Source organism: Sutterella seckii (assembly GCF_009183815.1).
GTDB classification, from domain to species: domain Bacteria; phylum Pseudomonadota; class Gammaproteobacteria; order Burkholderiales; family Burkholderiaceae_F; genus Sutterella; species Sutterella seckii.
In genome coordinates this window covers 1-49,157 of the sequence record NZ_WEHX01000009.1, presented here as the reverse complement: position 1 = coordinate 49,157, position 49,157 = coordinate 1, and the positions used below count along the sequence as shown (strand labels likewise).

The 49,157-nt window shown below is 60.0% G+C and carries 34 protein-coding genes; 14 read left to right on the top strand and 20 right to left on the bottom strand.

Translation table 11 applies throughout. The annotated features are described in order from the left end of the window. Positions 1-171: 171 nt before the first annotated feature. The 7 genes from bamA to GBM95_RS03070 form a co-directional block, all read right to left on the bottom strand. Positions 172-2,520 (bottom strand): outer membrane protein assembly factor BamA, encoded by a 2,349-nt coding sequence (gene bamA / locus GBM95_RS03100; protein WP_152157744.1) that lies wholly within the window; start codon positions 2,518-2,520, stop codon positions 172-174. Between the two features lie 162 nt (positions 2,521-2,682). Next, positions 2,683-4,041 (bottom strand): RIP metalloprotease RseP, encoded by a 1,359-nt coding sequence (gene rseP / locus GBM95_RS03095; protein WP_152157743.1) that lies wholly within the window; start codon positions 4,039-4,041, stop codon positions 2,683-2,685. Between the two features lie 14 nt (positions 4,042-4,055). Further along, positions 4,056-5,222 (bottom strand): 1-deoxy-D-xylulose-5-phosphate reductoisomerase, encoded by a 1,167-nt coding sequence (gene dxr, locus GBM95_RS03090; protein WP_152157742.1) that lies wholly within the window; start codon positions 5,220-5,222, stop codon positions 4,056-4,058. Between the two features lie 39 nt (positions 5,223-5,261). Beyond that, the gene (locus GBM95_RS03085; protein WP_152157741.1) at positions 5,262-6,431 is read right to left on the bottom strand and encodes a metallophosphoesterase; all 1,170 of its coding nucleotides are present in this window, start codon (positions 6,429-6,431) and stop codon (positions 5,262-5,264) included. Between the two features lie 165 nt (positions 6,432-6,596). Further along, positions 6,597-7,235: a YigZ family protein gene (locus tag GBM95_RS03080; protein ID WP_152157740.1), complete on the bottom strand. Its 639-nt coding sequence runs from the start codon at positions 7,233-7,235 to the stop codon at positions 6,597-6,599. 8 nt (positions 7,236-7,243) lie between these two features. Next, positions 7,244-8,086 carry a phosphatidate cytidylyltransferase gene (locus GBM95_RS03075; RefSeq protein ID WP_139688859.1) on the bottom strand — a complete coding sequence of 281 codons (843 nt, stop codon included), beginning with the start codon at positions 8,084-8,086 and terminating at the stop codon, positions 7,244-7,246. Between the two features lie 135 nt (positions 8,087-8,221). Further along, positions 8,222-10,093 (bottom strand): gluzincin family metallopeptidase, encoded by a 1,872-nt coding sequence (locus GBM95_RS03070; protein ID WP_152157739.1) that lies wholly within the window; start codon positions 10,091-10,093, stop codon positions 8,222-8,224. 481 nt (positions 10,094-10,574) lie between these two features. On the opposite strand from GBM95_RS03070, the gene dcuC reads away from it, so the two are divergent. The 3 genes from dcuC to GBM95_RS03055 all read left to right on the top strand — a co-directional run bounded on the left by dcuC (position 10,575) and on the right by GBM95_RS03055 (position 14,977). Next, complete coding sequence (dcuC, locus tag GBM95_RS03065) at positions 10,575-11,966, top strand: C4-dicarboxylate transporter DcuC (protein ID WP_152157738.1); 1,392 nt, start codon at positions 10,575-10,577, stop codon at positions 11,964-11,966. A gap of 28 nt (positions 11,967-11,994) precedes the next feature. Then, entirely contained in the window at positions 11,995-13,779 is a 1,785-nt protein-coding gene (locus GBM95_RS03060; RefSeq protein WP_152157737.1) for a M3 family metallopeptidase, read from the top strand. Positions 13,780-13,855: 76 nt separating this feature from the next. Beyond that, on the top strand, positions 13,856-14,977 hold the full coding sequence (locus tag GBM95_RS03055) for a porin (RefSeq protein WP_152157736.1): 1,122 nt from the start codon (positions 13,856-13,858) through the stop codon (positions 14,975-14,977). A 233-nt stretch (positions 14,978-15,210) separates the two neighbouring features. Here the strand turns inward: GBM95_RS03055 and uppS are convergent, their stop codons facing one another. Next, a complete protein-coding gene (uppS, locus tag GBM95_RS03050) occupies positions 15,211-15,921 on the bottom strand; it encodes a polyprenyl diphosphate synthase (protein WP_152157735.1) in 711 nt (236 codons plus the stop codon). A gap of 191 nt (positions 15,922-16,112) precedes the next feature. Between uppS and GBM95_RS03045 the strand changes: the two genes are divergently transcribed. Further along, positions 16,113-20,180, top strand: coding sequence for a DEAD/DEAH box helicase (locus GBM95_RS03045; RefSeq protein ID WP_193222553.1), 4,068 nt, complete (start codon positions 16,113-16,115; stop codon positions 20,178-20,180). 175 nt (positions 20,181-20,355) lie between these two features. Here GBM95_RS03045 and frr read toward each other — a convergent pair whose 3' ends face one another. The 5 genes from frr to GBM95_RS03020 form a co-directional block, all read right to left on the bottom strand. Continuing rightward, entirely contained in the window at positions 20,356-20,916 is a 561-nt protein-coding gene (gene frr, locus GBM95_RS03040) for a ribosome recycling factor (RefSeq protein ID WP_152157733.1), read from the bottom strand. 160 nt (positions 20,917-21,076) lie between these two features. After that, entirely contained in the window at positions 21,077-21,808 is a 732-nt protein-coding gene (gene pyrH / locus GBM95_RS03035) for a UMP kinase (protein ID WP_139688851.1), read from the bottom strand. Positions 21,809-22,149: 341 nt separating this feature from the next. After that, positions 22,150-23,037 carry a translation elongation factor Ts gene (gene tsf / locus GBM95_RS03030; protein WP_152157732.1) on the bottom strand — a complete coding sequence of 296 codons (888 nt, stop codon included), beginning with the start codon at positions 23,035-23,037 and terminating at the stop codon, positions 22,150-22,152. A gap of 174 nt (positions 23,038-23,211) precedes the next feature. Then, positions 23,212-23,979, bottom strand: coding sequence for a 30S ribosomal protein S2 (gene rpsB / locus GBM95_RS03025; protein WP_152157731.1), 768 nt, complete (start codon positions 23,977-23,979; stop codon positions 23,212-23,214). A gap of 258 nt (positions 23,980-24,237) precedes the next feature. Next, a complete protein-coding gene (locus GBM95_RS03020; RefSeq protein ID WP_152157730.1) occupies positions 24,238-24,651 on the bottom strand; it encodes a YgiW/YdeI family stress tolerance OB fold protein in 414 nt (137 codons plus the stop codon). A 412-nt stretch (positions 24,652-25,063) separates the two neighbouring features. Between GBM95_RS03020 and map the strand changes: the two genes are divergently transcribed. Both map and GBM95_RS03010 read left to right on the top strand, forming a co-directional pair. Continuing rightward, positions 25,064-25,891, top strand: a complete 828-nt coding sequence (gene map, locus GBM95_RS03015) for a type I methionyl aminopeptidase (protein WP_152157729.1) — start codon at positions 25,064-25,066, stop codon at positions 25,889-25,891. Positions 25,892-26,007: 116 nt separating this feature from the next. Further along, a complete protein-coding gene (locus GBM95_RS03010; RefSeq protein WP_152157728.1) occupies positions 26,008-28,596 on the top strand; it encodes a [protein-PII] uridylyltransferase in 2,589 nt (862 codons plus the stop codon). A 124-nt stretch (positions 28,597-28,720) separates the two neighbouring features. Here the strand turns inward: GBM95_RS03010 and GBM95_RS03005 are convergent, their stop codons facing one another. The 3 genes from GBM95_RS03005 to argH all read right to left on the bottom strand — a co-directional run bounded on the left by GBM95_RS03005 (position 28,721) and on the right by argH (position 33,046). Further along, the gene (locus GBM95_RS03005) at positions 28,721-30,049 is read right to left on the bottom strand and encodes an anaerobic C4-dicarboxylate transporter family protein (protein WP_226963132.1); all 1,329 of its coding nucleotides are present in this window, start codon (positions 30,047-30,049) and stop codon (positions 28,721-28,723) included. Positions 30,050-30,171: 122 nt separating this feature from the next. Beyond that, positions 30,172-31,515, bottom strand: coding sequence for an anaerobic C4-dicarboxylate transporter family protein (locus tag GBM95_RS03000; RefSeq protein WP_152157726.1), 1,344 nt, complete (start codon positions 31,513-31,515; stop codon positions 30,172-30,174). Between the two features lie 121 nt (positions 31,516-31,636). Continuing rightward, a complete protein-coding gene (gene argH, locus GBM95_RS02995) occupies positions 31,637-33,046 on the bottom strand; it encodes an argininosuccinate lyase (RefSeq protein ID WP_152157725.1) in 1,410 nt (469 codons plus the stop codon). Between the two features lie 194 nt (positions 33,047-33,240). Here argH and GBM95_RS02990 point away from each other — a divergent pair, with 194 nt between their 5' ends. After that, positions 33,241-34,647 carry an MmgE/PrpD family protein gene (locus tag GBM95_RS02990; protein WP_152157724.1) on the top strand — a complete coding sequence of 469 codons (1,407 nt, stop codon included), beginning with the start codon at positions 33,241-33,243 and terminating at the stop codon, positions 34,645-34,647. A 47-nt stretch (positions 34,648-34,694) separates the two neighbouring features. Here the strand turns inward: GBM95_RS02990 and GBM95_RS02985 are convergent, their stop codons facing one another. Beyond that, positions 34,695-35,375: a FadR/GntR family transcriptional regulator gene (locus GBM95_RS02985; protein ID WP_152157723.1), complete on the bottom strand. Its 681-nt coding sequence runs from the start codon at positions 35,373-35,375 to the stop codon at positions 34,695-34,697. 294 nt (positions 35,376-35,669) lie between these two features. Here GBM95_RS02985 and GBM95_RS02980 point away from each other — a divergent pair, with 294 nt between their 5' ends. From GBM95_RS02980 to GBM95_RS02955, 6 genes are all read left to right on the top strand, one after another. Continuing rightward, complete coding sequence (locus GBM95_RS02980) at positions 35,670-36,440, top strand: basic amino acid ABC transporter substrate-binding protein (protein WP_152157722.1); 771 nt, start codon at positions 35,670-35,672, stop codon at positions 36,438-36,440. 155 nt (positions 36,441-36,595) lie between these two features. Further along, the gene (locus GBM95_RS02975; RefSeq protein WP_152157721.1) at positions 36,596-37,360 is read left to right on the top strand and encodes an amino acid ABC transporter permease; all 765 of its coding nucleotides are present in this window, start codon (positions 36,596-36,598) and stop codon (positions 37,358-37,360) included. Continuing rightward, positions 37,357-38,103, top strand: coding sequence for an amino acid ABC transporter ATP-binding protein (locus GBM95_RS02970; protein ID WP_152157720.1), 747 nt, complete (start codon positions 37,357-37,359; stop codon positions 38,101-38,103). Before GBM95_RS02975 ends, GBM95_RS02970 begins: the two co-directional genes overlap by 4 nt. A 309-nt stretch (positions 38,104-38,412) precedes the next feature. Then, on the top strand, positions 38,413-39,153 hold the full coding sequence (gene pflA, locus GBM95_RS02965) for a pyruvate formate-lyase-activating protein (RefSeq protein ID WP_152157719.1): 741 nt from the start codon (positions 38,413-38,415) through the stop codon (positions 39,151-39,153). Positions 39,154-39,213: 60 nt separating this feature from the next. Continuing rightward, positions 39,214-41,460, top strand: coding sequence for a formate C-acetyltransferase (pflB, locus tag GBM95_RS02960; protein WP_152157718.1), 2,247 nt, complete (start codon positions 39,214-39,216; stop codon positions 41,458-41,460). Positions 41,461-41,558: 98 nt separating this feature from the next. Next, complete coding sequence (locus GBM95_RS02955; protein WP_226963131.1) at positions 41,559-42,809, top strand: alpha/beta hydrolase; 1,251 nt, start codon at positions 41,559-41,561, stop codon at positions 42,807-42,809. 1 nt (position 42,810) lies between these two features. Here GBM95_RS02955 and menC read toward each other — a convergent pair whose 3' ends face one another. Together menC and GBM95_RS02945 are read right to left on the bottom strand one after the other, a co-directional pair. After that, the gene (gene menC, locus GBM95_RS02950) at positions 42,811-43,935 is read right to left on the bottom strand and encodes an o-succinylbenzoate synthase (protein ID WP_152157716.1); all 1,125 of its coding nucleotides are present in this window, start codon (positions 43,933-43,935) and stop codon (positions 42,811-42,813) included. A gap of 58 nt (positions 43,936-43,993) precedes the next feature. After that, entirely contained in the window at positions 43,994-44,830 is an 837-nt protein-coding gene (locus tag GBM95_RS02945) for a MetQ/NlpA family ABC transporter substrate-binding protein (RefSeq protein ID WP_152157715.1), read from the bottom strand. Between the two features lie 234 nt (positions 44,831-45,064). On the opposite strand from GBM95_RS02945, the gene GBM95_RS02940 reads away from it, so the two are divergent. After that, positions 45,065-46,147: a hypothetical protein gene (locus tag GBM95_RS02940; protein ID WP_152157714.1), complete on the top strand. Its 1,083-nt coding sequence runs from the start codon at positions 45,065-45,067 to the stop codon at positions 46,145-46,147. Positions 46,148-46,230: 83 nt separating this feature from the next. Here the strand turns inward: GBM95_RS02940 and GBM95_RS02935 are convergent, their stop codons facing one another. Continuing rightward, positions 46,231-47,982 carry a flavocytochrome c gene (locus GBM95_RS02935; protein WP_152157713.1) on the bottom strand — a complete coding sequence of 584 codons (1,752 nt, stop codon included), beginning with the start codon at positions 47,980-47,982 and terminating at the stop codon, positions 46,231-46,233. Positions 47,983-49,157: the final 1,175 nt, after the last annotated feature.

Here is a 49,157-nt window from a genome sequence, read left to right as displayed (position 1 = left end):
TGTTGCCTCCCTGACTCTGCCGAGTCGCTAGACCTTCCCCTTCTCGGGCGGTCAGTGGACTTTCACCACATAGACACACGTGCGCTGCCGAGCGCACCAAAAAGCCGCGCCGGAATCATTTTCCGGGACGCGGCTTTTATGTTTGCGTTCTGGATTCGGATGAGGCTGGTATCAGAAGCCCGTACCGATCTGGAACTGGAAGCGCTGCGTATCGTCGCCTTCCTGGTCGTTCAGCGGGAAGGCAATCGAGAACTTCAAGGGCCCGAGGGGCGAAATCCATGCTACGCCGAAGCCCGTCGAGTAGCGGAGGTCGCCGAAGTCGACTTTTTGTCGTCTGTAGGCAGTGGTATTAGAAGCTGTCAGATAGCCTTCATAACCCCAGGCATAACCGGCATCAAGGAAACCGAAGATGCGCAGCGTTCTGTCGCCGCCCGGGAGCGGCGCGAGGATTTCAATATTGCCCGTCAGCATGCGGTCGCCGCCGAGGTTGTCGCCGTCGTTGTCGACCGAATAGTCCTTCGGACCCAGCGTGCCCGACTCGAAGCCGCGCACCGAGCCGATGCCGCCCACGTAGAAGTTCTTGAAGAATGGGAACTGTTCGGTGCTGCCGTAAACGTCGCCCCAGCCCACTTCGCCATTGAAGGCAAGGGTCCAGGTGCGCGAAAGCGGAATGAAGTGCTGGTACTGATAGGTCGCCTTGTAGTACTGAATGTCGAAGCCCGGAAGACCGAATTCGCCCGAGAAGCGCTGATAGACGCCGCGCGTCGGCGCGAGCGAATTGTCGCGGCTGTCGCGCGACCAGCCGGCGGTGAGCGCCACGCTGATCGGGTTGTCGCCGAACTGGTCAACGTAGTTAATGTAACGTTGTGGCGAATTGCGGTTGGTGTCCACGGTCGTGGATTCAACGCGGGTGCCGAGGAAGATGCGGTCGAGTTCCGTGAACGGAATGCCCCAGCTCACGCCCGCGCCGTACGTTTCGTACTTCACGTCGGCAACGTCGAGTTCCTCGAGGTCGACGCGGCGGTCGTAGATTTCGTAGGAGCGGCTCACGCCTTCGGGCGTCACGTAGGGTTCAACCACGGAGAGCGCGTAGGTGCGCTGCGACTTCGACGTATTCACGTCGACCGACACCGAATTGCCGGTACCGAAGACGTTGTTCTGCGCGAAGCCCGCCGAAAGAATGATGCCTTCCGAAGTGGAGTAGCCGGCGCCAAGCGAGATCGAGCCCGTCGGACGTTCCTTCACGTTCACCTCAAGGTCGACCTGATCGCGGGTGCCCGGAACGGGCTTGGGTTCGGCCGTAACGGTCTCAAAGTAGCCGAGACGGTCGATGCGGTCGCGCGAAAGCTTCACCTTGTCGCTGTCGAACCAGGCGGCTTCGTACTGACGCACTTCGCGGCGGATCACTTCGTCGCGCGTGCGGTTGTTGCCCGTGATGTTGACGCGGCGGACGTAGGCGCGGCGGCCCGGGTCGATCGTGTAGACGATGTCGACCGTGCGCTTTTCCGGGTCCGAAATCGGATTGGGATTGGCGCTCGCAAATGCGTAGCCGAGCGTGGAGAGCTTGTCCGTAATCGCGGTCGACACGTCCTTCACGGCCTGAGCGTTGTAGATGTCGCCTTCCTTCAAGGTCACGAGCGCATTCAGCTGATCATCGAGCCCGAGCATGTCGCCCTGGAGCTTCGCCGAGCGGATCGTGTACTTTTCGCCTTCGGTGAGGTTGATCGTGATGTAGACGTCGGACTTATTGGGGGCAATCGAAACCTGGACCGAATCGATCCGGAAGTCGAGGTAGCCCTGATTCATGTAGAAGGAGCGGATCGTCTCCAGGTCTGCCGCGAGCTTCTCGCGTGAATAGAGGTCGCGCTTCGTGTACCAGGAGAACCAGTTGGGGGTTCCGAGCTGCATGAGGTCGAGCAGATCGTCGGAATCAAAGAGCGAATTTCCGGTGAAGCGGATCGAGGCGATCGAGGAAGCGGAACCCTCGTCCACATTGATCGTGATCCGCACGCGGTTGCGCTCGAGCGGCGTCACCGTCGTCGTCACGTTGGCGCCGTAATAGCCGCGGGCGAGGTACTGTCTTCTCAGTTCCTGGTCGGCGCGCTCAAGAATCGCGTGGTCGAAAATGCGGCCCTCGGCCATGCCGACATCGCGCAGGCTCTTTTCAACGGCTTCCTTGTCGAAGGCCTTGATGCCGTGCGTCTCAATCGTTGCTACGGCCGGACGCTCCATCACGCGGACCACGATGACGTCGCCGTCCTGCGAGAGCGTCACGTCGCGGAAGAGCCCCGACTGGTAGAGAGAATGAATGGCGCGAACGCCCTTTTCAGCCGTGTAGTCCTCGCCGGCGCGGAAAGGCAGGTGGGAGAAGACCGTGCCGGGTTCTGTTCTCGTCAGGCCTTCAACCCGGATATCCGAGATGACGAAGGCCGAAGCCGATCCGGCGAAAAGAAAGGCGGCAGTGATGCCGGCCGCCAGGCGGTTGAGTTGATGGAGCTGCAAAACGAACTCTCTCTTCATTCGAAACGGTATGAGGGCCGGGCGTTCGGCCTGAAGGCTCGCGCTACCTGAAAAAGTCCGCAGCGGGAACCCGATAAAAATCGGCTCTAAGGTTACCACAAGGCACTAACGGGCCGAAGCATCCCGGGCTATGCGAAATGGACTGCCTGAAGCGATAAGCCGTCACCCTCCGAGCCGTCCGACATCGTTCACCGTGACGTAGACGGCAAGAAGGATCAGAAGCGCCATGCTGACGGCGCCGAGCTTTTCCCGTACGCCCCTTGGAATATCCCGCCCCATCAGGGCTTCAATGCCGAGGATGACGAGCTGCCCGCCGTCAAGCGCCGGAATCGGAATCAGATTCATGAAGCCGATCGCGATGGAAATAAGGGCAAGGAATTCAAGGAAGGCCGAAAGGCCGGCCGTGAGCGCGCTCCCCGCCATTCCGGCAATGCCGACGGGGCCCGAGAGATTCTCGGTGCTTAATTCCCCCTTGGCCATATCGCCCACGGCTTCTGCCTGGAAGCGCGTGAGGCCGATCACCTTGTCGACGGCAATAGAAAGAGACTCAATCGGACCGCGGCGCACCGTCACGCGCTCGACCCCCTCTGCAAAACGCAGATCAGCCTTCCCCGAAAGCGCGCCCGTTTTCCCATCCTTCTCTGCCCGCGGCGTCATCGTAAGCTGTCGAACCGGCGCATCCGCGGAGGCGAGGCTCTGCACCTCAAGCTCAAGCGGCTTTCCGGCATGCGTACGGATCATTGATGCGAAGGTCTGGAAGTCCGAAGGTTCGCCGTTGATCCGGAGTATCAGGTCTCCCGCCTTCAAGCCCGCCTGAGCGGCTGGTCCCCCGGCAATGGCATCCACCACCAGAACGCCTTTCCCCGCGAGGAGGAACCCAAGCTTCGGAAGAATGAGGCCCTTCGTCCGGGTGGCGTCCTCGAGCGTCACTCCCGTGAGGTCGAAATGCCGCACGAAGGGTTCGCCGTTTCGCTCGAATTCGATCCGAACGTCCGGCCGCCCCGTCTGCTCAAGAAGCGTCGCGTTGAAGTCCGTCACGCCCGCAATCGGCCGCCCGGCAACAGCAGTAACGCGATCCATGCGGTGAATTCCCTGCGCTTCCGCCTGAGAACCCGGCGCCGCAGTCACATAGGGCGCAAGATCAGAGACGCCGATGGCGCCCGAGGCGGTGAAGAGCGCCACCGCAAGCACAAAATTCATGAGGGGGCCGGCCGCGATCACGATGGCGCGCCGCCAGCGGGGTCCCTTTTCAAAAAGAATTCCCTGGACGGGGGTGCCGTCCTCACGCTTTTCCTCTTCCTCAAAGGCAACGTAGCCGCCGATCGGAAGAAGGGAAAGCGCGAATTCCGTATCCCAGGCGTTCTTTCTCCAGACAACCTTTCCCATGCCGATGGAAAAGCGCCTCACGGCAAACCCGAGCCACTTGGCGGCAAGATAGTGGCCGCCCTCGTGAATGAGCACGACAACGCCGATCGTGAGAAGAAATCCGACGACGGCCAAAAGCACCGATAACGATCCCATGCTTCAATGTTCCTTTAGCGGCGCTTTGCCATGAATTCCGCCGTACGGCGGCGGGCCTCGGCGTCAACCGCAAGCATTTCCTCTGCCGAAGCCGGCGCCGGCGCTTCGAACCCTCGCGTCATCGCGGTCACCACGTCGAAAATCCCTGTGAAGGAGAGCTTCCGCTCGAGGAAGGCGGCAACAGCTACTTCGTTCGCGGCATTCATCACGATCGATGCGATGCCGCCCTTTCTCAGCGACTCTCGTGCGAGCTTGAGGAGCGGGAAGGTTTCCGTGTCGGGCGCTTCAAAGGTGAGTTTCCCGAGCTTTGCGAGATTAAGCCGTTCCGTCCCGCTTGCGATTCTTTCGGGCCAGCTCATGGCGACCGCGATCGGGGTCTTCATGTCTGGGGTTCCGAGCTCAGCCATCACCGCGCCGTCGGCAAACTCCACCATCGAATGGATGATCGATTCGGGGTGCACGAGAACGTCGATCCTGTCTTCTGGGAAGCCGAAGAGCCAGGAGGCTTCAATAATCTCAAGCCCCTTATTCATGAGGGTGGCGCTGTCGACGCTGATCTTTCGGCCCATGCTCCAGCGCGGGTGCTTCACGGCCATTTCGGGCGTAATTCCCGAAAGATCGCGCCGCCCGCGGAAGGGTCCGCCCGAGGCGGTAAGGATGATCCGCGCCGCCTTCTTCATCTTCTCGTCGGCGGCTACGAGGCACTGAAAGACCGCGCTGTGTTCGCTGTCGACGGGAAGGAGCTCGGCGCCGTTTTCCGCCATCGTCTTCATGAGGAGCGCGCCGCCGCAGACGACGCTCTCCTTATTGGCGAGCATGAGGCGCTTTCCGGCTTTAGCGGCCGCAAAGGTGGGCGCAACGCCCGCCGCGCCCACGATTGCCTGCAGCACCGCATCGGCTTCCGGGTCCTCCGCGAGCGAGCGGACCGCTGCCGCGCCTGCATGCGCTTCGACATCCTTCAATCCGGCATCGGCGAGCGCCTGCCGGAGGTCCCCGTACTTCGATTCATCCGCAATGACGACGTGCTTCGGGTGAACGTTTTTGGCAATTTCAACGAGTTCCGCGACGCGGCTTCCGCCCGCGATGGAATGAATGCGATAGCGGTCGGGGTGAAGAGCCGCCACGGCAAGCGCCGAGCGTCCAATGCTGCCCGTTGCGCCGAGGAGTGCGATGTTCTGCATGTCTTTAATCCGTTATTCGTCTTTTCTTATTTTTTTCGATCAGGCTCTTCTTCTCTCAAGCCGGATCACTGCAATTTCAGAGGGCACGCCCACGCGGATCGGGAAGCCGTTCCAGAGGCCCGAGCCCGGATGCACGTAAAGAAGCGTTCCTTCCGGACTCCGGTAGAACCCCCGCACATAGGTGCCGTTCATGATGGCGACAGCACGATCCATGCCGATGATCTGGCCGCCATGCGTGTGGCCCGAGAGCTGGAGCGCAAATTCCTCGTTCGCGCGGTAGCGCGGGAACATCTTAGGCTGATGCGCCATCAGGATGCGGGGAACGGCTTTAGGATCCGGCGCGCCAGCGAAGGTCTTCCTGACATCCGGAAGCTCGCGGCCGAAACGAGCGGCCATCGGATCGCAGACGCCGCCGAGGCAGAGTCTGGCCGGTTTGCCGTCGTTTCCCTCGACCTCAAGCACGGCGTGCTCGTTTCTCAAAACCCGGATGCCGAGTTGGGCGAACTTCTCCTCCCATCGCGGGTAGTCGCCGTAGTGCTCGTGATTGCCGTCGCACCCCCAGACGCCGTACTCGGCCCTCAGTTTGGCAAAGGGCGCAATGTCCTTTTCACGCCGCTCAACCGCACCGTCGACAAAGTCGCCCGTCATGAGAATGAGCCGGGGATGGAGCGAATTGACGCGCTCAACAAGCGCTTCCGCATGAGGCTCCGTCAGAAGCGCAGAGCAGTGGGTGTCTGAGAGCTGAACGAATTCAAAGCCCTCAAGTTCCGGGGGAAGGTCCTGGATTTTCGCCGTGTGGTAGCGCACCTCGGGCACTTCAATGCCCTTTTTGATGCCGAAAGCGGCGAAGCCGACGCTCAACGCCCCCAGGCCGATCGCCGTGCGGCGGTCCTGCTGCACCGCCCGATGGAGCTTCTCGCCCGAGCGGCCTGCAAGGACGGAGAAGAAAATTACGACTTCTCTCAGAAGCGTGAAGACCGTGAGAAAGAGAAGCACCGCTTCGCCGAAATTTCCCGCAATCAGCACAGCTCGCGGGAGTTCAGGCGAAAGCAGCCCCCCGAAGAAGAGCGTCGTGACGGTGGAAAAAAGGGAAACCGCAACAATGACGAGCGCGAGCGCCCATTTTGCGCCTTTTGCCATTCTGAGCGGTAGCACGAAGCGCCAGAGCACCCAGAGGGCCATGATCAGATGAAAGACGGCAAAACGCATGTTCTAGGAAAGCGTGACAAAAAGAGTTCGGTGCGGGAGAGAGGGATTCTCCGACATATCAGGGATTACACCCAAAGATTAACGGGAAAGCGGAAATTGGAAGCAAAAAGAGAAGATCCCGGGAACGGTCTTTTGTATCGGTTTCTTTCGGGGCGGCAGGCACGTCTATACCGCTTCCTCTTCCTGACGGTCGACCAGGGCTTCGCCCATCGTAATGCGGGCGAGTTCGCTCTCGAGTTTTCTGGCACTGGCTTCCGGAACGAGAAGCTCGTAGGAAGCATCAAACCGATAGTCTGATGAAACGATGACGACGCCGAGCTGGCGCGCGAGGTTCTGAAAGCTTCCGTCAAAGGCCGGATCCATCGAGACCACATAGCGCACGAGCACCTCGCGCTCTCGTGTGGGAACCGTCTCAAGCCCGAGCTTCGCGGTCCCCTGGTAGGCGCGGACAAGCCCACCCGTGCCGAGGAGAATGCCGCCGAAATAGCGCGTCACGACGACCACCACTTCGCCGATGCCGCTGTGCAGCACGGCGGTCAGCATCGGACGGCCGGCCGTCCCCTTGGGTTCGCCGTCGTCGCTCGCGCCCACCTGAGCGGTATCCCCCGGGGCGCCCGCATTGAATGCCCAGCAGTTGTGCGTCGCCTGAGCGTGCTCGGCGCGGATTTGTTCAATGAAGGCGTGCGCGGCTTCGGGAGACGCCGCACGCGCGACGCTCACGATGAAGCGCGAGCGCCGGATGGTGTCCTCGGTTCGATGAAAGCTCCCCGGAGGAAGATCAGGAACGGGATAGAGCTCTGTCATTCTTGCGGTCAGAAGAGCAGAACGGCCAGCATCATCCAGGTAGCGGCCGGAATCACCGGCATGGAGCTGTCCATGCGGTCAAAGAACCCGCCGTGACCGGGGAGAAGGTTCGAGGAATCCTTGATGCCGGCAAGACGCTTCAGCATCGACTCAAAGAGGTCGCCCGCAATCGAAAGCGCAATCAGGATGGCAAGAATCACAACGCCCCAGCCGAAGCCCGCGCGCTCGAAGATGAAGTTCGTGAAGACCACCTTCTGATCGCAGAACCAGTAGCAGAGAAGGAAGAAGACGATGACGATCACGTAGGCGCCGATCACGCCTTCCCAGGTCTTCTTCGGAGAAATTGCCGGGCAGAGCTTGTGCTTGCCCCAGGCGCGGCCGCAGAAATAGGCGCAGATGTCCGCGCCCCAGATGATGAGCATCACCGAGAGAACGAGCACCCAGGTGCCCTGTTCGTTGAGCCAGAGGAAGGAGAGATAGGCCGCCGGCACGAAGACCACGGCCGAGAGAAGGCACTGGAAGACATTCACCTTGAAGCCGTTCTCGCGATGGAAGAGCTCCAGGAAGAAGATCACGAACCAGGCAATCATGACGACGCCGTCGACGATGAAGAGAAACCAGTCCATCTTCGGGAGCGCCCCCGCCCAGTAGAGCGAAAACTGCGTGATCATCTCAATGGCGGAAATGAGTGCGGCCGGAACAGGCCCGAGATTGCCGATTCTCAGCCACTCGTAAAGCGCGAGGCCGAAGGCGATCGCCATCACTCCGGCAAACCAGAGGGGTCCTGCCCAGATGGCGAGAAGCAGGATGAGAAAGAGCACGGACGCAGTGGCAATGCGAAGCGACAGCATCTTGGAGGGGACCTTTGTTGAGGGGAAAAAGCGCCTTGCTAAGGGCAATATGCTGGAATTCTAATGAATCCTCGCCGGATGCTCGCTTAAGACTCGCGGGAAAAGGATCCCCGGCCTCGAGGCTTCGATGCCGCGTCAGCTGCCGGAGAGATGCATTCTCGCCTCGGCTCTCGTCCATTTCTCCCTGAGATTTGCCTCATTGCGGCAGCGCTCAACGGGCTTCAATACCTCTTCAATGACGGTGTCCCAGAAGTCGCGGCTTTTGAGATCGGCGCCGAGATGCCTCTCCCCGAACACCTCAATCGACAGCACTCCGCTCTCGCGATAAACCTCGCGCATGTTCTGTCCCGAGGCGCTCGCACCCGTTTTTCTGAACTGCGCCATCAGGGCTTCTGAAAGCAGGAATCCGAGCGTGTACTGCCAGTCGTAGAAGACGGGATTGCGCCGGTAGAAGTGAGGCTTATAGGCCCAGACATACTTGTCCGCACCGTCAGTCGTGCCGCCGAAATAGTGCTCCCAGGCTTCTGAAGAAAGTTCGTTGATGCCTCTGAGAGTCAGAGCCCCCCTCGGGCGATGCTCCAGAATGCCTTTAAGCAGCCGATGCCTGGCAGGAATAATGAGGCAGCAGTTTGTGATGCGCCTCAGCGCATGCCACTCAAGCGCCCATCGGGCCGCCGCATCTCCCTCCCTCTGAGCTTCGCTTCCAAAATGGGAAAGGAGTCCGGTTTCGCAGAAATTCGCCATGACTTCCGTAATCGAGATCGGATAGAGTCTTGCGGGCATGGGCTCCTCGTGCATGACATGCATCTGGTAGGCCGCGCCGATCAGATGCGCAAACGATGCTTCGCCCGACAAGGTCGGAAGATACTTCGTCACGACCCTTACAACCTGCGCTGTCGGCAGATCGTCGCTCCATGCGCCGCCCGACTTCCGCGATACCTGATCGGCGTCGACCCAGCCGCATGCATGCGCGCGTTCGAGAAATTCCGGGAATCGGGCGTCCAGGGCTTTAAAAGCCGAAGCCAGATGACGATAGGTCTCCTCGAGCGATCGGCCGCGTTCGTAAAGCGAATTCGGTGCGGAAGAAAGGAGGTTCCAGATTTTCATCCGGCCGCCGCCGAAGGCTCTTTGCCTCAGCGATACGGCTTCGCGAAGCTCGGGAAGCGCCGTCTCGATCGACGAAAACATCGCGTCGTAGATTTCCTTTTTCATGCGCTCGCGACGGAGTTCCGACTCGAGAATATTCTCACCCAGCTGATCGGCCAAAAGCGTTTGGAACCCGGTCTTCGCATTGATGACGTCGAGAAAGCTCGCGCCGTGCGAAGCAAGCCACGCATTCATGGCAACAAAGGTCGAGCGGCGCAGAACCGGATCGTCGGAATTTTTAAGCGCCGCAAGCGATGAGCTGACCCCTTGAACGGAACTCAGGCCGTCGCTTCCCCGTACCTCAATCGCCATCGTGCTCGTGAGATGAGCGTACATGTTTGCGATCGGGCTCATCACGCGCGAGGCAAATTCCCGGGTGAAGGCGTTCATCGCGGGCTCGGCAGGGAGCCCGAAGCGCTTTTCTCGCTGAACGGAAAGCCAGAGCTGCAGTTCTCTACTTCCTCCCAGGTCCGGATCCTCAAGCGCGAGCCGTTCAAGCGCCGAATGGAGCACCGAACCCGCTTTTTCAAGACGCATGAGGAGCTCCATCACAGCGGAACGCACGCCTTCGGAACTCGTCTCCGCGGCATTGAGCTGAAGACTTGTGCGGCAGATTGTCCTGAGGGTGCGCGCAAGGTCCTCTCCCTGTCCATAGAGCCGATAAGCCTCAAGGAGCGCGGCAATCGAGATCGCCCCGTTTTCCGCTGCAAAGCCTTCCGCCGCAATACCCTTGAGCGCGGCCGCCGTCATCCTGAGCTTTGCCAGATAGGTCTGCGTGAGCGAGCTCTGCGCATTGGAGAGATCGGCAATAAGCGTGCGATCAGAAGAATTGCTTTCAGAAAAAGAACCGAAGGACTGCATGACGAAACCTGACGACTATGGAGATGCGGCGCATGCTTGATCCCGTCTGCGGACTATCAGCCTCTTTTTCAAACCCGGCTTCAGGTGCTCCCCGATTGCCGGCTGCCGGAACTCGCTTGCGTCTTTACAGAATAAAGCCTGAATGAATCGACCTGCATTCAGAAATAAGGGTAACCCCGATATCCGTTAGGGTTATTACCAACAAGAACTTTTTACCCATTTCTCAAATGAAATTCATTCCTGACAACTCTTCGTCTTTAACGAAGATGCGTCAGGGTTAACCCTCTACTCACGCCTGACATTTCAGATCTTGTCCTTATTCCTGCTCACGGATTACGCTTTTTCTCAGGAAATCAATGCGATTTTCAGCAGTAATTAGACCTGATGCACTGTCGATCCCATCGACGCGTCAATCAAAACACCTTAAAGGAGGGTGGCATCGGAAGACTCGGGGCTTCCAATGCCTCATCGGAGAATAAACATGGCCGGCATTATTTTTGGCTGCATCATGCTCATCCTGGTCGGATGGGCAATCCTGAAGGGGAAATACGCCCCCTTCATTCTCTTTGCGAGCGGCGTCGCGATGCTGCTCTTCTCGGTGATCTTCGACACCGGCACCTTCATGCCGAAGAAGGCGCTCCCCACGGGCAGCGACTATCTCAACATCATCGAGTTCATCCGCTACATGTTCTCGAACAACCTCGCCAATCTTGGTCTTCTCATCATGACCATGGTGGGGTTTGCGTCCTACATGACGCACATCGGCGCAAACGACGCCTTCGTCAACATCGCGATCAAGCCGCTCTCCATCATCAAGAGCCCCTACGCGCTCGTCTTTATTGCCTTCCTTCTCGGCAAGGCCGTCTCGATGGTGATCACGTCTGCGGTCGGCCTCGGCGTTCTCTGCCTTGCGCTCATGGGACCCGCGCTTGCCGCGCTCGGCATGAACAAGAAGGCGATTGCCGCGGTCTTCGTGACCTCGGGCGCCGCCTCCATGGTGCTCCTCGGCGGGTCGACCGCCGCCTCCGCCAAGGCCTGCGAACTCTCGATTCTCGACTACGTCTTCATCTACAAGATCCCGGCCGCGCTTCCGACCGTTCTCGTGATGGGCATCGCGCACGTCTTCTGGCAGCGCTATCTCGACCGCAAGGAAGGCTGGATTCCCTCTGAACACGTCGGCGAAAAGCTCGTCTTCGAAGGCGAGGACGTGAAGCGCCCGTCAACGACGGCGCCGAAGCTCTACGCGATTCTTCCCTTCCTTCCGATGGTCTTCGTCGTGGTCTTCTCGCAGTACTGCATTGATTCCATCAAGCTCAACATCACGACGATCATGTTCTTCTGCGTTGCCATCGCCATGGTCTGCGAAGCGATCCGCTGGAAGGGCGACATCGATAAGCTTGGCGCGGGCCTCAAGGCCTTCCTCCAGGCCATGGGCAAATCCTGCTCGGGCGTCGTGGCGCTCGTTATTGCCGCCGGCGTCTTTGCCTCGGGCTTCAAGGCGCTCGGCATGATCGACGCCATCGTCAACTTCGCTTCGAGCGTGGGTGCGGGCGGCCTCGGCATGTCGATTCTCTTCGTCGTCATTACGACCCTCGTCACGATCATCGCAGGCTCGAACGGCGCCTCCTTCTACCCGCTCGTTGAAATGGTTCCGCACATCGCGAAGTCGATGGGCGTGAATCCGGTGATGCTCGTTCTTCCGATGCATCAGGCCTCCACCATTGCGCGCCCGCTCTCTCCGGTTGCCGGCGTCGTGGTTGCGATCGCCGCCATGTGCAAGATGAGCCCGCTCGAACTCGTGAAGCGCGCTTCCGTGCCTTCCATCCTCGGCCTCATCGCGCACCACATCTTCGTCTTCTGGCTCTCGCTCTGACTTGATCTCTGAAGGCTTCTGAACCCAAATGACAACCGCATTCATTGAAAAACTGAACGCCCCTGAGTGGCAGATGGACGACGCCTACGGCGACATCGGCTCAGAGCGTTATGAAGAAAGCTTCCGAAAAGCCGAATCCCTGATCAGCGAACTCGAGGCGGCCCCCAGGGGACGCGACGCGATTCTTTCGAATCTCGGGCGCTACGACGAAGCTACGACAATCCTTTCGTCGCTTTCTTCCTTCGTGAAGTGCCTCGGCGCCAAGAATTCAGACGACGAGCACGTTGCTCCGGAAAACACCCGCATTTCGGGCCTCTCCATGCGCCTTTCGCTTGCGGGCGACCCGCTCTTCGCCGAGATCGATGCGCTCGATGAAAAGGATCCCCTATGGGAGGAGAAGCCCTTGTCCGACTGGCGATTCGTCGTTCGCGAACGTGCCGCGTGCTGGAAGCGAAAGCTCTCCGTTTCCGACCGCGAGTGGCTCGGCGACCTCGAGGTGAAGTGCTTCTACCCGCTCTCGAGCGTCTTCAAGACGCTCCAGAAAGGGGTCGACTTTGAAGCCGAAAATGCGCTCGGCGAAAAGGAGCGCATCCGCGCGGCAAAGCTCGTCTCCGTCATCAAGGGCGCTCCCGACCGGGTGCTTCGCCGGAACGTCAATATCGGCATGCAGAAGTGCTATGAGGCGCGCGCAGACCTCTACGCCGCGCTTCTCAACAATCTCCACGGCTTCCGGCTCGCCGCCTTCAACCGCGCGGGCGTTGAGGCGCTCGACGTTTCGCTCGCGCAGAACCGCATGAGCCGCGGCGCGCTCACGGCGATGAAGAAGGCGATTCTTTCCAACATCGACCTGATTCGTCAGGCCGTAACGCTCCGCGCGCCCTATTTCGGCGGCGGCAAGCTTGAAGTCTTCGACCTGATGGCTCCTGCTCCTCAGAAAGAAGCCGTCCCGCAGGTGATTCCTTATCCGGAAGGCATCGCTGCGGTGAAGGCTGCGCTTGCCGCCGTTGATCCCTCCATGAGCGGCTTCATCGACCTGATGCTCGAAAATCACTGGATCGATGCGAAGCCCTCCGACAAGAAGATCGGCGGCGCCTTCTATTCGCGCTTCAACGAATTCAGAAAGCCCCGCGTCTTCACGTCCTACATGGGAACGATCACGACCGTGCTCCAGCAGGGGCACGAGCTCGGTCACGCCTTCCATTACTGGCTGATGCGGGACCTCCCCGTCGTCCAGACGGAATTCCCGATGACGCTCACGGAAACGGCGAGCACCTTCAACGAAGCCGTCATCCGCCGCTACCTGCTCGATCGCGCTGACGAAAAGGAAGCCTTCGGCATGCTCTGGCAGGAACTGAGAAGCGCCGCAAACTTCCTCATGAACACCATGGTGCGCATGGACTTCGAGCTCGCATTCATTGAAGAGCGAAAGAAGGGCGTCGTGAGCGCGAAGCGCTCGGTCGACCTCATGCGCAAAGCCTGGCACGAGTGGTACGGAGACTCGACAGTCGGCGCAGACGACTACCTCTGGGCCTACAAGCTCCACTACTACAAGACCGACCAGCTCATCTACAACTATCCCTACACGGTGGGCTACCTCCTTTCGCAGGGACTTCTCACTGAACTCGACCGCCGCGACAGGGACTTCATGCCCTTCTACCGCGCCATGCTCCGCGACACCGGCCGCATGACGGTCGACGAGATCGTTGAGCGCCATTTCGGCTCGAATGCTTCCGAGCCGGCCTTCTGGGAAGGCTGCATGAAGGGAGCGCTCGGCTCCATCCGTCGTTTTGCCTCAATCAACCCCAACAACTGACCTTTGAAATGCTCTGTGAGGCGCTCCGCCAGAAGCGCCTCCCGAGCCCTCCATTGACCCATAAGGAGAAAACCTCATGAAACAGACCAGCATTGCGCTCGCACTCGGTGCGCTTCTCGCTGCCGCCGGCGCCGCTCAGGCCGCCGACATTCAGATGTACGGCCGCGTCGACTCGGGCCTCAGATACACGCACACCAAGGACACGGGCGATGACAAGCTCGAAATGCGCAACAACCGCTCGACCCCGCGCGTCGGCTTCAACATTGTTGAGGATCTCGGAAACGGCGTGAAGGTGAAGGCCTACCTCGAAAACGGCTTCTATCTTGATACCGGCTCGCTCTATACAGCCAACACGCTCTTCGACCGCCGCTCGATCCTCGCGGTCCAGGGCGCCTGGGGCGAAATCGGCATGGGCCGCATGGGCAACGTTCAGTCGACGGTCTCTCCCTACGCCATGGGCCTCATCAAGTACGATCCGTTCGGCACCTCCTACGGTCAGGCGTCCATCGGCACCGCCTTTGCCAACACAAGCCGCACCAACAACGCCATTGCATGGATTTCGCCAAAACTCAACGGCTGGAAGGTAGGCGTCACCTATTCGCTCGGCGACAAGTCGGATGAAAAGAAGAATGAAACGACGCCCTATGAAGATTATTTCGACCGCAACCATACCTTCTCGGCGGCCACGGACTATACGGGCGACAACCTCTACCTCTCCGTCTCCTATGCCAATGTCTCCTACGGCAGCATTGAATCGGCGGATCGCGACTCGGACGCCAATCTGTTTGCCGTCGGCGGCTGGTACCGCTTTATTCCGGAAGCCAGAATCTTTGCGGGTGCGCAGTATCAATCCCACTGGGCGAAAGCCGCCAACGTAGAGCTGAAAGATATTACAAAAGCGGCGACAGCCGAAGAGAAAGCCGACGGCTTTGACGGCTACTCGCTCCTTCTCGGCGCCGACTATGTGGTCGGCCAGCACAAGGTAATCGGTGGCGTGCAGTACTTTGACGGCGAACTCTCCAACAAGAGCGACATCGACCACAAGTTCACGGTTCTTGCCGCCGCTTATGAATACAAGCTCGCCAAGACAACCTGGCTCTATTTTGCCGCCACGCAGTCCTTCCAGAGCGGAGAAGCAAAGACCTATAAAAACAAGGAAGCCACCGAGATCATGGCCGGCCTCAATCTGAACTGGTAAATCCGGGCATCCCGGCCGATCAGGAAAAACTTGCGCATCGCGCAGGCATTTGTTCTCCAGATGCCCGCGCATTTACGGGCCTTGCGCGGGCTCTTCCAAAAGCCGGGACGGAATCCGGAATCTTTGAATCTGCCCATCGGGCGCGCTTCGTGCATGAAGGCGCCGCCCGGTCTCCCACGGCATTTCGGCGCTCTTTCTCAAAGGGCGCCGTTTTTTCACTGCTTCTTCGGTCGTCAGCCGATTTCGCGCAGCTGCTCGCTCGTCATTCCGAAGCGCCGTTCGCGCCCGACATACCAGTTGAGCGCGTCGTCGAGCGCCGCCGCATCGAAATCGGGCCACAGCGTATCAGTGAAGTAGAGCTCGGCATAGGCTGCCTGCCAGAGGAGGAAATTCGAAATGCGTCTTTCCCCGCCGGTACGGATCAAAAGATCCACCTCTCCGTCGTCATGCGCGGAAAGCCGCTTTTCAATGCCTTCGAGCGTGAGATCGCCCGCAGCAGCAGCGGCCTGCGCGGCCTGAAGCGCATCCCAGCGGCCGCCGTAATTGGCTGCAATATTGAGATGCATGCGGCTCCCCGGCGCAGTGGTTTTCTCAGCGTGCTCGATTGCGCGCTGAAGGTCTTCCGAGAAAGCATGCCGGTCCCCGATGATGCGGATGCTGACGCCCGCCTTCAAGAGCGGCTCCTCCCAGCGGGCAAGCGCTGTCGCGAAGATTTTCATGAGGGCCGAAACTTCAGCCGCGGGACGTCGCCAGTTTTCGCTTGAAAAGGCAAAGACGGTAAGCGCCCGGATGCCGAGGCGCACCGACGCCTCCACCACGCGCTCAAGCGCAAGCACCCCCTGGCGATGACCTTCCGCACGCGGCAGAAACCGCGATCTCGCCCAGCGGCCGTTGCCGTCCATGATGATCGCAATGTGTCCGGGCAGGTGAGGAAGGTCGGCCATGATGGGTACACTGAAAAGATTGAAGCGGCAGAAAGTCTAGCAAAGCCGCCGAGCCCCGCTTGTGACGGATTGCAAGCGGATCCATGCATTTGCTGATCCCGCGAAAATGCTTTTTCAAACCTTATGCCGATCCTGCCCCTACTAAACTAAGCGACTTAGATTTTCAAACTTTTCCCTCGGCATTCTCCAGCATGTCCATTCCTCAAATCCAGTCTGAAGCCATTGCTTACGCGCTCAGCACCTACACGCTTCCTTCAGCTTCAGACGTCAAGTCATATGCTTCAAATCGAAAGCTACCTGTAAAGGAGTTCACCGACGCCATCAGCGAGTTCGTCGGGAAGGGATGGATCAGACAGCCCAAGGAGGGCTATTGGGGCTCGTACGAGATACTCTTTGTGACGCCTAGCGGGATCAACATGATGACGCGGCTCGTGTCGCGCAAAACATTCGACGCCGTATTCAATAAGCTGGAAAAGGTTCGCCTCGACAGGGATGTCAGAATGCACGTCACCGTCATGAAGGCCGCGGTCAACTTCATCCAGACCGGACGCCTCCCGGCGCCCCTCAGCGAAACGTTCAGTGAGGATCAGATCAAGACATGGGCTTCCATGGAAGCCGCCTTCATGGTTCAGCTCCTCGACTATGACCACTGGAAGCCCTTCGTCGAAGCGCTTCCTGCGAGGATCATCGCCCACGCGGCACTCCGCGTTGCCCAGGATACCGCGGATGCCCGCGGCTTCGACGTTACCAGCGACAAATTCAGAGACTATCTGACGCTGCATCTCTCCAAGGAAGCTGCCGCTGAATACCGCGACTGGCGCCATTACTACGCTGATTTCCTCTGCAACGGAAAGCCGCACGAGCTGCTTAAGAAAATGAACTGCGAGTCCCCGTGGTACATGATCGTGAGCGCGGCAGCCTCCATCATGGACAACGAAGAGCCCTCCAATGCCGTCTCCTGCATGAGAATCGCTCTCTCGCGCCTCCACCAGATCCACTTTGAAACCTGGTTTGAAGCCTGGCTCTATGCCATTGCGCTCTACCGCGATCGCGCAAACCCCGCATCCGTTCGGAAGCTCGAGCGAATGATGGAAGTCAGAAGAGTCGCCGAAAATGTTTATCTCAAGCCGGCGATTCTGATTGCCCTCCTCGGCTGCGGCAGAGATGCCAGGAAGGCTGCCGTGAGCTTCCGGGAAGCCTTCATGGAAGCCCTTCCCGGTGAGGCTATTGAACAGCTCAACCCTCAAATTGCCGTTCCCTTTGCTATCACGGCGCTTAATTTCGGACTCCTTGAAAAAATCGACTTTGTGGGCGAAAAGGCCAGGAAATGGATGAGCTTTCTGCCGATGCTCGATTTCGAATTCCAGCGTCTCACCGGCAAGAACGAGGAAGCCGAAAGCATTGCCCGCAAGTACGGAATCAAGCAGTTCCTTCCCCATTACGTCATCCGTCCGGAATGGGATCTGGTGCTCGATCGTCTGATCGCGCTCCCTGGTATCTCCGGCGGCAACGGTCAGGACTACACCGAAGGTCAGCTCCCGACGGAACGCATTGCATACGCCGTCGACACCGAAAAGCCCGGCTGGGAGATCACCATCCGCTCGCAGAAATTCAAGGCGACGACCCGAACCTGGCTCAAGGGCACGGTCATGAAGCCTTCCACCTTCGTCGAGCGCGCGCCGAAGCTCTCCGATGAAGCGCAGCGCGTCGCCAATGCAGTTCACCTGGAAAGCATGTATTGGACCCGAGGCATGCACGTCCTCAACGTCCCTGAAGCGCTGATGGAGCTTGTCGGCTCTCAGAATGTCATCGACGCGAACACGCTTGAACCGATCGACGTGGAGAAGAGACCGCTTGAAATTTCGGTTCTGCGCAATAACGACACCTATTGCTTCACCAACAATCTCAGTCCTGAATTTGATCCTGAAGAGGACAAGATCAGCCTCACGAGAGCGAGCAGCAGCCTGATCATCGTTACCCGGCCGACAGACAATGAACGCGATCTTCTCAAGGCCGTGCGCGGCATCAACTTCCCGCTAGCGGCACGGGAAAAGCTCACGCACTACCTCGAAAAGCTTTCGGCCCGAACCCCTGTTATGTCGGATCTCCTCAAGGACTCCAAGCACCTTGAGAAGCAGTCGGGCGACGCAAGAATCACCTTCCGCCTCGAACCCTTCGGAGCGGGCACGCACCATGTCACCGCGCTCGTGCATCCGGTCGCGGAGAACCCGCTTGCCTGCTCGCCGGGCGAAGGACTTGCCTTCATTGCCACCCGGATCGGCACCAAAACGGTTCAGGTCGCTCGCGACCTGAAGAAGGAGCGTAAAAACTTTGATGAGCTCCTTTCCGCGCTCTCGCGGCTCGAAGAACAGCGAGACGGCGAATTCTCCTGGGAGCTTCCGGTCGCAGAAACGCTCGAGATGCTCGAGGTTCTCCGCACCCATCCGGATACGGCGCTCCTTGAGTGGCCCGAGGGCGTCAAATTCCGCGTCTCCCGCCCGCAGATTTTCCCCTCGAGCCTGAAGCTCTCGCTCCGAAGCATCGGAAGCTGGTTCGAGCTTGAAGGCAAGGTTCAGATCGACGAGAAGACGGTGCTCACCGTCAATGAGCTCCTTGAGCGCCTCAGGGAATCCGAGGGCCGCTTCATACGCCTGGGCGACGACGAATACGTCGCCCTCACGGAAAGCCTCAAAAAAGAGCTCGAGCATATCGAGAGTCTCGTTACGTCGCAAAAGAAGGGCGAACTCCGGATTTCCGCCTTCAATGCCGACTCGATTGAGAGGCTCGAGGATGAAGGCATTGAAATCGACTCCGACGAAGCCTTCCGGTCGCTCTGCAGACGCATCCGCGAGTCAAAGCACCTGACGCCCGTCATCCCTGCGGGTCTTCGCACCGAGCTTCGCCCCTATCAGCAGGAAGGGTTCGAATGGCTCTCGCGCCTCATCAGCTGGGGCGCGGGCGCGCTTCTCGCTGACGACATGGGCCTCGGCAAAACCATTCAGGCGATTGCGCTCCTGCTCTCCCGCGCGAAGGAAGGTCCGCAACTCGTCGTGATGCCTGCCGCCGTCCTCTTCAACTGGAGCGATGAGCTCCAGCGCTTTGCGCCGGGCCTCAGAATCAAAATGCTTCAGCAGGCCGAAGACCGCAAAAAGCTCGTCGACGAGGCGGAAGCGGGCGACGTCGTCCTCACGACCTACGGCATTCTTTCCGCTGAGATTGAAGCCTTGAGCGGCCGCGAATGGACGACGGTGGTTCTTGATGAAGCTCACAACATCAAGAACCGGGACACCAGGATGTCGAAGGCCGCGATGCAGCTCAAATCCGCTGCCCGCGTTCTTCTTACCGGCACGCCCCTCCAGAACAACCTCGGCGAAATCTGGAATCTCTTCGAGTTCGCGAACCCCGGGCTTCTCGGAAGCAGCCAGAGCTTTGCGGAGCGCTTCATCATTCCGATCGAACGCAACAAGGACCGCAACTGCCAGAAGCTCCTGAAGCGCCTGATTTCGCCCTTCATCCTGCGCCGCACGAAGGCCGAGGTGCTCGACGAACTCCCCGAAAAGACCGAGGTCACGCTCCGGGTAGAGCTCTCCGAAGCCGAGCGCACGCTCTACGAGAGCCTGCGCGAAACGGCGTCCCAGCGCCTCGAGACCGGCGAAATCAATCCGATTGAAGCGCTCGCCGAACTCATGAAGCTCCGTCAGGCGGCGTGCGCCGCTGAGCTCGTGAATCCGAAGCTCAAGCTCGAGTCCTCGAAGATCAATGCCTTCCTGAAGCTCGCCGACACCCTCATTGAAGGCGGCCACCGGGCGCTCGTCTTCAGCCAGTTCACGTCCTATCTTGCGATCCTCAGGAAGGAGCTCGACAAGAAGAACATCAAGTACCTCTATCTCGACGGTGCAACGCCTGCGGGCCAGCGCCAGAAGCTTGTCGACGCCTTCCAGAAGGGCGAGATGCCGCTTTTTCTCATCAGCCTCAAGGCGGGCGGCACGGGCCTCAACCTCACGGCCGCCGACTATGTCGCCATTCTCGACCCCTGGTGGAATCCGGCGATCGAAAGCCAGGCCTCGGACCGCGCCTACCGCATCGGGCAGGAAAATCCGGTGACGATCTACCGACTGATCGCCGAGAACACGATCGAGGAGAAGATAATACGGCTCCACGAAACGAAGAAGTCTTTGGCGGACGCGCTTCTCGAAGGTTCCGACATGTCGAACCGCCTCTCGAGAGACGAAATCCTCAGGCTCCTCGCGGAGGATTGAGGCGGAGAGACTCAAGCTTCCGCCAGGTGCACCCGGGATGCGGCAGGTCTTTCTGCAGCATCCTGGCGGACGAAAGGGAATGCGCGTCATGCAGACGACGCTCCCCAGCAAAAAGCCCGCACTGCCGGAAAAAGCAGACTGCGGGCTTTCTTTTGAAAGGGAATTCAGAGGGTCATCAGACCGTCATGATTTCCTTTTCCTTCTCCGTGATCACCTTGTCGATTTCGGCGACATAGCGGTCCGTGAGCTTCTGGATGTCCGTCTCGAGGCGGCGCTGATCGTCTTCGGAGATTTCCTTGTCCTTCTCAAGGCGTTCGATCTGGCCGTTGGCATCGCGGCGGAGGTTGCGCACGGCAACCTTGGCGTCTTCGCCGAAGCCCTTCACGATCTTCGAGAGTTCGCGGCGGCGCTCTTCGGTGAGCGGGGGCAGCGGAATGCGGATGACGTCGCCCGAAGTGGCCGGATTGAGGCCGAGGTCGGAGTCGCGAATCGCCTTCTCAACGACCTTCACCATGTTCTTTTCCCAAGGCTGGACGGTAAGCGTGTGCGCGTCGCCCACGCCCACCTGAGCAACCTGATTGATCGGGGTCGGGCAGCCGTAATAGTCGACCTTGATCTTGTCGAGCAGGCCCGTACTGGCACGACCCGTGCGGATGCGCGTGAAGTCTTCGCGAAGCTTCTCGACGGTGACGCCCATCTTGTGCTCGGTCTGCTGGATAACTTCCTGAGCGGTCATAAAAAATCTCCTTGGAGCATTTCCGCTTAAGGCGCCGAACCTTGGTGAAGGCTCAAGGCGCGTCCGATGCGGAATTGAATCACTGAATTCGGTACGAACATGGGCCGGAAAGCGAACCCTCCGGCCCATGCGCAATTTGTTATTTTATCAAAGGTCGGCCTTAGCTATGAACGAGCGTGCCTTCCTTTTCGCCGAGGACGACGCGGCGCAGCGCCCCCTTCTTGTTGATGTTGAAGACCTTGATCGGGAGTCCCTGCTCGCGGCAGAGCGCGAAGGCGGTGGCGTCCATCACCTTGAGGTTGGTGCGAAGCGCATGGTCGAAGGTGATTTCGTCATACATCGTGGCGGTCGGATCCTTCTTCGGGTCGGCCGTGTAGATGCCGTCGACCTTCGTCGCCTTGAGAACGATGTCGGCGCCCACTTCCGCGCCGCGAAGGGCAGCGGTGGTGTCGGTCGTCATGAAGGGGTTGCCGGTGCCGGCCGCAAAGATCACGACGCGGCCGAGGCGCAGGTGGCGCAGAGCCTTTCCGCGGATGTAGGGTTCGGCGACCTGTTCAATGTGAAGCGCCGACTGCACGCGCGCTTCGATGCCGTTGTTGCGGCAGCAGTCCTGAAGCGCCATGGCGTTCATCACCGTGGCAAGCATGCCCATGTAGTCGCCCGTGGCGCGGTCCATGCCGGTGGCGCCGAGCGCAACGCCGCGGAAGATGTTGCCGCCGCCCACGACGATGCCGATCTGCACGCCCAGATCAAGGACGGAGCGGATTTCTTCAATCATGTGCTGAAGCACCTGACGGTTGATGCCGAAAGCATCATCGCCCATGAGGGCTTCGCCCGAAAGCTTCAGAAGAATGCGTTTGTAAACGGGCTTACCCTGCGCTGCGTTGTCCATCGATCAACTCCTCAATGCATGACTGTTGGGAAGATTGCCGGCATCAGGCTTCAGGGACCGTGCCCGTCTGCCAAGTTCTGGCTCGGGGCGAAATTATACGCGGCTGAGGAATATTGCTTAGAACTTTTTGCTTTTCCGGACGCCCGGGGAGAACGCGCAAAAAGAAAGGACGCCCCTTCGTGCAAGGAAGGCAGCGTCCCTTTCGATTGGAGGAGAGTTTCCCGGAGGAAAGCTTCAGGAGAAGCGCTTCATTTTCCGAAAATGCCCGTGCATGCACTGCCGAAATCAGAAAGCTTCTCAGAGCCCTTCAGAGAAAGTCTCCTTCAGCCTCAAAGAAGCAATTACGCCTGCTTGGCGGCAGCAGCCTGGGCGGCCACTTCAGCAGCAAAGTCGTTGCTCTTCTTTTCGAGGCCTTCGCCCACAACGTAGAGAACGTAGGTGGCGACTTCAGCCTTGGCGGCCTTGAGAAGATCATTGATCGTCTTCTTGTCGTCCTTGACGAACGGCTGGTTGACGAGCGTGACTTCCTTCAGGAACTTCTTCACGGAGCCTTCGGCGATGCGCTCGAGCATCTGCTCGGGCTTGCCGGCTTCGCGGGCCTTCTCGATGGCGATGCGGCGCTCGGACTCGATGAGGGCATGATCGATGCCCGTCTCGTCGATGGCCTTCGGCTTCGAGGCGGCGATGTGCATGGCGATGTCGTGAGCGAGCTCGTGGTCGCCGCCGACCAAGTCGACGATGACGCCGATGCGGCTGCCGTGGACGTAGTGCGAAAGTTCGCCCTTCGCCTCGATGCGCTGGAAGCGGCGGAAGGTCATGTTTTCGCCGATCTTGCCGACGAGACCCGTGCGGACGCCGTCAACGGTGGTGCCGTCGAGCGGGAGAGCGAGGAGCTCTTCGACCGTGGCGGGGTTCTTCTCAGCGACGAGCTTGACGCTGTCGTGAGCCATCTTGAGGAATTCCGGGTTCTTCGCGACGAAGTCGGTTTCGGAGTTGACTTCGAGGATCGCGCCGAGCTTGCGGTCATGCGAGACGTAGACGACGACGACGCCTTCGGCGGCGATGCGGGCAGCAGCCTTGCTCGCCTTGTTGCCGAGCTTGACGCGCAGGATCTCCTCAGCCTTGGCCATATCGCCTTCGGCTTCGGTGAGCGCCTTCTTGCACTCCATCATCGGGGCGTCGGTCTTGAGACGCAGCTCCTTAACCTGGGCGGCGGAAATAGCAGCCATGTTCACTAACTCCAATCAGAGGAACAAAAAATCGGTATGGATTCTAAAGAAAATGGGGCCCGAAAAGAGCCCCATTTCCATAAAGCCGGTCAGATGCCGACGGGATACGCGCCTCTCTCAGAAAAGAGGCCCTCCCGTCGCATCCGGCGGGGCTTGGCCATCAAAAGCCGTCAATTAGGCAGCGGGGGTCGCTTCCGGGGCTTCCTCAGCGGCAGCCACTTCGATGAACTCTTCCTCAGCCGGGGCATCCTCGGCGGAGACGGCGCTGTCGGCGCGGCCGGCGATCACAGCGTCGGCGATGCCGGCGGCGTAGATCTGAACAGCCTTCGAGGAGTCATCGTTGCCCGGAATGACATAGTCGATGCCTTCGGGCGAGCAGTTCGTATCCACAACGCCGATGACGGGGATGCCGAGCTTGTTGGCTTCCTGAACGGCGATCTTGTGGTAGCCCACGTCGACGATGAAGAGGGCGTCGGGGAGACCCGTGAGGTCCTTGATGCCGCCGATCGACTTGTTGAGCTTCTCAACGGAGCGCTGGAAGTCGAGGGCTTCCTTCTTCGTCAGCTTGGCGGCGGTGCCGTCCTCGAGCTGCTCTTCCATTTCCTTGAGGCGCTTGATGGTGCCGCGAACCGTCTTGAAGTTCGTGAGCGTGCCGCCGAGCCAGCGCTGGTCGACCCAGCTGCAGCCGGCGCGCTGAGCTTCCTGAGCGATGATTTCGCGACCGCCGCGCTTCGTGTCGACGAAGAGAATGCGGCCGCCCTGGCTCGCGAGCTGACGGGCGAACTTGCAGGCTTCATCAAACATCACAACCGTCTTTTCGAGGTTGATGATGTGAATCTTGTTGCGGGAGCCGAAAATGTACTGAGCCATCTTCGGGTTCCAGAAACGGGTCTGATGACCGAAGTGGCAACCCGCTTCGAGCATTTCACGCATGCTGACCATTTGATTTCTCCAAGGTTTTGTCAGTCTGACACGGCCTGCAGGAACCAATTCTTCTTCTCGGAATCAAAGGCACCTCGGGCGCAGACCGCGCGCAATGTACATACCCGGGCCGACCATGGACACCGGGCGGAATAGCTCCGGCCTCAGGAGAAAAAATCCCGAGGCCGGAACAAGGCGCGCATTTTACGTGCGCGCGAATTTGATTTCAACCGGAAAACGGATCTTTTTTGGATTCCGCTTCCGTTCGAGGCGCTTTTTTTACTTCAGGGGCTTCGCGGAACGGACGTCGAGCTTCGTGCGGTTCCAGTCGCGGTCGATTTCGGCGCGGATTTCCATCGGGGCGTCCTTCTTCACCATCGACCAGTCGCGGTCGTGATCAAGTTCGGCGGTGATGGCGGTGCCGGCCTCATCCTCGAATTCGTACTTGTCGCCCCTCAGGTGCTGCGTGAACTTGCCGCGAAGCACGACAACCTGATCGTCGGCGCCGTTTTCAAGCACCCACTGAACGGTTGTGACCTTGTTGTTGCCGAAACCCTGCGGGGCGCGGGCTTCAGCGGAAGCCGGAGCGTCAAAGCCCGTGGGGCCGGCAGCCTGAACGGCGGGAGCGGCGGCGAAAGCGAGCGCGGCAATCGAAGCAAGCGCGGCAAGGCGAAGATTGGTGCGGCGGGTCATGATTTTCTCTCCCGGCTCCCTTTCATCGGGGGAGCCTTCTTATTTGAAACTGCCGGATTTCATCGGAAGAAAATGCTTTTCTTTCTGAGAGTTCCGGTCGGGAAGCGCTGCGGCGTCCCTTGATGTTTACAACTTTATGCGGCGCAGATTAGCGAATCGTTAGTCCTTCGTTAGCAAATCCTTAGAAACATATCGTTGCAGCAGACCTTTTCCGGACGCGTTTACCGCGGACTTCCGGTCCTCGCGCCGCGCCACCTCATTAGAATGTGGGGCACCTTTCAAGCGCAGGGCTTCCCCTCCGCGCTTGCGTTCCGGAGAAGCTTCCGGAGCGAGGGCCCCATTGCCTTTGCTCCTCTTCAGTATTCTCCCGACCAGATTTCATTTCCTCAGACTTTAATTACCAGCAGACATCATGGCGATTTCCATCAAAACGCCCGAGGACATTGCGGGACTCCGCATTGCCGGCCGTCTTGCGGCCGAGCTCCTCGACTATCTCACGCCGTTCGTGAAGCCCGGCGTCTCCACCGGCGAACTTGACCGCCTCGCATACGACTACACGGTGAACGTGCAGAAGTGCATTCCGGCGTGTCTCGGCTACACTCCTCCCGGAATGACGCCCTATCCGGCGACGACCTGCATTTCGATCAATCACGTCGTCTGCCACGGCATCCCGAGCGACAAGAAGATCCTCAAGTCGGGCGACATCGTCAACATCGACGTGACGAGCATCAAGAACGGCTATCACGGCGACACCTCGAGAATGTTCATCGTCGGCAAGCCCACCATTGCCGGGAAGCGCCTGGTCGACCTTGCCTTCAATACGATGTGGGCGGGCATCGACGCCGTGCGCCCGGGCGGTTGCTTCAACGACATCGGCGTTGCCTGCCAGCGCTATGCCGATCAGAACGGCATCTCCGTCGTGCGCGACTACGGCGGCCACGGGATCGGCAAGGGCTTCCATGAAGAGCCTCACGTCAATCACTTCCCCGTCCATCATCAGACGCCCGTCTTCGAGCCCGGCATGGTCTTCACGGTCGAACCCATGGTGAATGCCGGACGCTACGGCGTCACCATGCTTGGCGACGGCTGGACGGTGGTCACCAAGGACCATTCGCTTTCCGCGCAGTGGGAGCACATGGTGCTTGTGACAGAAACCGGCTACGACGTCCTCACGGTGAGCAAGGGCACTCAGGCGCCTCCCGCCTTCGTGAAGGGCTGGAAGCTTCCTGAGAACCTCTGAGAGCACTCCCTCACCCTATAGTCTTTGAAAAGGCGGTCCGTCCGCCGGCAGCTTGCGCCGGTTCATGCGGACCGCCTTTTCATTTCCCTTTTTCTTTCTGCGGAGTCCCGGTCATCATGGAGATCAGCCCGGAAAAGCTGAGCGCCGTCGTCGAGCGCTTTAAGGAAGACCGCACGCGCATTGCCGACGCCTGGCACGAAACGCACGACACGGAAGCGTGCCTCAATGCGCACAGCGCCGCCCTCGACCGCGCCGTTCTCGCGCTCGGAAGCCTCGCGGAATTCCCCTCCGACGGGCTCGCGCTCGCCGCCGTGGGCGGCTACGGCCGGAGAGAACTTTTTCCCCACTCCGACATCGATCTCCTTGTTCTCCTTTCAGACGACCGGGGCGAGGACGAAGAGACGAAGGCAAAGATTTCCGCCTTCCTCGCCGCGCTCTGGGAGCTCGGCCTCACCGTGGGCGCGACCGTGAGAACGGAAAAGGAATTCACGGCGGAAGCGGCCGAGGACGTCTCAATTGCGACCACCTATCTGGAAAGCCGCTTCCTCTGGGGCGAAAGGACGCTCTACGACGCATCCCGCGACGACTTCTTCGCGAGCCTCGACGCCCGGGCGTTCTTCCGCGACAAGATGCTCGAACTCCGCCGCAGGCATCAGAAGTACGAAGACACCCCCTATGCGCTCGAACCCAACCTCAAGGAGTCGCCCGGGGGTCTGAGAGACCTTCAGGTCTTTCTCTGGTGCGCCCGTGCGGCGGGCTTGGCCGACAGCCTTCAGGGCATGAAGGACGCGGATCTCATCACCGAGCGCGAGATGCATACGATCGAGGAGTGCTTCCGCTTTCTCGCGAAGCTCAGGATCGAGCTCCATCTCCTCACGAACCGCGACGAGAACCGGCTTCTCTTCGACGTTCAGGAAGCGCTTGCCGCCCGGCTCGGCTACAAGGCGACGGGCCTCATGCGGGCGTCCGAAGCCCTCATGAAGCGCTACTACTGGAATGCGAAGTCGGTCGTGCAGATGTCGATCATCCAGCTCCAGACGATCTCGGACCGTCTCGTCGGCGGCTCTGCCCTCGCCACGCCCGTGCGCCTCAGCGCCGACTTTCTCGCGCTCGGCGACGAAATGGACATTGCCGGGGACGACGTCTACGAAAGGGACCCGAAGGCGATTCTCAGAACCTTCCTCGTCTTTGCGCTTCACCCCGAACTTACCCGTTTTTCGACGAGGCTCCTGCGCGCTCTCTGGCACGCAACCCCGAAGATCGGCGTTGCCTACCGCGAGGATCCGGAAAACCAGAAGACCTTCCTCGACATCATCAAGCTTGAAAAAGGCGCCGACGATGCGCTCGCCATGATGAATGCCTGGGGAATTCTCTCCCGCATGCTCCCGGCCTTCCGGCATGTAGTCGGCCAGATGCAGCACGACCTCTACCACATCTTCACGGTCGACCAGCACACGATCCTCGTCGTCAAGAACCTCTGCCGCTTCCGGCGCTCCGAGCACGCCCACGAGTACCCGCTCTGCACGCAGCTCATGACGGCGCTTCCCGACTCGTGGAGGCTCCTCATTGCCGGGCTCTTTCACGATATCGGGAAGGGCCTCGGAGGCGGCCACGAGATCATCGGGGCGGAGAAGGCGGAGCTCTTCTGCCGCCGCTTCGGGCTCTCGGAAGAAGACACCGACTTCATCACCTTCCTCGTGCGCGAACACCTCGTCATGAGCCGCGTCGCGCAGAAGGAAGACATCTCCGACCCGGAGGTGGTCGAGCGCTTCATCCGCCTCGTCGGGACGAAGGAGCGGCTCGACGCCCTCTACCTTCTCACCGTCGCCGACATCCGCGCGACCTCGCCCAAGGTGTGGACGCCCTGGAAGGCGGCGCTTCTCGAGAACCTCTACCATGCCGCGCTCGACCGGATCGTCGGCACCGGGGGCGAAGCCACGCTCGCCGACGTCGCAGAAAGGCGGCGCAGGGAAGCGATCGAACTTCTTCACGGGCGCGTTTCCGACGAGGCCCGCAATCGCCTCTGGCGGGAGCTGGACCTCGTCTACTTCATGCGCCATACGAGCGAGGAGATCGCCTGGCACACCGAGATGCTCGCGCTCCACGTCATGGACCCGACTCCCATCGTGCGCGTGAAGCGGAATGCCACGACGGAAAGCCTCACGATTCTCCTCTACCTGCCCGACCGGAAGGACCTCTTTCTCAGGTCCGTTGCCTGGTTCGGGAAGAATTCGCTCTCGGTCGTCGACGCCCGCGTGCACACCACGCGCCACGGCTGGGCGCTCGATACGTTCCTTGTTGCCGACGCCTTCGGGCGGTTCGATACCCCTGAGAAGCTCGCGCAGATGGAAAAGAGCCTCGCCGCCGCATTGATCGACGAGAAGCCGCTCCCGCCCGCGCCGAAGGCACGGCTCTCGCGCCGCTCGAGGCACTTCCCCACGCGCCCGAGCGTCAACATTCATCCGGACGAATCGCACCGCGCCTTCATTCTGAATCTCGTCGGAACGGACAGAATCGGGCTTCTTTATGCGATCTCGCAGGTGCTTGCCAAATACAGCGTCAATCTGCAGACCGCAAAGATTGCGACCCTCGGCGAACGCGCCGAGGACGTCTTCCTCATCGACGGGGCGGCCCTTCATGAGGACAGCCTCCTTCTCGCCTTTGAGGCGGAGCTCATTGAAGCGCTCCTCCCGCAGAAGGGCTGAGTGAAGCGCCTTCAGCGCCCGCCCACAAGAAAGGCCGGAACTCCCGCAGCGGAACTCCGGCCTTTTCTCTTTTTCGGAGGAGAAGCGTCCGATAAGACGCTCCTCCTGAAAAGTCAATTGAGTTTTAGAAAACGATCTTCGAAATGCACCAGCCGATGATCGTGCCGCTCACCACGAAGACGAGTCCCGGGCGCAGGTACGAATGGTTGATGACGAAGGAGCCGAGCTTCGTCGTGCCCGTGCGGTCGAAGGCCGTGCAGCCGATCTGAGCGCCGCCCGGGATCAGGAAGTCGCCGAAGCAGCAGGCCCAGGTGCCGATGAGGAATTCCGGCGGAAGCCCGAACTTGAGGCCGAGCGGCATCATGATCGTGGTCGAGACCGTGGGCGAGAAGATGACGCTCGAGGCGCAGAAGGCGGCGACGCAGAAGACGAAGGGCGCGTCCTTCGCGAGGCTCGAGAAGACGTCGGCGAGAAGCTTCGTGTGAAGGTCGAAGAACGTCCCCGTGCACCACGCAATGCCGAAGACGCCGACGACGCCGATGAGGCCCGAACGGAAGACGGAGCCGGACGCGAATTTTTCAGGCGGCACGCGGCAGAGAAGGATGATGAAGAAGGCCGTGGCGAGCATCACCATCTGAATGAGCGACGGGATCGGAAGCTGCGAGACCTTGCCGGCAGCTTCCCAGGCCGGACGAAGTCCGGGGATGGAGCCCATGCAGATCGAGACGAGAATGCCGATCAGGAAGATCGCCACAGCGCGGCGGGCGAAAGGCTTCTCCTCATACTTCTGCGTGGCGTTGACACCAGCGAGCCACTGGTAGTCGCCGTTCGCGAGCCGGCGCTTGAATTCCGGATCGTCCTCAAGTTCGCACCCGCGCCAGAAGACGGAGAGCGCCGTCACGAGGACCGTGAAAATGAAGGTCGGAACCGTGCAGGCGAGAATCTGCCAGAAGGCAATGCCCTGCATCGCCATGATGCCCACCATTGCAGCCATGGCGGCCGACATGGGAGAGGCCATCACGCCGATGCCGGCGCAGATGACGGATGCGGAAACCGCGCGTTCGGGACGGACCTTTGCCGATGCGGCCACTTCAGCCACCACCGGGTAGACCGCGAAGGCGACATAGGCCGTGCCGACCAGCATCACGAAGAAGGAGCAGACGAGGGGCCCCACGAAGGTAATAGCGCGCGGCCACTTGCGAAGGAGCTTTTCCGCCCAGCGAACGAGCAGGTCGAGGCCGCCCGAGCCCTGGAGCACGGACGTGCAGGCGATCACCGCCGTAATGATGAGGAGGACTGAGACCGGAGGCGAACCCGGCTGAATGCCCATGCCGAGAACGAGAATGCAGACGCCGAGACCGCCCGCGGCGCCAAGGCCCACGCCGCCCAGTCTGCCGCCGATGGCGACGCAGACGAGCACGACCGCAAGCTGCAGCCAGAAAGAAAGATCCATTTCCATGGTGGTAAAAGGGAATTTCTGAATGAGAGAAGCGCTGTCCGAAACATTCCTTTCGAACAGCGCACGGGAAACGGTCAGATTGTAGAGGCGAAACCTTCCTTTTGAAATGGCCTCAATCACCCGATGAGGCAGTAGATTCCATAGCCGGCGGCAACGCCGGTCAGAATGTGGACGAACCCAGGAATCAGATAGGAGTGGTTGAGCACCCAGCTGCCGAGATGCGTCGTGCCGGTGCGGTCGAACGAACAGCATCCGATCTGCGCGCCGCCGGGGATCAGGAAGTCGCCGCAGCTTGCCGGATAGAGGGCTACGAGAAGAAGGGGCGGGATGCCGATCGCGGCGCCGAGGGGCATCAGGGCAACGACCGTAGCGGACGGACTCAGAATGACCGCGGAGAAGAGGAAGAGCACGACGCCGAAGAGGAGCGGAGTCGACTCGGCCATCACCTTAAAGAGTTCGACAAAGCCGTCGTGGTAGGCATCAAAGAAGGTGCCAGTGAGCCAGGAAACGCCGAAGACGCCGACCACGCCGATGAGGCCCGCACGGAAGACCGAACCGTCGGCAAACTTGTGCGAGGGAATCCGGCAGGCAACGATGATGAAGAGGCCGCAGGCGAGCATCACCATCTGAATGAGCTGCGGAATCGGAAGCGTGCTCGTCTTGCCGGCCACCGTCCAGACGGGGAGGAGCTCCTTGAAGAAGCCGAGGATGAGAACGGTGGCGACGCCGAGGCCGAAGATGCCGACCGAAAGGCGGACCTTCTTCATCTTGGAGGCGTCTTCCTTCTCAGACTTCTTTTCCGTCATGACGAGGTCCTGGAAGTCGCCGCTTTCAACGCGGCGGCGGAATTCCGGGTCGTTCTCAAGCTCGGTGCCCTTCCAGTAGACCGCGAGGCACGTGCAGAACGTGGCGAAGAGGAATGCCGGGACCGAAATCATGAGGATTTCAATCAGCGAGACGTTGTAGGGCGAAAGGGCCGCAACGAGCGCAGCGGTGGCCGCACTCATGGGGGAAGCTACGACCGCGATGCCCGCAGAAATGACGGAAGCTGCGATCGGGCGTTCGGGGCGGACTCTTGCCTGCGTCGCCACTTCCGCGACGACCGGATAGACCGCAAAGGCAACGTAGGCCGTGCCCACGAAGATAACGAAGAGCGAGCAGACGAAGGGCGCGACGAACGTAATCGCCTTCGGCCACTTTCTGAGCATCCTTTCGGCGATTTTCACCATCCAGTCGAGGCCGCCCGCGCCCTGCAGAATCGAAGTGCAGGCGATCACGGCCACGATGATGAGGATGGTCGAAACCGGGGGCGAACTCGGCTTGAGACCGAAAAGCAGAACGAGAATGCAGACGCCGAGGCCGCCCGCAGCGCCGAGGCCGACGCCGCCGTATCTGCCGCCGAGACCAATGCAGAAGGCAACGGTGAGAAGCTGCAGCCAGAAATTGAGATCCATTTCCATGGGAATTCTCCTCTGGAGATAGAGAAAATCGGGGATCAATCGACCTCTCCCGCGGGCTTCATGCGAGGCCTGCGGGATGGGTCTTCAGAGAGAAAAGCTGATGAGAAAGGCGCCTGGGGCTTCAGCGCTTCAGTTCCTCGTCCTCGCGGGCGAGAACAGCTTCGGCGCGGCCGAGCTGCTCGGCGACGCGCTCGGGCGCCGTGCCGCCGAAGGAGCGACGTGCGCGCACGCACGTTTCAAGATTGATTTCCTCGCGGATGTCTTCCTCGATCTTGTCGGAAAAGCTCCTGTACTCCTCCATCGTGAAGTCGTCGAGGCGCTTGCCGTGCTTGATGCCGTAATTGACCATGGCGCCCACGATGTGGTGCGCTTCGCGGAAGGGAATGCCCTTCTTCGCGAGATAGTCGGCGAGGTCGGTGGCGTTGGCGTAGCCGAGGTCGGCCGAAGCGCGCATCTTCGGGGAGTTGACGCGCATCTTGGCGATCATCGGCGTCATGATGGCAAGGCTGTCGAGGAGCGTGTCGATCGAGTCGAAGACCTGTTCCTTGTCTTCCGAAAGGTCGGTGTTGTAGGCGAGCGGAATGCCCTTCATGATGGTGAGCATCGCCATCAGGTTGCCGTACATGCGGCCCGTCTTGCCGCGGATCTTTTCGGCAATGTCCGGGTTCTTCTTCTGCGGCATGATCGAGGAGCCGGTGCAGAAATCGTCGGAGAGCTCCACGAACTTGAATTCCTGCGTCGAGAAGGTGACGAGCTCTTCGGCAAGGCGCGAGAGATGCATATAGCACATCGCCGCTGCCGCGTTGAATTCGACCATATGGTCGCGGTCGGAAACGCTGTCGATCGAATTCTCGGTCGGACCTTCGAACCCGAGCCTTTCAGCCGTGTATTCGCGGTCGATGGGGAAGTCCGTGCCGGCGAGCGCCGCGGCGCCCAGGGGGCAGCGTCCCATGCGGCGGTAGAGGTCGCCGAAGCGCGTGAAGTCGCGCTCCATCATCCAGAAGAAGGCCATCATCCAGTGCGAGAAGAGGATCGGCTGGCCGGTCTGCATGTGCGTGTAGCCCGGCATGATCACCGTCATGTTGGCCCGCGCAATCGCGATGAATTCCGCCTGAAGCGCCCGGATTCCCTTCTGAACCTCGCGGATCGCATGACGCAGATACATCTTCGTGGAGGTCGTCGTCTGATCGTTGCGGCTTCTGCCGGTATGGAGACGCCCGCCCGCGGGACCCACGATTTCGGTCATGCGCTTTTCGATCGCCATATGGATGTCCTCGTCCTTCACGGAGAAGACGAATTTGCCCGCGCGGATTTCCGCGGCGACCTGGTCGAGGCCGGCGCAGATCGCTTCAGCATCCTCCTTGCTGATGATGCCCTGGCGGGCGAGCATCGTTGCATGCGCCTGCGAATCCTGAATGTCGAACGGGCAGACGCGCTGCTCGAACGGAATCGTGGCGTTGAATTTCTCAACGAGCTCATTGGCGGGAAGGTCGAAACGGCCGCTGCGGCTCTTGCTTTCCTGGTTGCTCATTTGAATCTCCTTTCAAAGCAACAAAATAATCTTGATGAACGCTATTATCTTTCATATTGTCGACAATATAAAAGATAATGGCGCCAGCTTGTTGATTATGGTCAGCATAATGAACAGCTCTTTACAGACCGGAAAATGCCTTACGACGTACCATTCGCTTCACAGGAACCCTTTTCCTTTGAGGAACCAGAGCCATGACGGACATCACTGAAACCAAAAGCGCGAAGCTCGCGCGCTTCGTCGTCAATACGACCTATGACGACCTGCCCCGCCCCATTGCCGAAAAAGCCGTAAGGCACATCCTCGACAGCATCGGAGCGGGCATTGCGGGCGCAATCGCGCCCGAACCCCAGCTTCTTCTCAAAACCCTTCGAGAAGCGGGCGAAGGCGAGGGACGGGCCTCTCTCTGGGGTGCCGGCGAAACGGTTTCCCCTCTGAACGCCGCGCTCATCAACGGCACGGCTTCTCACGCCTTCGAGCTTGACGACACGGGCGGGTGCGACCATTCGGGCGCTGTCGTCGTTCCGGCGGCCGTGGCCGCTGCCGAACTCTCCGGGCGCAAGGTGACGGGCCGGGAATTCATTACCGCCGTCGTTCTCGGCTACGACGTGGCCCGCCGGGCGCTTGAAGCCTGCGGCGCATATGAAGCGCATAACGGCGCGGGCTTCCATTCAACCGGCACGTGCGGCCCCTTCGGCGCCACCGCGGCAGCCGCAAAAATTCTTGAGCTCGATGACCGTCAGACGGAGATGGCTCTGGGGCTCGCAAGCTCCTTTGCAGCCGGGCTCTGGTCCTGCGTCCACGACGGCGCGCAGAATAAGCGCCTTCACGCCGGACACGCCGCCTGGGGCGGCCTCATGAGCGCCGTGCTCGCGAAGCAGGGCTTCACCGGTCCCTCCATGGTCTTCGAAGAGGTCTGGGGCGGCTTCAACAAGAGCTTTGCGCCTAATTCCTCCGACCCCGATGCGTGGCTCAAGGACCTCGGGACGAACTGGAAGCTCGCCCGCGTCTCCATCAAGCCCCACGCTTCCTGCCGCTCGACCCACTCTTCGATCGACGCCGTCGACAATCTGATGGCCAGGCACGGCTTCAGGGCGGATGAGATCAAGGAAATCCTCGTCATCATCAATCCCTTCGTGCACGGCATGTGCGGCAAGTTCGCCATCCACCCGATGAACGCGGCGCAGCTTTCGATTCCCTACAGCGTTGCGGCCGACCTCGTGTTCGGTTCGGCAAGTCTCGCGTCCTTTGCGAGAAGCCGCCGCGAGGATCCGAGAGTTGCAGAGATGATGAAGCGGATCCGCTTTGAAATTGATCCCTCCCAGAAGGACGACGACGAACCCATCGTGCGGGTGACCCTTTCGGACGGCCGCAGCTGGGAGGAACGCGTTCCGATGCCCCTGGGCGCCCCCACGAATCCGGTGACCGACGAGGCGCTCCTCAGAAAATTCCGGTCCGTAACGGAAATGGTGCTGTTTGAAGAGGATTCCGCCGAGCTCGCCCGCCGCCTGATGGCGCTCGACGAGGTGAAGGACTTCCGCACGGAAATCGTGAGCCTTCTCGCAGCCGCTCCGAAGACGCGCGAGCGCTTTGCGGCGTAATCGACTCTAACTTTGAAAAGAAAGGCGGATTGGCCCGGAAAAAGCGGTCAGTCCGCCTTTATTCCATGGGCGGCGGCGGCAGCAACCTCCGCATCAATCAATTCAACGAGCGCCGCACGAGAAGCTTCGTCGTCCCCCGCGCGGAGCGCCGCCAGAAGATCGCGGTCGAGCGAAATGATTTCCGATACGAAGCTTCCCGGAAGGTTGTCTCCGGCTTCGGCAAGCTTCTGCGCGCACTCGGAGAGGAGCGCTGCGGCAAACACCTGTAGCACGCGGTTGCCGCACCCTTCAAGAAAGAGCGAATGAAACGTCTGGTGAATCGAGAGCGCCGCGAGGGGAGCGAGATTCACGCGCTCGAGCTGGTCGAACGTTTCTGAGAGGCGCCCGAGCTGCATCGGGGTCATCCGCTTCACGGTGAGGGAAAGCACCGCGCTCTCAATCAGATCCCGCGCCTCGCTGAATTCCATGGCGTTGAATCCGACCGACTGAATCTGCGAGCCGATGCTTTTGGAGAGATCCTCGGGCTCAGGCGAAACGAGCGTAAGACCGCGCTTCTGGACACGATGAACGACCCCCATTCTCGACAGAATGTCGAGCACGCGGCGCACGCGGTAGCGCGATACATTGAACCGTTCCGCAAGCTTCATCTCGGTATCCATCTTCTGACCTTCCCTGGCCTGAAGCATGAGATGACTGTGAATGTCGCGGAAGAGGCTCTCCTCGTCCATAAAAAGTTCCCTGGTGACTCGAGCGGATGCTCTCAAAGACTGCAATTTTAACGAATTGAGATTATGTCGCTTAATGACGCAAAACTTGCCAATCAAAGGATCCGACTTGTCGACAATTGACGGCAACTAACCTGCTTTTCGTAGAGAACCTCGGTTAGCTCAGCAAACCCTCTATTCTTTGCCCGCCAGACCTTTACGGAGAGGGAGAAATACGCCCACAATCACGCCCGGTATTTTTCTACTTTCCTGTCGTGCGTCCGCATCCGCACACGCATTTTCTGGAGTACTAAGAACATGTCTCTGAAGACCAAAGCCGTCTTTGCAGCCGCTTTCTTCTCTGCCGCCCTCGCCGCCGGCATCGCCAGCGCCGCGACCTACACGGTCGGCACGGGTGCGACCTACCGACCCTTTGAATACGAAACGCCCAATAAGGAACTCGTCGGCTTCGACGTGGACCTCATGAAGGAAATCGCCAAGGCGGGCGGCTTCGAAGTTGAATTCATCAATACGCCGTGGGACGGCATCTTCGCCGGCCTCAACAACGGCGACCGCGACATCATCATGTCGGGCATCACGATCACGGAAAAGCGCAAGCAGGCGGTCGACTTCTCGCATCCCTACTTCCTCGCCCACCAGCTCATCCTCACGAATTCGAACCTCAAGATTTCGAGCCTGAAGGACCTGAAGGGCAAGCTCATTGCCGTGGTCAATGCGTCCGCCGGCGACATTGCCGCCTCGCAGGAATTCGGCAAGGCCTCGACCAACATCCGCCGCTTCGACAACACGCCCCTCGCGCTTGAAGAGCTAGCCAACGGCGGCGTCGACGCGATGATCGGCGACGTGGGCGTTCTGCAGTGGTACGTGAAGCAGAACCCCGAGAAGAAGTTCAACCAGTGCCGCGATCCGGGCTTTGCCGAACAGTACTTCGGCATCGGCGTGAGAAAGGGCAACACGAAGGTTCTGAACGACGTGAACAACGGCCTCGAAAAGGCCATTTCCTCGGGCGCCTACAACAAGGTCTATCAGAAGTGGTTCGGTACGGATGCTCCGAAGCTTCCCCGCTGATTCCCTTAATCTGATGCTTTGAAGGGAAGGATTCTGAAGCCGCCCGATGCATTGAGAAGCGGCTCATCTCCTTTCCTCCCGCTCAAAAGCTTTTTCCAAACCACGTCGGCGTCCTGAAGAAGGGGCGCCGGCGCGTTTCTATAAACGGACCCTCAATGTTTGGTTTTCATTCCGACGTCATCGTTGAATACTGGCCGCTCTTCGTGCACGGCGCCTGGATGACCGTTCAGATCACCGTGATCTGCGTCTTCCTCGGCATGATTCTCGGCACGCTCCTCGGCATGGGGCGCCTCGCCTCGGCGCGCTACGAACCCGCAAAGTCGTTCCTTCACTTCGGCGTGCGCTGGCCGATCGCGGTCTACGTGAGCTTCTTCCGCGGCACCCCGCTATTCGTGCAGATCTTCCTCATGCACTTCGCGGTGCTCCCGATCTTCATCCATCCGGGCGACGGCCTTCTGATCGACGGGGCCCTTGCGCGTGAAATCCGCGCCAACTACGGCGCCATGCTCGCCGGCATCTGCGCGATCACGCTCAATTCCGGCGCCTACATGTGCGAAATCTTCCGCGCCGGCATCCAGTCCCTCGACAAGGGCCAGATGGAGTCCGCCCGCTCGCTCGGCATGACCTACTTCCAGGCGATGCGCAAGATCATCCTGCCGCAGGCCTTCCGCCGGATGCTCCCGGCGCTCGGCAACAACGCGATCGCCATTCTGAAGGATTCGTCCCTCGTCTCGGCGATCGGCCTCGCCGAACTCGCCTACGCCGCCCGTACGGTGGCCGGCGCCTCCGCCCGCTACTGGGAGCCCTACATCACGATTTCCTGCGTCTACTGGGTGATGACGCTTCTTCTCGCCTGGGGCATCCGCCGCCTTGAAGCCAGGCTCGGTCGCGGCGACAACGGTCTTGGGAGCACGTCATGAGTGAAGAAAACAAAAACGCCATCGTCGAGATCAGGAACCTGAAGAAGGCCTTCGGCGATCATGTGGTCTTGGACGGCATCAACCTTTCCGTCCGTCCGGGCGAAAAGGTCGTGGTCCTCGGCCCTTCCGGGTCGGGCAAGTCCACGATGCTCCGCTGCATCAACGAGCTTGAGGTGCCGACCTCGGGCAAGATCTTCGTGAACGGCGTCGAGGTGACGAACCCGAAGACGAATCTCAACAAGGTGCGCGAACATCTCGGCATGGTCTTCCAGCGCTTCAACCTCTGGCCCCACAAGACGGTCGTTGAAAACGTGATGCTCGCGCAGCAGATCGTTCTCAAGGTCGCCGAGGAACCGGCCCGCAGAAAGGCCCTTGACCTCCTGAAGAGCGTCGGGCTCCTTGAAAAGGCGAACGACTATCCGGCAAGCCTCTCGGGCGGCCAGCAGCAGCGCGTTGCAATTGCCCGCGCGCTCGCGATGGAGCCCAAGGTAATGCTCTTTGACGAACCCACCTCGGCGCTCGACCCCGAACTCGTGGGCGAGGTGCTCTCCGTCATGAAGCGCCTCGCAGACTCCGGCATGACGATGATCGTCGTCACGCACGAAATCGGATTCGCCCGCGAGGTCGCCGACCGCGTGGTCTTCATGGACGGCGGCCGCATCGTCGAAGAGGGCGCTCCTGAAGAAATCCTCGTTGCGCCGAAGGAAGAGCGCACGAAATCCTTCCTCGCGCGCGTTCTTTGATAAAGCCTATTCAATAAATCGATATTTTCTATCAACCCGCGGAAACGCCTCTTCGGCTCCGCGGGCTTTTCTTTGCCTGGAACTCCCGCAAGGCTCGTATACATTGGGACGGCGCCGGCCTCAGTCCATTTTTCCTCAGGAAAGGCTTGAATTCGGTAGTCTTTGCTTTCGTTTTCCTTGTCCTTCTCATCCGAAGGACTGATGACTTACGGCTTTCCTTCGCTTAGAGTAAGGAATGCCCAGAATCGAGGGCTTCCCCCTAGGGAAGTACCCCATGAACCCGACCGACAGAGGATTTCTTCGCCTGCCATGACCACCGGCCGTATTCATTCTTACGAAACATTCGGATCCGTCGACGGACCAGGAGTGCGGTTCGTCGTCTTCGTGCAGGGCTGCCGGATGCGCTGCGTCTACTGCCACAATCCGGATACCTGGCGCATTCAGACGGGGCGAATTGTTTCGCCCGATGAAGTCCTCGAACGGGCGCTCCGCTACCGTCCCTACTGGGGCGAAAAGGGCGGCATCACCGTGAGCGGCGGGGAGCCCCTGCTGCAGATGGAGTTCGTGACGGAGCTTTTTGAGAAAGCGAAGCGCGCGGGCGTCTCGACCACAATCGACACGAGCGGACTGCCCTTTACCCGGGAACCCGAAAATCTCGCCGGGTTCGAGCGCCTGCTGGCCGTCACCGACCTCGTGCTTCTCGACATCAAGCACATCCGTCCCGACGCCCACAAGAAGCTCACGGGCTTCACGAACGAGACCATTCTCGACTTCGCGCGCTATCTCTCGGAAAAGAAGAAGCCCGTCTGGATCCGGCACGTGCTCGTGCCCGACTGGACGGACGAGGATGAAGCTCTGAAGGCCCTTTCCGGCTTCATTCAGACGCTCGACAACGTCGAGCGCGTCGAGGTTCTACCCTTTCACAGCTTTGCCGAACCCAAGTGGGAGGCGCTCGGCATTCCCTGCCGCACGAAGGGCCTCCCGCCCCCGACAAAGGAACGCATCCTCAATGCCGAGCGCATTCTCGGATGCGCGGCAAAAAGCCTTTGACCGCCTGTACCGATTTCCCCAGTTTTTTAATTTCTCTTTTTAATTCATAGGAGTTCCACCATGACTGAAGCCTGGCGCACCTTTACGGGCACGCACTGGAAGCGCGACATAAACGTCCGCGACTTCATTCAGAACAACTACACCCCTTATGCGGGCGGAAGCGACTTCCTCGCCGGCCCCACGGAAGCGACTGAGAAGCTCTGGGGACGCCTCTCCGAACTCCAGAAGGAAGAACGCGCGAAGGGCGGCGTCCTCGACATGGAGACCGAAATCGTCTCCTCGATCACTGCCTACCCGGCGGCTTACATTGATCCGGAGCTCAAGGACCTCGAGAAGGTGGTGGGCATCCAGACCGACAAGCCCCTGAAGCGCGCCTTCATGCCCTACGGCGGCATCCGCATGGCTCAGGAAGCCTGCCGAACCTACGGGTACGAACCCAACGCGAAGTTCGATCAGATCTTCAATGAATACCGCAAGACGCACAACCAGGGCGTCTACGACGCCTATACGCCCGAAATGCGTGCGGCGCGAAAGAATAAGATCATCACGGGGCTTCCCGACACCTACGGGCGCGGCCGCATCGTGGGCGACTACCGCCGCGTCGCGCTCTACGGCATCGACCATCTGATCGCCGAAAAGAAGCGCGATCTGAAGAACTGCGGCTGCGGGATGATGAGCGACGAAGTCATCCGCCAGCGCGAGGAAATCAGCGAACAGATCCGCGCCCTCATGGCGATGAAGGAGCTTGCGAAGAGCTACGGCTTCGACATCTCGAAGCCCGCGGTGAACGCCCGCGAAGCCGTGCAGTGGCTCTATTTCGGCTACCTCGCCGCCATCCGCACGCAGAACGGCGCCGCGATGTCGGTGGGCCGCATCTCGACCTTCCTCGACATCTACCTCGAGCGCGACCTGAAGGAAGGGACGCTCACGGAAACCGAAGCCCAGGAGCTCATCGACCACCTCGTCATGAAGTTCCGCATGGTGAAGTTCGCCCGCATTCCGGAATACAACCAGCTCTTCTCTGGCGACCCGGTCTGGGCGACGCTTGAGATGGCGGGGATCGGCATGGACGGCCGCCCGATGGTGACGAAGACGGACTTCCGCTTCCTCCATACCCTCGAAAACATGGATCCGGCGCCCGAACCCAACCTGACGGTGCTCTACACGAAGGCTCTTCCGGAAGCCTTCCGACGCTATGCCGCGAAGATCTCGTGCCTCACTTCGAGCGTCCAGTACGAGAACGACGACGTCATGCGTCCGGTCTGGGGCGACGACTACTCGATCTGCTGCTGCGTCTCGGCGACCGAAACCGGCAAGGAAATGCAGTTCTTCGGCGCCCGCGCGAACCTCGCCAAGTGCATGCTCTACGCGATCAACGGCGGCGTCGATGAAAAGTCTGGAGCCCAGGTGGGTCCGGCCTATCGTCCGATCACGTCTGAATTCCTCGACTACGACGAGGTCATGGCGCGCTTCGACCCGATGATGGAGTGGCTTGCCGGCATTTACGTGAATACGCTCAACCTCATTCACTACATGCACGACAAGTACTTCTACGAAGCCGCCGAGCTCGCGCTCATCGATACCGACGTCCGCCGCACGTTCGCCACGGGCATCGCCGGCTTCTCGCACGTGGTCGACTCGCTCTGCGCCATCAAGTACGCGAAGGTGAAGCCCATCCGCAACGACAAGGGCGTCGCGGTCGACTTCGAGGTCGAGGGCGACTTCCCGCGCTACGGCAACGACGACGAGCGCGCGGACGAACTCGCCGTGTGGCTCCTCAGAACCTTCATTGAAAAGGTCCGCCACTATCCGACCTACCGTCATTCCGAACCCACGACCTCGATCCTCACGATCACGTCGAACGTGGTCTACGGCAAGGCCACCGGGTCGCTCCCCGACGGCAGAAAGGCGGGCGAACCGCTCTCGCCCGGCGCGAACCCGAGCTACGGCGCGGAAAAGAACGGCCTTCTGGCGTCCCTCAACTCCGTCGCGAAGCTCCCCTACGAGTACGCGCTCGACGGCATCTCCAACACCCAGACGATCAGCCCCGACGCGCTCGGTCACTCGCTTGACGAACGCGCTGAAAACCTGGTCTCCGTGATGGACGGCTACTTCGCCCAGGGCGCGCACCATTTGAACGTCAATGTCTTCGGCACCGACAAGCTGATCGATGCGATGGAGCATCCTGAAAAGCCCGAATACGCGAACTTCACGATCCGCGTCTCGGGCTATGCGGTGAAGTTCATCGACCTCACGCGCGAGCAGCAGCTCGACGTGATTGCGCGCACCTGCCACCGGAAAATGTAATCAACGCCTTCCTTTGATTGGATTACGCAACTTTTTGACGTAATTGGAGCGGGCCGGAATCCTTCCGGCCCGTTATTCTTTTCTGCATCATGAAAAGAATGTTCTCCTCCCGTCCTCTGCTCTCCCGGCGCCGGCTTCTGGGCGGCGCCGCAGTTCTCGCAGCCATTCCGCTCACGGCGACGCTCGCCTCCTGCGCAACGTCGCCGAGGGCGGAGGTCGCCGGCGTGCAGCCCCTGGGGCAGACGTCCTTCGCGGCCTACGCGGCCGAAACCCGAGCCTGGGTAAATGCCCGCCGGAAGTTCGTGTCCGACGACCCGGCGGCGGAACTTCGCTGGAATACGCCCTCGGAGACCCTTCCCGCCGGCGACGCCGTCGGCACCCGCGGCATTCTTCTCATTCACGGACTCGGCGATTCGCCATGGAGCTTCGTTGATCAGGCGAGAACCTACGCGAATGCCGGCTGGCTCGTGCGGACGGTGCTTCTTCCGGGCTGCGGCACGCGGCCCGAAGACATGCTCGAGCCCACGGCCGACGACTGGCGCCGGGTGGTGCGCGAACAGGCCGAAATCCTTGACCGGGACCTGAAGACGCTTCATCCGGGAGAGAAAACTCAGGTCTGGCTCGGAGGCTTCTCGACGGGCTGCAATCTCGCGATTGAATTCGCATCCCGCCATGAATGGATCTCGGGACTCGTCCTCTTTTCGCCCGCAGTGGAGGTGCGCACGCATCTCGCCTTCATGGCGCCGATTCTCGCGCCCTTCATCAACTGGCTGAGGGAACCCGAGGATTCAATGATGGGCGGGCAGACGCCCTTCAGATACACGATCGTTCCCGTTCAGGCGCTTGCCGCCTTCGTCGACACGATGCGAAGCGCCGAGGACGCGCTTCTGCGGAAGCCCTTTGACCGCCCCGCCGTCATCATGATGAGCGAGCACGACTCGGTCGTGAATACGCAGGCGCTTCTGGAAACGTTCCCGAAGCGCTTCACGAACCCGCGCACGCGCATTCTTTGGTACGGGAGTCAGTCAGCCGCGTCGGAACTCTCCGGCAATGACCCGCGGGTCGTCGTGAGAAGCGACTATCTTCCGGATGAAAACATCACGAGCTTCTCGCACATGGGGCTTCTCTATTCCCCGGAGAACCCTCAGTACGGGAAGGAAGGCCTGAACCGCCTCTGCCGGCTGGGCGAAGATCGGACATCCACCACTACCTGCCGCGGCATCCCCGCAAAGGACATCCATTACGGCGCCTGGGGCGACAAGAAGCGTACCGGAGTGACTGCTCGCCTGACGTTCAACCCCTGGTTTACGGATCAGGAGAAGGAGATCCTCTCCGTGATGAACGGCTGAGTCAGAAGTCGGCTCTTGTGAGAACTTCTTTCTCGACCGTATGCTTTTCGATCACCGCCCAATCGGGTTCGAACCCCGTTCCCGGGCGTTCGGATGCGGTGATATGGGCCTCACGGTCGATGAAGGTCGAAGGTGTCACCAGGTCGTCGGCGTAGTAGCGGTCTGAGGACGGAATGTCGTTCGGGTAGACGTAGTTGGGAAGAGTCGCGATGGCAATGTTGTGCCCGCGGGCGACCCCCGCATCCACCATCCCGCCGCACCAGCAGCCGACGTCGTGGCGGGCGGCGAATTCCTGAATGCGGCGCGCTTCCGTGAGGCCGCCCACGCGCGCCACCTTGATGTTGATGACTTTGCAGCTTCCGAGCTCAATCGCGCGCCTTGCGTCATCGACCGAGTCGACGCTTTCGTCAAGACACACGGGCGTGCGGATCGCCGCCTGCAGATGCCGATGGTCGACGATGTCGTCGCTCGCGAGCGGCTGCTCGATCATGAGGAGATCGAGCTCGTCCATCGCGCGGAAGGTGTCGATGTCGTCGAGCGTATAGGCCGAATTCGCGTCCGCCATCAGCATGATGCCGCCGAACTCGCGCCGTGCCGCGCGCAGGTATTCGAGGTCGTAGCCCGGTGCAATCTTGCATTTGACGCGCCGGTAGCCCTGAGCAAGATACTTTTCGATGGTCTTCAGGAGTTCCGCCGGCGACTTTTCAATGCCGAGCGATACGCCGGACTCAATCACATTCTTGGTGCCGCCGAGCGCGCGCCACTCCGGAATACCCTGCTCGCGGCTCCAGAGATCCCAGAGCGCGCAGTCGACCGCGGACCTCGCCATGCGGTTTCTGCGGATCCATGCCGTCTGGTCGAAAAACGCCTCAGGCGACTTGATCTCTTCCGCCCGTAGAAGTTCGGAGAGGAGGAATTCACGGATCACATAGCGCGCGCCCACCGTCGTCTCTTCGTTGTACCAGGGGCGCATGAAGGCCGAGCATTCGCCGAGCCCGAGACGCCCTTCGGCGTCATAGAGCTCGACCAAGAGAAAGTCCTTGACGACGGTCGTGCCGAAGCTCGTGCGGAAGCCCGTCTTGAAGGGGAGCTTCATCTGACGGATGACGGCCTTTTCAATGCGCATGGAAGATGTGTCCTTATGGTCCGAAGAAATGGCGGGGATTCAAAAGCGAAGCATCCGATTACCACGAGGGAACGATCGAGCCCTTGTAGGTCTTCTCAATGAAGGCCTTGATCTCGGGCGAGCGGAAGGATTCAACCGCCTTCAGATAAGCCGGATCCTTTTCCGTGCCCTTCCTCGCCGCAATGATGTTGACGTAGGGGCTCGTTTCGGTCGATTCAACGAAGATCGAGTCCTTCTGGCTGTTGAGACCAGCGCTGATCGCGTAGCCCGCATTGATGATCGCGACGTCCGTGTCGTCAAGCGAGCGCGGCAGAAGCGCGGCTTCAAGCTCCACGAGCTTGATGCCCTTCGGGTTCGCGACGATGTCGTTGGGCGTCAGTTTCGTCGTCGAAACGCCTTCCTTCAGCTTGATCCACCCGAGGCGCGAGAGCTCATAGAGCGCGCGGCCTTCGTTCGTCGGGTCGTTCGGCACCGTCACGGTAGCGCCGTCAGGCACCTCATTCACGCTCTTCCAGCGCTTCGAATAGCCCGCGATCGGCGCGAGATAGGTCTTCGCGATCGCAACCAGATCAGTATTGTTCTTGGAGTTGAAATTGACGAGATAGGGCTCGTGCTGGAAGGCGTTGAGGTCGATGTCGCCCTGCGCGAGCGCGGTGTCGACCGCAATGTAGTCGCCGAAGGTCTTCACGTGAATGGTGAGGCCCTTCTTCGCCGCAACGATCGCCACCTGTTCGGCGATCTCTTCAGAGGACCCCGCCGTCACGCCGAGCGTGATTTCCTTCTTTTCCGGAGCCGCGCCGCCTGCGGCGTCCCCGGCCTTGTCCCCGCACCCGGCGAGAAGCGCCGAGGCAAAGAGAATGGATAGCGTTGAACCAATCAGTGTGCGCCGCTGCATGGGAATCTCCTTGAACCTGATAATGGGAGTTCGTTGTTGATCCATGGATTATGAATTGAGAGGGCAGCACTCACTGCGGCGAAGCCGCTCAGGTATTACAACCGAGATCAGATATTGAGTTGTTTTTTCCTTCCCTGTGGGCCTCTTATTCCGACTTTCCGGCGCTTTGCTGCGCCATTTTTCGACGCAGAAGCCCTTACCATTAAACCTGTGAGAGAAAGAAAGGAGGCTTCCATGAGAAAGCAGAGTCCCGTCGGCAAGGCGCTCGAGCGCATTGTGTTCAACCCGGAAAATCTCAGGATTTCGGTTTATGGGGTAACAGACGGCATCGCACGGTTGTCGAAGGCGGGCGCCGCGGAGGAGGATTTTCTCGTCTTTATCGAAAGCGCTTTGCCTGAGCCCCTGATGTCGAAGGAGAACGAAGCAGTTCGCGCGGCAGCATCCGCCGCTGCAGAAGCCTTCCAGAGAAAAACCAGCATTGACTCCCCTGACTTCGGAAACGCGGGAGATCTTTCCCAGGCCGCCCGGGCGGCGCTTTTTCTCCTTCGGTACGAGTCGCTTCAGGACGACCTCGATACCGCGCGAAGGAACGGCATGGCTGAAGCCTGGAAGGAGCGCTATCACGCAGAAGTTCTGAAGCTCCGCGAGGAAGCGCTGATGCTTCCCTTCGATCTTCCGCTCGATTTCGTTGAGCTTCGGCCTCAGGGGGAACGCCTTCCCCGGATCTGGAAAATCGCCGTCACCGGCGACAAGAGCGAAGATCTTGAACTCGCGCTCGGTATTGCCGAACTCTACGGCGCCCTGGTGCTCAGGGGCGACTGCGACATGAATGCCGGCGGAAAGCCGCTCTTCAAGCCCTCTTCGACCACGGTGCTCATCCGCAGCGACGTTCTTTCTCCGGAGGCGCTTGAAACCCTGATGCTCACGATCGGCATTGCCGCCCGGTGGCTTCTCGCCGTTTCCCCTGTCGACGGGATCTCTCCCGTCGCAGCGGCTGAGCTCAGGCTCCTCCCATGGAAAACACGGCTTCTTCCAAAAGAAGAATATGAAGGCGATGACGCGGACGAGGAGGAAGACAAAGAGGAGGAAGATCCGGATGCGCCGTTTTCGGGGAGCCCCTCGGAAAAGCTCAATCACGACCCGTTCACGAATCCGATTCGATTGAAGCTCATCGATCCGGCAAAGTTTGATGCGAAGCCGAGCCTCATGAGGCGCTTCTCAGGTCCCGGCTACCTTGCACTGAAGATCGGGTTGAATCTCTACCTTGACGAAAAATCCGGCTTCTGGCCGAGCGTCAACCGCTTGCTCAAAGAATAAGCCGCGCCGCGAAAAATAATCTTCGCAGCGCGGCCCAGAGTCCTCAAAGAAGCCTCCCTGAGGAGGATTCTTGAGAGCGACGGTTACTTCGCGGCTTCAGCTGCAGCCTTGCCGGCAATGCGGCCGAAGACGATGATGTCCGTGTAGGCATTGCCGCCCAAGCGGTTCGTGCCGTGCGTAACGCCCGTCACTTCGCCCGCAGCCCAGAGGCCCGGAATCACCTTGCCGTCAGCAGTGAGGGCTTCGGCCTTCTCGTTGATCCGGACGCCGCCCATGGTGTGGTGCACCGAGGGAACGGCCTTGATCACGTAGTACTTGCCCTGGCTTATGTCGACGAGGCCCGCACGATGGTGGAAGTCCTTGTCGTTGCCCTTGCCCGCCATGGAGGTGACGCGGTCAACCGTGCCCTTCAGCGAGTCGTACGGGATCTTCGTGAAGTCGGCGATGCACTTCAGGTCGTCGCAGGTGGCCATGATGCCCTGCTTCGTGAAGGCATCGTATTCCGTCGGATGTTCCTTGACGGTGTTCGAGACTGCACCGATCTTGTCGTTCCAGAGCACCCAGCAGTAGTTGCCCGTCTGCGCGAGGATGGCTTCGGAGAGGACGTCGCGGCGACCGAGCTCCTCGACGAAGCGTTTGCCTTCCTGGTTCAGCATGATGGCGCCGTCAAAGCGCGCATCCGCGATCAGCTCGATCACGCCCGAAATCGGGTCGCAGATCGGGTAGGTCTGGATGTACTGCATGTTGACGAGCTCGGCGCCCGCACGCTGAGCCATGTAGAGGGCTTCACCCGTGGTGCCCGGAGCATCGGTCGTCTTGAAGCGCGAATCGATCTTCGGGTTGTAGTGCTCGACCATCTTCGGATTCGCGCCGAAGCCGCCGGTCGCAAGAACCACGCCGCCCTTCGCATTGAAGGTGTATTCGGCGCCGTCCATCGTGGCCTTGACGCCCACAACGCGGCCGTTCCTATCCTTGACGAGCTCCTCGGCCTTCATGTTGGTGATGACCGGAATGCCGAGCTCGTCGGCCTTCGCCTGGAACTTCGAAATGAATTCCGTGCCGGTATGGCCCACCGGAATCAGAGCGCGCTTGCGGCTGTGGCCGCCGAAGAAGAAGAGGTTGTCGGGCTCGAAGCGCACGCCCAGATAGTCGCGGCACCAGAGCGCAGCGTCGAGGGCGTTGCCCGTCATGACGTTGATCACCTTCAGGTCGCCCTTCTTGTCGCCGCCCAGGTACGTGTCCTTCGCATGGAGTTCAGGCGAATCGTCCGTGATGCCGAGAACGGGCTGCACCCAGTTCCTCGCGGCATTCATCTCCGCGCCAGAAATGAGGGAGTTGCCGCCGACGGCAGGCATCTTTTCAAGGAGCACGACGGAGGCGCCCGCATTCTTCGCTTCAATGGCGGCCGAGAAGCCCGCACCGCCCGCGCCGATCACGACGACGTCATAGGTCGAGTTCTTCGGGAGGTCCCTGGCGATTTTCTTCAGCGCCTTCTGGTCGGCCTTGCCGAGCGTCACGCCCGCCTTTTTGGCGGCGTCCGCCACAGCGGCAAGCAGCCCCTTCGACGAGAAGGTGGCGCCCGAGATCACGTCAACGTCGACGGAATTCGTCTGCTGAACGAGGTCCTTCAGGTCCGTATAGACCTTCTTCGCGAGAACCGGGTTTTCCTGTTCCTTGACGACCTTGATGTTCTGGATCCTGCCGTTGTCGAAAGTGACGGCAACGGTCACGTCGCCGTGCTTGCCCACACCGGTGCCTTCGGTCGTCACCGGAGCAGCGGAGGCCGCAGCGGCAAAGATAGAGCAGACGATGCCGGCAATCAGTTGTATTTTCATGTTTCTCTCCTTATTCGAATGAGCCTGCTCCCTGAGTCAGGCTGAAAGGCCATGCCGGATTTCGTACGTCCGGAAAAGACCAGCCGTCTTCTCCCGAAGGTCAGATATGACGCATTGCCTTCCTTATAGTCCTTCGTCGCGGAAATCGGGAAAATTCCACTATTTTCTTGAGAGACATCAATGAATTGGGAGCCTTGAATGCGTGAAAACCCGAAGTTTGCGGAAAGAATTTCGCCTTCCATGCATTCAATCTGATGGACGCAGCCATTCGCAGCGAAATCTCGGTGCAGTACGTAAACAGGCTTTGCCTGATCTCTGGACCACCCACTGCATCGAACGCGGCAGTTTCACGGCATATGCTCCGCTCGGCCTGAAGACCGTGCTCGCTATTCCACGACCGCTTGACAGGAATAGACTCAGTGCCCGACGGCACCAGGCCGGCCACGCCGCCGGCTGCAGCTATAAGGCGCTCGACTAACTCCCTGCCCGCAGCATCGCTCCTAAGCTCGCGCGTTACCATACTCCGGAGCTGGGCAAACGTGGGTAGCCCAGAGATCAGGGCGAGGAGGACGTCAACGCGAGGACAGTCATTGCGTTAATCGTTGAGGCAAAGAGAAAACACTGGCCAAATACGGAAATGTTTACAGGCCAAATACGGAAGTAAATTTTGGCCGAATGAGGAAACATGTTGTCGCACCAACGCGGATGCTGCCTACAATCTCTTGAGAAATCATATATTTAACTATCATACTCGTGTTGTCGATTCTCTACTCCGAAGAAAGCTGTAAACCATTGGCGCTAAGCTCATAGAAGACCCGAAACTTTGCGGCAAATCGACTACCGCAACGATGCAGGCCAAGAGCGTTCTCTTTGTGGAACCCGATCGAACGCTGCAGCTCGCCGCGCTGAACCCGAAGCTGCTTCTCGAAGGAGAGGAAGTCAAATGTCCTCCATGCCGCAGGCTTCGTAACGAACGGCGTATTTGCGGTATTCAGGATTCTGCGAGAGGAACGCAAAAGACTTTTGCTTCAGGAGATCCAGGTCGATATTCGATTTGCGGCGCTTGACCTCTCCAACGGAAAATCTCGGCTTGGTTGGGGTATAACTCCCCAACCAGGGGTCAAGCCAGCCTCATCAAGGGCTTGAGAGCGGCTTCAGGAGAATCGTAGAGTCCT

What these genes read in the sequence shown, in the direction of transcription:
- bamA (WP_152157744.1), bottom strand. Translation starts at nt 2,520, where the DNA reads ATGAAGAGAGAGTTCGTTTTGCAGCTCCATCAACTCAACCGCCTGGCG.
- rseP (WP_152157743.1), bottom strand. Translation starts at nt 4,041, where the DNA reads ATGGGATCGTTATCGGTGCTTTTGGCCGTCGTCGGATTTCTTCTCACG.
- dxr (WP_152157742.1), bottom strand. Translation starts at nt 5,222, where the DNA reads ATGCAGAACATCGCACTCCTCGGCGCAACGGGCAGCATTGGACGCTCG.
- GBM95_RS03085 (WP_152157741.1), bottom strand. Translation starts at nt 6,431, where the DNA reads ATGCGTTTTGCCGTCTTTCATCTGATCATGGCCCTCTGGGTGCTCTGG.
- GBM95_RS03080 (WP_152157740.1), bottom strand. Translation starts at nt 7,235, where the DNA reads ATGACAGAGCTCTATCCCGTTCCTGATCTTCCTCCGGGGAGCTTTCAT.
- GBM95_RS03075 (WP_139688859.1), bottom strand. Translation starts at nt 8,086, where the DNA reads ATGCTGTCGCTTCGCATTGCCACTGCGTCCGTGCTCTTTCTCATCCTG.
- GBM95_RS03070 (WP_152157739.1), bottom strand. Translation starts at nt 10,093, where the DNA reads ATGCAGTCCTTCGGTTCTTTTTCTGAAAGCAATTCTTCTGATCGCACG.
- dcuC (WP_152157738.1), top strand. Translation starts at nt 10,575, where the DNA reads ATGGCCGGCATTATTTTTGGCTGCATCATGCTCATCCTGGTCGGATGG.
- GBM95_RS03060 (WP_152157737.1), top strand. Translation starts at nt 11,995, where the DNA reads ATGACAACCGCATTCATTGAAAAACTGAACGCCCCTGAGTGGCAGATG.
- GBM95_RS03055 (WP_152157736.1), top strand. Translation starts at nt 13,856, where the DNA reads ATGAAACAGACCAGCATTGCGCTCGCACTCGGTGCGCTTCTCGCTGCC.
- uppS (WP_152157735.1), bottom strand. Translation starts at nt 15,921, where the DNA reads ATGGCCGACCTTCCTCACCTGCCCGGACACATTGCGATCATCATGGAC.
- GBM95_RS03045 (WP_193222553.1), top strand. Translation starts at nt 16,113, where the DNA reads ATGTCCATTCCTCAAATCCAGTCTGAAGCCATTGCTTACGCGCTCAGC.
- frr (WP_152157733.1), bottom strand. Translation starts at nt 20,916, where the DNA reads ATGACCGCTCAGGAAGTTATCCAGCAGACCGAGCACAAGATGGGCGTC.
- pyrH (WP_139688851.1), bottom strand. Translation starts at nt 21,808, where the DNA reads ATGGACAACGCAGCGCAGGGTAAGCCCGTTTACAAACGCATTCTTCTG.
- tsf (WP_152157732.1), bottom strand. Translation starts at nt 23,037, where the DNA reads ATGGCTGCTATTTCCGCCGCCCAGGTTAAGGAGCTGCGTCTCAAGACC.
- rpsB (WP_152157731.1), bottom strand. Translation starts at nt 23,979, where the DNA reads ATGGTCAGCATGCGTGAAATGCTCGAAGCGGGTTGCCACTTCGGTCAT.
- GBM95_RS03020 (WP_152157730.1), bottom strand. Translation starts at nt 24,651, where the DNA reads ATGACCCGCCGCACCAATCTTCGCCTTGCCGCGCTTGCTTCGATTGCC.
- map (WP_152157729.1), top strand. Translation starts at nt 25,064, where the DNA reads ATGGCGATTTCCATCAAAACGCCCGAGGACATTGCGGGACTCCGCATT.
- GBM95_RS03010 (WP_152157728.1), top strand. Translation starts at nt 26,008, where the DNA reads ATGGAGATCAGCCCGGAAAAGCTGAGCGCCGTCGTCGAGCGCTTTAAG.
- GBM95_RS03005 (WP_226963132.1), bottom strand. Translation starts at nt 30,049, where the DNA reads ATGGATCTTTCTTTCTGGCTGCAGCTTGCGGTCGTGCTCGTCTGCGTC.
- GBM95_RS03000 (WP_152157726.1), bottom strand. Translation starts at nt 31,515, where the DNA reads ATGGAAATGGATCTCAATTTCTGGCTGCAGCTTCTCACCGTTGCCTTC.
- argH (WP_152157725.1), bottom strand. Translation starts at nt 33,046, where the DNA reads ATGAGCAACCAGGAAAGCAAGAGCCGCAGCGGCCGTTTCGACCTTCCC.
- GBM95_RS02990 (WP_152157724.1), top strand. Translation starts at nt 33,241, where the DNA reads ATGACGGACATCACTGAAACCAAAAGCGCGAAGCTCGCGCGCTTCGTC.
- GBM95_RS02985 (WP_152157723.1), bottom strand. Translation starts at nt 35,375, where the DNA reads ATGGACGAGGAGAGCCTCTTCCGCGACATTCACAGTCATCTCATGCTT.
- GBM95_RS02980 (WP_152157722.1), top strand. Translation starts at nt 35,670, where the DNA reads ATGTCTCTGAAGACCAAAGCCGTCTTTGCAGCCGCTTTCTTCTCTGCC.
- GBM95_RS02975 (WP_152157721.1), top strand. Translation starts at nt 36,596, where the DNA reads ATGTTTGGTTTTCATTCCGACGTCATCGTTGAATACTGGCCGCTCTTC.
- GBM95_RS02970 (WP_152157720.1), top strand. Translation starts at nt 37,357, where the DNA reads ATGAGTGAAGAAAACAAAAACGCCATCGTCGAGATCAGGAACCTGAAG.
- pflA (WP_152157719.1), top strand. Translation starts at nt 38,413, where the DNA reads ATGACCACCGGCCGTATTCATTCTTACGAAACATTCGGATCCGTCGAC.
- pflB (WP_152157718.1), top strand. Translation starts at nt 39,214, where the DNA reads ATGACTGAAGCCTGGCGCACCTTTACGGGCACGCACTGGAAGCGCGAC.
- GBM95_RS02955 (WP_226963131.1), top strand. Translation starts at nt 41,559, where the DNA reads ATGTTCTCCTCCCGTCCTCTGCTCTCCCGGCGCCGGCTTCTGGGCGGC.
- menC (WP_152157716.1), bottom strand. Translation starts at nt 43,935, where the DNA reads ATGCGCATTGAAAAGGCCGTCATCCGTCAGATGAAGCTCCCCTTCAAG.
- GBM95_RS02945 (WP_152157715.1), bottom strand. Translation starts at nt 44,830, where the DNA reads ATGCAGCGGCGCACACTGATTGGTTCAACGCTATCCATTCTCTTTGCC.
- GBM95_RS02940 (WP_152157714.1), top strand. Translation starts at nt 45,065, where the DNA reads ATGAGAAAGCAGAGTCCCGTCGGCAAGGCGCTCGAGCGCATTGTGTTC.
- GBM95_RS02935 (WP_152157713.1), bottom strand. Translation starts at nt 47,982, where the DNA reads ATGAAAATACAACTGATTGCCGGCATCGTCTGCTCTATCTTTGCCGCT.